Source organism: Microcoleus sp. D3_18_C4, assembly GCF_036702355.1.
In the GTDB taxonomy this organism is placed as follows: domain Bacteria; phylum Cyanobacteriota; class Cyanobacteriia; order Cyanobacteriales; family Microcoleaceae; genus Microcoleus.
This window is the reverse complement of sequence record NZ_JAUBTF010000032.1, coordinates 1-56,625: the sequence shown is the minus strand read 5'-3', so window position 1 is coordinate 56,625 and position 56,625 is coordinate 1. Positions and strand designations below refer to the sequence as shown.

The window sequence follows — 56,625 nt, the reverse complement described above, 5'->3', positions numbered from 1 at the left end:
CGTCAGCGTATTGAATCAATAAATATTCCCGAGTTTCCCGATCGATAGTCAAACGTTCCAACTTGAGAAATTTACCCACTCCGTGCTGGCGGTGAACCACATAATCACCTGGACTTAATTTATTCGGGTCTACTTGCTTAGAAGCAGCACGACGACGCTTGCGGACGTAGCTAAAAGTTGCCAGGGAATGCTGACCGTAAAATTCCCGATCGGTAATTAACACAATCCGAAAAGTCGGCAGAATAAAACCTTCCAATTCTGCCAGCCCGCTGTACTTCAAAGCCACCGGAATGTGCTGCAATTGCAACTTGTCGATCGCCAAAAAATCGCGCGGATTCACCACAAACTGAGCCGGACAGTCGTGCTCCGAAAGCAAAGAAACAGAACGACTCGGTTGAGCAGAAACCAGAAAAATAGTAAAACCCCGATCGCGCTCTTCCCTGAGCATTTGAGACAGCTTTGCAAATTGGTGAGGCATCACCGGCACAGGCCGAGAAGCCAAATTAATCGCAGACGGTAGTTGGTCGCCCTCCGCAGAGCTTTGAAATTTTTTAGCGGTAGAATCTTCTGCCAATTCAGAAAGTTCTAGCCTCTCGAAAGCTGCGACATCTGCCATATATTCAGCAAAAGTGCGGTGAATTTTCGGAACTTTCAAATTAGCAATTGGCAACTTTTCTGTTCCCGCCTCAGCAACTTCCGATTCCCTATTGCAATTATTCCACTGTTCCTGTGCATTCTCAAACCAGCGGTCGCTGTGAGCTTCGCACCCTTGCGGTTCGTCAATAACAACTAAAGTATTTTCAGTCAAATAATCCAACAAAGATGCAGGTTGATCGAACGCTAAACCCAACAGCCTGCGGACAAATTTTTCTGCTTCATTTTTGCCTTCATTTTCGGGGTCTAAAGAGCCGAGGTGGTTGATTGCGTCAAGTTTTTTTTCAGATAAAACTGCTTTAATAATTGTGTTAAAATTAGTAGGAGTTAAAACTAATCGATCAACCTTATCGAGCGATCGCTGGGAAGACGGGTCAAACTCCCGAATTTGCTCCAAATCATCTCCGAACCATTCCAGCCGCACTGGCAACTCAGCCGCTACCGGAAATATATCGACAATATCGCCCCGGCGACTCCACTGGCCCTCCATTTCCACCAGAGTCACCCGATCGTACCCCATCGACACGAGTTGGCGGTCAAGTATCTTCGAGTCTTGAACCGCACCTCGTTTCAGCGTCAGACAGTAGGGCTCAAAAGCATCCGGCGGGGGCAAATGAGGCTGGAGAGATCTTTCGGTAGCTACAATCGCGATCGGCTTAGAATTAGCGTTTGTTTCTTGTTTCTCGACCAAATCCGCCAGCACCTGCATTTGCCCCCACGTCATTTCGTTCTCGTCGGAGTAAGATAGCTCGTAGGGCGAAGCCTCCGAAGTTGGGTAAAAATGCACAGTCTGCCAGCCCATAGCCTCCAGCCCTGCCACCCAACGGCCGGCTTCTTCTAGAGTTGCCGTCACTACCAGTAAACTCCGCCCTTCTTGCTGTGCGAGGGCGGAAGCTACTAAACCTTTAGGCAAACGGGCTACGCCGGACAGTTGCACGTAGCGATGGCGCTTGAGCTTGTTGAGGAGTTCTGTTGCTAGGGGCGATCGCCCCAGGGTACGAATTATTGAAGAGAAAGTCATGCGCTTTTAATTTTAATCCCTGATCGGCGAAGGCTCTTTCCCTTTGCCTGTTAAGGAGATTGTACGACAAACATCCATGATTGTGCCGCTCTGCTTTTGACGCCTTGGAACTTAACTGGAGATAGATTTCTGCTTTAATATGTCAATCCTGCGATCGGGATCGAGCCAGTTCCGTTAATCTAGTGACAGGTTTAGAAAAAATTTCGATTTTGCGATCGAGATTCGCAGCTTCCAGACCTCTCCTGTGACTGCACCCAAAGACGGATACAAGCCCCCGACTCAAGTTGTGAAGATCGAAAAATTTTAGACATTAGGGAAATCCCCCAGATACTGGCTGCGGAGTCAATCTAAAATCTAAAATCTAAAATCTAAAATCGACTAACCGGGCAGAGCGCTTCGCCGTTACTACCGAAAATTTTAGAAATGTCCTCAAATATAGACCTTCTGATTGTTCTCCTGCTGGTTTTCCTCAATGGCTTGTTTGTGATGTCAGAGATGGCCATCATCTCTGTACGCAAGGTGAGACTGCAACAGATGGCCAACCAAGGTTCGATCAATGCCCGCGTAGCCTTGGATCTGGCTAATGCCCCCAATCAGTTCTTGCCGACAGTTCAAATCGGGATTACGATGCTGGCCATTCTGTCGGGCGCTTTTGGGGAAACGACGATTTCTAGAAGGGTAGAGCCTTTGTTACGGTTGATTCCTGCCCTCGCGCCCTACTCTCAGACGATCGCCTCAGTAGTAGCAGTTTTAACCATCACTTATCTGACCTTAATTATCGGCGAACTCGTGCCCAAGCGACTGGCACTCAACAACCCGGAGCCTATCGCTTCAAGCGTAGCAATTCCCATGCGAATGCTCTCAAAAATTGGGGCTCCTGCGGTTTATCTGTTAAGTCATTCCACTGACTTAGTGATGCGGATCATGGGGATTGTGCCTTCTACAGAACCGCAAGTTACAGAGGAAGAAATTAAAGTTTTAATAGAGCAAGGGACAGAAGCCGGAACCTTTGAAGAAGCCGAACAAGACATGGTAGAAAGAGTCTTTCGTTTGGGCGATCGGCGAGTCAGCGCCTTAATGACCCCGCGTCCCGATCTTACCTGGCTCGACCTCGACGATTCAGTGGAAGAAAACCGCCAAAAAATGCTCGGCAGTGGTCATTCTCGGTTTCCCGTTTGTCAGGGAGGGCTCGACAACGTTGTCGGTTTAGTACACGTTACTGATATGCTGTCTCGGACTTTAACTGGTCAACCCCTAGATTTAAGCGCTTCTTTACGACGACCGTTATTTGTACCGGAAAGCACGCGGGGTTTAAAAGTATTAGAACTTTTCAAACAATCTAGCAATCAAATTGCCTTGGTAGTAGACGAATACGGCGTCATTCAAGGATTGGTTACAGTCAACGACATTTTAGTCGAACTCGTTGGCGACTTTCCTTCGATTGAAGATGCTGACGAGCCGGAAGCCGTGCAGCGTGAAGACGGTTCTTGGCTGTTAGACGGAATGCTAGCAGTCGAAGATTTTTTTGAGATATTTGGAATCGAAGAATTGTCAGCAGAACACAAAGGAAGTTACCACACAATGGGCGGTTTTGTGATTACAAATTTGGGCAAAATTCCCACAGCAGCCGAGCATTTTGAGTGGAACGGTTTGCGCGTGGAAGTAGTCGATATGGACGGGAACCGAGTTGATAAAGTCTTGGTAATGCCGATCGACTCAGCGGACGATCGCTCCCCCAGCAAGCCAAAAACCTAAAACTAAAAACCATGTAATTTTAATCCATCGACATAATACCCGTAGGGGCCGGTTCACCAACCATCATCGCCGGAAACAAACAATCTCAAAAACCGCCCCCACCCAACGATAAATCATCACCTACATTTAGCAATTAAATATAAATATCAGGTTGATGTGAGTTATTGGTGAGTGGGGCGGTTTTTTATATATTGTTGGTTATCGTTATATATTGTTGGTGAATCTGCCCCTACGAGTTCGCAAATTGTACAATAACGCATCAAGCAGACATAATATCACTTCTTGTTTTTTCTTTCATCTTTCCGCAAAGATTCCAGAATAGAACGGCCCACATAATTGCTAAAAACTACCTCTCCAGCTTGATTGTAGTGGCAGCAGCTATCTACATAAACAGCCTCTTTAGTCTTGTCAAAAACATTGACAGCATTCACTAAATTAATATTATTTTTTTCCAAATTAGGAAACTTCTTGAAAAGAGCCGGATATCCAATTTGCACAGCTTTAGCATAAGGAGTATCCTTGTTAAAAGCAACCTGTTTTTCGGCTTCACCAAACACCCTTTTCGTCTGATAATATTGATTAGGCTGAAGAACATGAAAATATGGCACATTACTAGCAGACAACACTTTCTGCATAAAAATTGAACTTTTCACCCAATTCTGGGCCATTTGTTCAAAAGCGGCTGAATCCGGTAAAACTGACTTATTAGTATTGATATAAATAACGCTGCCACTGTCATCTTTTTTTTGTTTAGCCCGTTCTTTTTCAAACTTAATGACATCGGTTTTATAGTTATTAACTAAATTTTGAACGTAAACAGAAGTTAAAGCATCGCACGCAGCTAAAGAGCAGTTTTGCAAACGTTCCAAACCCTGACTAATCCTAGCTTTATTTTCTTGGATTCTGATAGTTGCTTTCATCGCTTTTGTAGAAAGGCTATTATTCGCCAAGCTAGTCAGCGGCAAAATATGCTGAATGCTTGGCATCGCCAAATCGACTTGATTTTTATTGTTTAAGTTAGAAAGTGCTACTTCATTAAAACCATCTATATTGACGACCAGATCCAGTTCTTGTCCTAATGCCAAAAAATAATTTAAAATTAATAATTGCTGCGGTTGTTTATACCCTCCGGTAGCAAAAGACAAAATTATAAATTCTTTATCTTTAAAACCCGGAAGCTGCTTGAGGTATTGAGGTAAAATTTTGTTTTGAACTTCAAATACTCCATAATTAGAAGCCACAGAACCGCCAAAAACTCCGATAATAAATTGATTTTTATTAGTTTTTTTCAAAGGGTAATCGTAAGGAGAAATAAATCCGTAGTTGTTAACCTTAAAACCCGGGCGAAAATCGGGGCCAGGTTGTTGAATAAATCCCAAAAAAGGATGAAACCTTTCAACAATAGACTGATTCAGCCGCACTCCTTCTAAATTAATTCCTAAAGCCGACTTATCTTGCGCCTTTTCTCTAGTATAGAAAATTTGCTTGTATTTGACAAAATACCATCCCAAGGAACCGAGTTCGAGAAAAACCAGTAAAAGCACTAAATTAATCAAAGTGATTTTTAGAAATCCTTGTCCTTTTTTAAGAAATTTTAAATCTTTCATAAACCTCTATTTTGACTCTCTTACTACTTTAATAATGGAACTAGAAACATAGTTTGCCAATACTTCGTCTCCGACTGAATTATAATGGCAGCAGGCATCTTTGTAAACCGTCTCTTTTGTATTGTCTAAAATATTCACTGCGCTAAAAACATTAACCCCAGCTTTTTGCAAATCACCGACTTTGGACAACAATACCGGATAACCTTTTTTCACACCTTCAATGTAAGGGCTCTTCTGGTCGATCGCAATTTCGTTTTCCTTGGCGGTAAACGCTCGCTTAGTGGGATAATACTGGTTGGGCTGGATAAAGTGAAAATATTTAATCTTTCTACTTGATAAAATTTGATTCATCCCGATCGACGATTCGTACCACATCGATGCCATTTTGTCAAAAGCCGCGGCATCCTGCAAAACAAAGTCAGCTTTGGGAATGTACACTATACCGCTATTTGCGGTGTCTGGGTTGGATGGTTTGAGTTGCGAATCGTACTTGACAACTGCTTGCTGGTAATTGTTGACTAATTGTTTCACCTGTAGCGAGGTGACAGCGTGACACAAAGCAAGTTGACAAGTTTGCAATTTGTCAATACCTGCTTTTAATTGTTTTTTGTTTTCGTTAATTTGCACGATCGAACTCATCGCTTCCGGTGACAAGTTGTTGTTGGCTAAACCAGTCAGAGGCTGTATGTGCTGAACGCTAGGCATTCCTATTTCTACTTGGGCTTTGTTGTTTAAATTTGACAGTGCTACTTCGTTAAAACCGTCAATATTGATGACTAAATCTAACTCTTGACCCAAAGCCAAAAAGTAATTTAAAACTAATAATTGTTGGGGCTGTTTGTAGCCACCATTCCCAAAATTCAAAACAAAAATTTCCTTGTTTGCAAATTCTGGATAAGCCTTTAATTTGTTAGACAATCTGCGATTTATATATTCATCAACTACAAAATTATTCGCAACTGAACCGCCAAAAACTCCGATAATAACTTGATTTTTATTTGTTTTAATAAACGGATATTCGTAGAGGGAAAAAAAGCCGTGTTTGTTGACTTTTAACTTTAATTTTTCATTTGTGAAAGCACCTTGTTTGAGTACATAGCCAAAAAGTGGGTGCAGTCTTTCTACGATAGATTCATCAAGTCTAATGCCGATCCTTTCAATATCTTCTACTACTTTTTCTTTGGCTTTAGTTCGGGTATAAAAAAACTGCTTTTGGTTGATAAAATAAAAAGCTAGCGACAAAGCTTCCAGACAAATAAAGGCGATCGCCAAATTAACCGCGATTATAATTAATATGTTTTGGTTTTTTTTCGGCGCCGTTGAATCTTTCATGAAATTTGACTGATTACGGTTGTTTTTTGGGGACTTGAGACTGCTTCAAATTTTCGCACAAATTTCGGTTAATCAGGATACTAGCCAGCCGGTGTCCGAGTTCATTCCAGTGACCCCCACAGGGTACAGAATTCTCAAAACCGTGGGCGCAGACTTGATATTTTTCAGTGTAACCTTGGATCTGTTCGGATAAATTCAGTACCTGAAAACCCTCGCGCGCGCCCAAGTTTTCCAGCCGCCTATCGGGATAAAACAAATCCTGAATGTTGTTCTTTCTCATAAAATTTTTTCGCCTCTCGGCCTCCGGTCTAACTTGCATCGGATCGCCGATCGTCACAAGCAAGAAATCAGCATTTTTCTGCACCACTTCATTCCGCATCGTCACAATCAAGCCCTCTGTCACCCTCCAAGCCTCTTCCCAAGCTGCATTTTGAGGTTCCTTGAGGTTCAGGGTACTTAAAGTGGTAAAGTGTCCCGATAACTCCCGCTTTTTCCGATCTAAGTCTACCTTTTTAATGACTTGCAAAATGCGCGAATTGTTGACGATCAAACTCGGCATTCGGTCTACAAAGGAAACTGCTCTTTCGTTGCGATCGATCGGCGCCAGATTGCGAAAAGACATATCCGGTACTAACTTGCCGCTTGCATCATAAGCAAAAAATGGTCGGTAGCGATCGTATTCCAATTGCGGCGAATTGTTAATTATATCATTACCAATAAAAAAAGCCAGAATTACAATATCAGGACTGTAATCCCACACTTTTTTTCGCAGCATTATCAATTCTTGAGCAGTACCGTAGCCCTGCACCCCGAAATTCATGACCTCAACATTTTTGCGTCCCTTAACGGCTTCGCAGTTGCCTAACTTTCGTTCCAATTTTGACCAGAAAGTTTGTTCGACAGGTACGTGAATTGCTTCGGTGAAAGAATCGCCCAAAACCGCAACACGCAAAGTATTTGGAGGTTTGGCTTTTGTATGTTCACGATGATCGCGCAAACTCTCGCTATTCACCTGCACAAAACTCGCACCTTCCTCATTCCACTCCCCCGACGCACCAGGTTTCAGCTTCCAGCCCAAATTCGGATCGGAAGTGTGGAAACGAGTTGGCGCAGACTCTACGAAATCTCCTATTTTTGGATAGCCTTCAATCCTCGCTACCCGCAATCCAATTTCACCAATTACCACCCCCATCAATAAACCGACCAGTGTCAAACCCAAATTGACACCCAAATTTTTCAACTTGCTCATTATTTCAAAACAGCGTGTAAATAAATGGAGCAATCACAGAACCCTGACTCAATACAATCAAAGCTCCCAAAAACACTAAAGTCACAATGAGCGGCAACATCCAATACTTTTTGCGTTCTCTCATAAACGCCCACAAATCTTTGAGAAAGTCTAAAGTTGCTTCAAACACTTAAAAAGGACGCTCCATACTAACTTTTGTTCTTGCTTTACTTGGGACGCGGTAAGTATCCATTTTAGGATTGAGTTTGCGTCGCATTGCATCTTCGCCGAAAATGTTTTTGAGCACTCCCATCGGCCAAACTATCAGGTAAAAAACTATCCCTAGGATGAGCGGCGTTTGGATTTTGTGGAGGAGCAGTCCAAACCGCATCCACGCGTGATAAACGGGATTCAGCGATTTCGGCGCAACCAATCCTAGCACGATTAGGACTGCGCCGATTGCCCAGGGCAGCCAAGGTAGAGAATGCCGCCGCAGTAAAGGTACTGCTAAACCGAAGATAACTGCAATCAAGCCACCAATTAGCAGCCCGAAATCGCGCAAGCCTTTTTTGTCGAGTTTTTTAATTTCGTCGCTCATTAGAAATGGGGAATTGGGAATTGGGAATTGGGAATTGGGAATTGGGAATTAGTTATTAGTTATTCGTTGCAATAAATAGCTAATAACTAATAACTAATGACTAATGACTAATGACTAATCTAGTTCAAATTCATTTTTCCAAGCATCATCTTGTTTCCAAGGAATTTGTTCGGACTTGGGAAGCAAGTAATTTTCCAAAACCAGATAGTCCATTTCGGTTCGCATGAAACAGCGGTAAGCATCCTCTGGAGTGCAAACAATGGGTTCGCCTCGGACGTTGAAAGAAGTATTTACCACAATAGAACAGCCCGATCGCTTTTCAAAATGGCTGATTAAGTCATAGTAGCGAGGATTGGTTTCTTTGTGAACAGTTTGGATGCGAGCCGAGTAATCGACGTGGGTGACAGCCGGAATCTCCGATCGCGGAATGTTGAGCTTTTCAATGCCAAACAACTGCTCTTGTTCGGGAGTCATCGGAATACGGAGACTGGCTTTGACAGGTGCTACTAATAGCATATAAGGGCTAGAATGGTCAATCTCGAAATAATCCGCAACTCGCTCGGCTAAGATTGACGGCGCAAAAGGTCGAAAAGATTCCCGATATTTAATTTTCAGGTTCATCACGGACTGCATTTTAGCACTGCGGGGATCGCCAATGATCGATCGACCGCCCAGAGCCCGCGGCCCAAATTCCATCCGCCCTTGGAACCATCCCACCACATTTCCCTGTTCCAAAATTTCCGCCAACTGCGGCATTAATTCGGCATCGTCCAATCGGTGATAGCTAGCTTTGACAGCATCCAAATATTCGAGAATTTCTGCGTCAGTAAACCTCGGCCCCAAATATGAGCCGCGCATTTGATCGTGACAAGTTAAATGAGCAACAGACTTTGCCACAGTTGCCACCGCTGGGTTTGCAGTGATAACTTCAGTCCTCTCCTCAACCGCTGCGTTTGTAGTGATAAGTTCAGTTTTGAGGGATTCTATACTATTTGCTGTCGAGTTCGGGCTCACTGTGCGAGTTTGTTCGCAATACTGATACCAAATCGCCAAAGCCGCCCCCAAAGCACCGCCAGCATCTCCCGCCGCCGGCTGAATCCAAATATCTTTGAAAATACCTTCCCGCAAGAGCCTGCCGTTAGCAACACAGTTGAGAGCAACGCCGCCGGCCATACAAAGATAATCGACATCCAATTCTTTTTTAACTGTTCTGCACAGCCGCAAAACAACTTCTTCGGTAACAACTTGAATGGAAGCTGCAATGTCCATTTCTCGCTGAGTCAATTTTCCTTCAGCTTGACGCGGTGGCCCTTCAAACAATTCGTCAAACTTCTTGTTTGTCATGGTTAAGCCAACTGTATAGTTGAAATAATCCATGTTCAAACGAAAAGTTCCGTCATCTTTGAGGTCGATTAAATAGTTGAGAATCTTGTCTACATACTTGGGTTCGCCATAAGGTGCTAAACCCATGAGTTTGTATTCACCAGAGTTGACTTTGAAGCCTGTGTAATAGGTGAAAGCTGAATAAAGCAAACCCAAGGAGTGGGGAAAATCGATTTCCCACTGAGGTGTAAGTTGGTTGCCGTCTCCCAACCAAACTGAGGTTGTGGCCCACTCGCCCACGCCGTCGAGGCACAAAACGGCTGCTTTTTGAAACGGGCTGGGGAAAAATGCAGATGCTGCGTGGGATTGGTGGTGCTCGGTAAATAGCAGAGATGGCAGTTTATTCGTTTTGCAGTTTGCTATTGCTGCCAGATCTCTTTTGAGCATGGTTTTGAGGTAAAGCTTTTCTTTGAGCCATATCGGCATGGCTGCTAGGAAAGAGCGAAAACCTTGGGGTGCGTAGGCTAAATAGGTTTCGAGAAGGCGCTCGAATTTGACTAAAGGTTTGTCGTAAAAAACTATTCGATCGACTTCCCGCAAATCTATTTGCGCTTCTTTCAAGCAATAAGCGATCGCATTCTTAGGGAATCTGGCGTCATGCTTTTTGCGGGAAAATCTTTCTTCCTGCGCTGCGGCTATAATTTCTCCGTCGCGAATTAAGGCTGCGGCGCTGTCGTGATAGTACGCCGAGATTCCAAGTATGTTCATCGCTCTCCTCACAAATCGCAATGCGTTTGCTTTTGACTATTTAGAATAGCTAACGATTATAGCTGCTTCAGTGCAGATTGGGAATTGAGTTTTGCGATCGCCTCTAATTTTCCCTGGTTCCATGTCGGTGGGCCGCCCGACGGGGATCGAGTGTTAGAGAGCTTTTAAGCTAGCGCCGGCTTATCCTGCGCCCCCAAGCTCTGAAGTAAGTTACGACCGGGAATTGATAAAATTCACCGATCAACCACAGCACAATGCCTAAATGCGACAAAAAAGCTAAGCCTGTCCAAGCTAGGGGCAGCCAGGACAACCGGCTGCCGGGAACCGGGGGAAAATAGTAAGCTGAAAGTCCCAGCAAGGTAGTGGGAAGGAAAATTAGACCAAGAGCCGCTGCAAAATAGGGCCATCCGAATTCTACGCCTTCGAGGTGGGCTCCTATCCACTGTTTGCCGTTCCAGTGCCAAGTTACGGGCGGTTGCCGATCGGCCATTTGGAGCGATTGTCTTTCAACGCTTGCGGTATAAATGTGCTGGCAGAAGTTGCAAGCTAGGGCGTCCATCATCGGCATGGTAGAAATTTGACCGGTGCGGCACACGGGACAGGGATATGTATCTTGAGGGTTGAAAGGTCGGGTTGATTTTTTGAAAATCTGCATGGATCAGGCTGTTTGTCAAGATATTGAGCGATCTTAACAAAGTACAGAGATTATGGGTTGGCTGAGGGCGGTTTTTGTATCTAGATTGTTGGTGATTTAACAGGTTTTTTCACGCTTACGATCCCTACGGGTTAATGCAGTTTTATGGTGGATGATTCGGATTAATTGCGGTGATTGTTGCTGTACCGAATTCTGGCTCCTGCCCAGTGAAGTTTTTCCCTCAAAGTGTTGAAATAAGAATAGTTTTCCCGCAAAATGATAAACTTGGCTTCGCAGTCCGCCCTCCGCACGTCTACGCGGTGTCCTGGCCAAATTGCAGTACCTAAAACCCCGTCTGTCCAGAGTTTGGTACTGAGTTCGTAATCTGCTAAAGGCCAAATGCTGACGACTGAACCGGGCGGGAGGACGATCGCCCGACTGGATAAACTCAAAGGGCAAATCGGAGTAACTGCGATCGCCTCCATTCCGGAGTGCATAATCGGCCCGTTGGCAGATGCGGTGTAGCAAGTCGAACCGGTGGGAGTTGCCACAATTAAACCGTCGCCTTGATATTGATCGACTACTTCGCCGTCAACTTCCATTTCTAGAATACAGCTCGGCATTCGATCGGCTGAAGCAGGTTTGACACACATTTCATTTAGTGCCAAAAATCGATCGCTTTGGGGTTCGAGATTGCTTCTGTTTCCCTCAAAAACTGTTGCCTGCAACATCATCCGCTTCTGCACAGCATACCTGTCTTCCGAAAGTCTGTCCCAAATCTCCTCAGTATTTTGGAAATCCTCAAAAGACTCGGTTAAAAAACCCAGATGTCCCCCCACATTCGCTGCCAAAATCGGGATGCCGTCAGCCGCCAAATTCCGCGCGGCAGCTAGGGCCGTACCGTCACCCCCCAGCACTACCGCTAAATCAATTGGGCTGTTACTAGAAGCTAAAAACACCGGATACGGGTTATCTTTCGGGCCACTTGGCCCCATTAAAACCTGACACCCGCGACTTTCTAATTGGCGGGCACATTGTTCTGCCCACCGCTGGCTAAGGGTATCTCTGGCTTTGTGGGCGATAATTACTTGTTTTAGTTGCACAACCTATCGATTTTAGATTTTAGATTTTGGATTTTGGATTGTTAGATTTTAGAGTGACCTCACAACCTATCGATTTTAGATTTTGGATTTTGGATTGTTAGATTTTAGAGTGAACTCACAATCTATGGATTTTTGATTGTTAGATTTTAGGCTGAGTGAAATATTTTAAAATGTTCGATCGCACAAATTGGTTTTGGGCATCAGGTTAGATTTTAAACTATTTTTGAGTATTGCGAGGCAGAGCCTGTGGATCTGCGTTACCAGGATCTGCCTGGTAAAAAGAAAGCCGGGAATAAAAAATATTATGACTGCATTTCCACATCTTCCTTCTTCCGACTTCCATCGGACTGACATCCGTTATATCCGCTACATCCGTTACAGAATCGGTTGCCGAACTTCCTTCACCCCTCGCTGCGGCTGGATTTGGGCCGTGGCCAGATAATGCTGGAATCGGCCGCGAGTAAGCGAGAAACGGCGATCGCCCCAAAGCGGTTGAGGTGGCTGGGGTCAACAAAATAGTCATTGCGGCCCGGCCACCGCTGCGACAAGTCGCGGAAAGCGAAGCCTTTTTGCCGCGAGAGTTGCTGCATTCTCTGCCGGAACTGCTGTTCTGCCCGCAGGCGAGTTCCGTCTAAGTAGTCGTCGGTGAGGGGCAAATTGACGAAAATTAGGGGAATTTTGCGAGCTTTGGTAAATGCTACAACTGAGTTAAAGGCTGCTGCTTGTTTGCCTCCGAGGTTAAAGTTTTCGTAGTCGCGATCGTACTGACCTGAAACGTAAGCGCGTTCTCGATAATAAGTGTTGGGGTTGTAAGTGCCCGACATCGCCATGAATCCGTTGGAGTCGATCGAATCTGCCAATTGGTTGAGTTGTCTGAGGGCTACTGTTGTGCGTCGCGAGACTGGAATCAATTGTGTTTTTTGAGTTGCTGCATCCGCTGCGATCGGTTGTACCTCATATCTTGCAGCATTTGAGGCAACGGGCAAAATGCCCGTTCTTCCACTGGAGAGGAATTTGATTGGGGGGTGGGTGTCTTGCCCGCCTGTAGCATTTGAGGCAACGGGCAAGATGCCCGTTCCACTGGACTGTCGATCAATAGAGGTAAATGCTTTGCGGAAATTGTTGTTAGCGCAGGGCTGCGGGAATCTGTAACACATCGGAATCTCGTTGGGTTCATCCAACTCCAGTTCGGGGCGAATGCCTGCTGCTAAAAGTTGGCTGCCTTCAGAATCGACGATCGAATTAAAAGTGCGATCGTCCCGGCCGCTGTTAAATGCCCGCACACCATCAGCCCAGACAATCATTTGAGGCAAATGACCGGGCTTCAAAAGCCGCCGTAGTTGAAAGTCAACGACTTGTGCAGTTGCGCCATTGACTGAAAAGTTAAATACTTTTAAGCCCGGACGGCCCCTTTGGGCCAAAGATTGTTTTAGCTGTCTGGGATCGACGCCCTGCAATGCGCGGGAACTGCCGACAATCAAAACATCTGGTGGGCCGACCGCAGCAACGTAGGATAGGTAAAGTTGTAGTTGTTCGTTGAGCAAATCGCTGCTGAAGCTGACTGTACTGGCTTGCGATCTGGTTGCGCTCGCTTGCTGCTGGGAATAAACCAGGTTTCTCATGTACTCGATTACTTTTTTCTCCGCAAACGCCCGTCTGGGACTGCCGGGGGGAACGGCTTGCATCCAGGCGACGGCCTGCACCCACAGGGCAGCTACTTCGTCCCAGTCTTGTTTTGAATTGGCTGATTGAGCCAAATTAGAAGCTTGGGTGGCAAAGTTAACTGACTCCGTGAAGGCATCGTTTTGCGGGCAAGAGGGAAGGCTGAGGGATTTTCTGGTTTTGTTGGGGTTTTGAGCTAACAGAGACGTTGGGGACTGCGCTAGGACGGCGGATTCGTCGATCGAACCCGATGGCGCTGCGGTGTTGGGCGGCTTCGTTGACGAACATCCCAAAGTTACGGCTAATACAGCGGCTGCGGCGCAGGTACGTTTGAGGATGCTGGTGCTGATGCTAGCAATGTAGCGGCGAATCATAAAGCTTTCAGCGATCGCGAAACATTAATAGATATTACTAATTATCCGGTGGATGGAGCAATTGGCTCAAACAGATGTTTTAACCATTCAATAAAAATTAAGGCAATCGGGGAATCGCAGCTAAGCACCTGCGCTGTTATTGCTTGTCCCATCGGCATTGCTGGCGTTTTCTGCCATGCCAGCCAAGTGTGGATTAGCGCTTTGGGATGATGAATTAAAGTGTAGCGGTTAAGTTCGGCTTGTTCGATCTCTTGTAAAATTGCTTCGGCTTTCGGATGCAGGGTGTCGCCAGGGGGGATGAGATAGGCGACAAAATCTTCTAACATTCCAGGAAGTTGATTGTTTGGCATCAACCAAACTCCGACGCGAGGCAAGTATGGATCTGAAGGTGTGCAAACCCAGCCTTCGGGAGGGGGAGATTGCGGGATCTCTCGATAGCCACTCGAACTCAGTTTATCTTTAAGAGATTGCCACCGCCCACTTAAATTGCGATCGGCATCAACCACAATTCCCAACGTGCGTAAATTCTCTGCTTTCAATCTTTCTGGCAAGCCATCTAGCAGCGCTTCAACTCCTTCTGTACCTTCTTCTTGCGGTACTTCGACGGAAAATGTTTCTGGCAGTTGATATTGCTGGCACAAAGCCCAGATTACGTGTCGGTCATTCTTACCTTCTACCAATAACTGTTGGGGTTTTGGTTGAGGAGGTTTTCGTGCTTTGGGCATCAGCGCACCTCGATACTTTGGCGCACTGCAACGGACAATTGATCGGGAGTGTATTCAACTGCACGAATATCCTCACCGCGCCGGCTCAAGCGAAATAATTTGCCAACCGAACTATCTTCTGACTGTTCTAAGGCTTCTTGAAATGCGGCTATGCAATCCCAACTGTGGGTAGTTGCAAAGACTTGAACGTTCAATCGCTGTGCTGTTTCAAATATTAATCGCCACATATCAGTTTGGGTTTGATAGTAAAGACCTGTATCAATTTCATCGACTAGCAAAAAACCATTTTCTGATGATACGGCTGCCATTGCTATACTAAGAATTCGTCGCATACCCTCTCCCATACTGCCTAGAGGAACTGGGTGAGGCTGTCCCCGAAGTTTAAGCAAAATACCACTATTAGAAGTCTGGCGACTGGTGAAATTAATCCGTTCCACATCCGGCTCCAGAATTTGCAATGCTTCTACTACACTTTGTTCTTTCGGTGTGAGTGTTATTCTATCCCACAGTAGAGACAGTTGCTGAAAGTTTCTATTAGTGGTTGTCAGAAAATAATTTTGATTGCTGCTCCTTGTAGGAACAACTAACTGAGATGTGTTGCCCAACTCCAAGTAACGCCAATCGCCAGTTCTATCAGTACGGATAGGAATTCTTATTGGAGTATACTGTCCGTAGGAAATAACTAGCTCAGCTACTAACTCTCCAGTTGGAACTAAATCTTCAAATCCTGGGAGTGTAAGTTGTTGGAGAATACGATTAGGCTGAATCTTCAATGAAAGCAGATGCTCTTTTGTAGAGGAGATATCAATAGCCCGATCGAAGTTATTAAGTTGATGACCGTAAAAAATATGTAAAATATGATAATAATAACGCCGAGAAACGACTTCGCCATTTCTTTGTCTAGAACGCTCGAATGTTATTTCACCTCTGCTATTTAGCACCTCAAACAGAAACGGAATATTTCCTTCATTAACTAATAGATAAATGGCTTCCAAAAAAGTAGTTTTACCGCTATTGTTCTGACCGACTATCAGATTAACCCTAGCTAGATCGTCGATATGAAAATCTTTAAAACAGCGATAATTTTGGATGGTGAGATCGCGCAACATGGATTCCTCGCATATTAACTATATTCTATCATTTCTCCGTTCAGACTAGAAACCAGTATGGGATTCGATGACTGCTTCGGCTTGCAGGGCGATCGACCTCAATTTATCCAATGTATCCTGGTTCGCACTCTGCCACAACCCCCGCTGACGAGCTTCTAGCAATCTTTCCGCCATATCTCGCAGTGCCCAAGGATTGTTTTCTTGAATAAATGTCTGCACTTTCTCATCAAATATGTAAGCCTCTGCGATTCCTTCATACATAAAATCCTCTACACAATTTGCCGTAGCATCGTAAGCAAACAAAAAATCTACAGTTGCTGCTATTTCAAAAGCACCTTTATAACCGTGGCGCATCGCACCTTCTATCCATTTCGGATTCACAGCCCTGCTGCGATAAACCCGCGCAATTTCTTCTGTGAGTTGTCGCACTTTTGGATTTTCGGGAATCGAGTTATCTCCAAAATAGGTTTCAGGATTTTTGCCTTGCAAATTGCGAATTGCAGCCGTCATTCCGCCTTGGAATTGATAATAATCGTCGGAGTCGAGGATGTCGTGTTCGCGGTTGTCTTGGTTTTGCAGAACTATTTGCATTTGGCCGAGGCGTTTTTCAAATGCTTCGGGTGCAGAACCTCCCCATTCACTCTGTTTAACTCCTGCTACATCTCCCGGCAAATTTGAGGAACTAGAGGAGGTATAGGCGTAACTGCTCCAATTAATGTAAGCTTTTGCTAAATCGGCGTCGTCTGTCCAGTTTTGAGCTTCAATGATGCCTTGAAGTCCTGCGCCGTAAGCACCCGGTTTTGAGCCAAAGACTCGAAATTGCGATCGCCCTTGCGCCTCTTCCTGACTCAAACCTGTAGATTCCCAATACAAAATCTCTTCCTTAACTTGTGCTGCTAAAGGGTTGTTTTCTGGCGATTCGTCTAAATCTGCCACAGCTTTTACCGCACTATCAAACAAATCAATTAAATTAAAAAAAGCATCGCGGAAAAACCCAGAGATTCGCAAAGTAACATCAACGCGCGGCCGCCCCAAAACAGAAACTGGCAAGATTTCAAAATCTACAACCCGGCGCGAAGGGCCATCCCAAACTGGTTGAACTCCTATCAGCGCCAAGGCTTCGGCGATGTCGTCTCCCCCCGTCCGCATGGTGGATGTTCCCCACACTGACAAACCCAAAGTTTTCGGATATTCGCCGTTTTCTTGGGTGTATCTTTCGATTAAAGTTTCAGCAGCAACTCTGCCAACTCTCCAAGCAGTTTCTGTGGGAATGGCGCGGATATCTACTGAGTAAAAATTGCGACCGGTGGGCAATACATCTGGTCTGCCGCGAGTGGGCGCGCCGGATGCGCCGCTTGGTATGTGTCGCCCATCTAGTCCGCGCAAAAGGTTGGTAATTTCTTGATTTGTTTGGAGGAGGGAAGGTAAAAGATAGTTGTTTATCCAGTCTAATTCTTGTTGGGTTGCTTCTCCGATTGGGCTATTTTTAACCGCAGATGAACGCGGATTAACGCGGATATTTTCGATTAAATTATCTACTAATTCAGCGGCTTTTTCTTCGAGTTCGGCTGTTAAATCGCCTGCTGTGCGGTGCTGAATTATCGACGTTGGATCGCAGGTTAAGGGGTCGAAATCGTAGCCTGAGTCTTCTGCTAGGGCGCGGGTTAAGCCCGATCGCCCGTTGGTGGGATGGCGGGCGATCGCAATTATCAAATCTCTCAACTGTCTACCTTCGGGACACTGCCCAAAAATGTGCAGTCCGTCGCGAATTTGGGATTCTTTGAGTTCGCAAAGATAGCCGTCTGTGCGGGTGATAAATTCTGTAAATTCAGATTTATTTAGTTGTATTCCTAAGTCTTTATCTAAGTTTTCTTTGTTGGTAAGGGCGAGAATGCGATCGCGAATCATGGGCAATCTGGACGGATCTAAACTTTGGGCTTCGCAATACTCGTCGATTAAGGTTTCCAATTGCTGCAAAGGCCCGTAAAGTTCGGCGCGAGTCATCGGCGGTGTCAGGTGGTCGATTATCACGGCTTGCGATCGTCTTTTTGCTTGGGAACCTTCCCCCGGATCGTTGACAATGAAGGGATAAAAATTAGGCATCGCGCCTAAAGCTACTTCTGGATAACATTTGTTAGACAATGCTATACTTTTACCCGGAAGCCATTCTAAATTGCCGTGTTTTCCGGCATGAATTATAGCGTCAATTCCAAATTTTTCTCGCAGCCAATAATAGTAAGCTAAATAATTATGAGTGGGTTCTAAGTCTGGGGCATGATAATTTAAGGCGGGGTCAAGTTCATATCCCCGCGATGGTTGAATTCCTACAAATACATTACCGAACTGAATACCCGGAATCGGAAAAGACGTATTGTTACTTATAAAGTCTTGTGCATAGCTTCCCGGAATCCCCCATCTTTTACAAATCCCATCTTGCACTTCCTGCGGCAAAGTAGCAAAATATTCTTCATATTCTGCCAAATCCAATGATTGATGAACAGGGCGCAATTCGCGTCCTTCCGGGTCATTTGTCACCCCAGAAGTTAACAGTTCAATTAACTCGTTGCCGCTAGCGGGGATGTTTTCAATTTGATAGCCAGCTTGCTGCATAGCTTTGAGGATTTCGACACAGCTAGCGGGCGTATCTAAGCCGACGCCGTTGGCTAAGCGGGCGTTGCGAGTGGGGTAATTTGCGAGAATTATGGCAATGCGTCTGTTAGTGGCTGGGGTTTGTTTCATCTTCACCCAATTAGCGGTTAAATCTGCTACAAATGAAATGCGATCGCCCGCTGCTACATAGCCTACTACATCTGTTTCTAATTCGCTGTTCCAAGTCTGTACGGCTTTAAAAGAAACCGCCCTAGTAATGATTTTTCCGTCTACTTCCGGCAATGCTACATTCATCGCCACATCGCGGGGCGAAAGTCCTTGTAATTCAGTTTCCCACTGTTCCAAACCGCCGCCGCTGAAGATTGCTTGCAATACGGGAACGTCTAAGGATTTTAAGCTGTTTTGTGCCGGTTCTTGGCTGCTAAAACCGGAGACTGCAAAACTTGTAGTGTTGAGCAATAATTGAATTGGTTCTGATTCTTTGGGTTGGAAATATTCCAGCAATTCTATTTGCAAATCTGGTTCCCGCAGAGAAGACACAAAGACGGGAACTGGTACTAAGTTTCGCTCTGCTAGAGCTTGACAAAGTGCATCAATTGGTGCTAAGTTTCCTGATAAATAATGAGCGCGATAAAATAAAATTCCGACTTTAGATGTAGTTGGTAAACCCGGAGATCCCCCCCAGCCCCCCTTAATAAGGGGGGAGGAAGAAGTTGTCAAAGTCCCGCTTGTTAAGGGGGATTTAGGGGGATCTGAATCTGGTTGTAAAGTTGCAAAACACGCCCCCGCTTCTCCGCCCCATTCGTAAATTCCGACGCGGGAAACTGTTTGAGGTAGGGGCGGATTATAAGCAGTTTTGAGGCAAGTATCGGCGGCAAATTTTAGTGCATTAACAAAGTTTTGGACTCCGCCTTCTGTGAAATAGCGCCACAGTTTATTGACTGCTGACAGCGATACATTGGAATGGCTGATTAAATCTGGATCGGGACTGTCTTCTCCCGGCATTACAATGAGCGAGGCGTTAGTTTTCTGCACAGTTTCCCGCAGAATTTCTAACCCGTAAGACCAATAAGAACGCCCTCCTAAAAGTCTTAATATTATGACCTCTGCGCGTTCTAAAACTTCCTCGGCATAAGTATCAATTGTTAGTTGTTGCTGCAACTGAAGCAGGTTTACTGCGCGCATTTTGGGGAATTCGGCAGGCATTTTGGAGGCGGCGGCCGCGAGTGTTTGAATGTCGGTGTCAGCAGCACTAATAAATACTATTGGTGCTGGGGTTTGCTGAATAAAAATTACTCCTTCTGCTTGAGGGTTCCAACCTCCCGGTGTGGCGGCTATTTTGTGCATTAATTTTTCCTCTATATATAAATAACAAGTCGAAATTAAACGAAGTCTCAGAGGCACAGCCTCTCGCTTAATTATGCCACGAAAAAAGCGTTCGCAGCCTCGGAATGTAAGTCGTAGGATTTTGGAGAGGACTTGCATTCCGAGGCTGCGAACCAAATTACATAAAATATGAAAATTTTATAATGTTATAAATAAAACTCCTCCCATCATGATAGCAGCCCCTAAAAATCTTTCCTGAATATCTTTTTCCTTGAAAATGAAATGGCCGAACAGTACACCCATTAAGACGCTGGTACGCTTAAGTGCTATTACTTGCACGACTAAAGTCATTGTCAAAGCTTGCATCTGAAAAATGACTCCTAAAGCATTGAAAAAGCCCGTTGCCATTAGCATCGGTAAGTACTGGATAATTTGGCGCTTGGGGTTAGAGGTTTTGTGCAGTAAAACTGGCAGCAATAGGACACTCATAGTCGTCAATAAAGCGAACACCCAAAAAATTGGGGAAGAGTTTTGCACGCCGATTTTGTCAAAATTTGTGGTAATACTCCAGAGAAAAGCTACGAGTAACATCAATTTTGACCCTGGTTGGTGCAGAAGTGCTTTGAACGGGGCTAAGTAGCCTTGAGATTTTTCTTTGATGTTTAATAGATAAGAGCCCATGACTATGAGAAAAACTCCAATACCATCAAAAAAGTTGGGATATTCGCCGACAATTAACGGTGAAGTCAGCAGCATGAATAAGGGCGTCAAAGCTACCAGTGGCACGGCGAGGGATAAATCCGACAGTTTGATGGCTTTAATGTAGAGGAGAGCAATGACTGCGTTCATGGTGCCTCCGATTAACAAAGCTATCCAAAATTGTTGGTTTAATGGAGGTATTTCTATGATAAATAGCAACGGCGTTAAAAAGGCTGCTGTAAAAAATGTTAGCGACCAAGTTACGACATATTCGTCGTTTGCTTTCAGGTTGTGCTTGCTAAAAACATCTTTTACTGCTTCAAAAAAAGCGCTCAAACTCGCCAAAATTAACCACATCATCCTAAATATGCACTCCTGACTCGATCGTCGTTTAGCAAATCTGCTCCAATACCTGTGAGAGTAATGTTACCAGCTTCTAGTACGTAACCCCGATCGGCAATTTGCAGTGCTAAACTGGCGTTTTGTTCGACTAAAAGGATTGTAACGCCTGTGGAGCGCAGATTTTGAATAATTACAAAAATTTCTTTGACGATCGCAGGTGCTAACCCTAAACTAGGCTCGTCTAATAATAGCAGCTTCGGGCGACTCATCAGAGCACGGGCGATCGCCAGCATTTGCTGTTCCCCGCCGCTGAGGGTTCCTGCTAGCTGGCGGCGCCTTTCTGCTAGGCGCGGAAATATCTCAAATTGGCGATCTAAATCGGCTTTTACTGCCGCCGAGTCCGATCGAATATAGGCCCCCAATTCCAAGTTAGTTAACACAGTTTGCTGGGCCAAAACCCGCCGCCCTTCGGGACTGTGGGCGATTCCCAATTTCACAACTTCGTGAGCTTGGCGGCGGCTAATATCGCGCCCGCTATAAATAATTTGTCCTTGCCGCAAATTAACTATTTTAGAAATCGCTCTCAGGGTGGTACTTTTGCCCGCACCGTTGGCACCGATGAGACTGACAACCTCGCCTGCATTAATCGTGAGATTAATATTTTGTATGGCTTGAATTCCGCCATAATTTACAGAAACATTTTTGAGTTCTAAGAGGATGTTTTGGTTTGTTTTAGGTGGGCTATCTTGCATTTTGTGTGACGGGATTTTTGATAACAAAACTGTCTCTTTTCCAGCAGTGAACCAGGGGTTGAAACCTGGCTCATAGCTAAATTCCTCTTAAGAGGGCTGGAAGATTCATTTAAGGCTAACTATTAATTTTACTCGTTCCCCGTCAGAGCAGGCAAACATTTACAATTTCTACGTTTCATCTCCCAAATAAGCCTCAATCACCGCCGGGTCATTTCTCACAACAGCAGGTTCTCCCAAAGCAATAAGCTGACCGAAATGCAACACGGCAATCCGATCGCACAATCCCATAACTAGCGGTACATGATGCTCGATTAATATTACAGTTAAATTGAACTGTTGGCGTACTTCTCGGATAAATTCGCTTAATTTGTGCTTTTCATTGGGATTCATGCCCGCGGCGGGTTCATCTAACAAGAGTATTTGCGGTTCTAAGGCTAAAGCGCGGGCAATTTCTAAGCGCCTCTGGTCGCCGTAGGGCAAGTTTTTGGCTTGTTCGCCCGCGCGATCGCCCAATCCGACTAAATCCAACAATTCTAAGGCTTTTCGCTGGGTTTTGCGTTCCATTGCGTTAGACGCTGGCAAGCCGAAAATCCCCGCCAGCACAGATAAAACGGGATTGCCCGATCGACTGTGGATGTGTCGGGCGATCGCCACATTTTCCACAGCAGAAAGTTCCCCAAACAACCGGATATTTTGAAAAGTTCTGGCAATACCTTTATTAGCAATTTGATAAGGCTTCAATTGGGAAATATTTTCATTTTGATAAATCAGGTTGCCACTAGAAGCAGGTATCAGTCCAGTCATTAGATTAAATAGAGTTGTCTTGCCCGCGCCGTTAGGGCCGATTAATCCAAAAATTTCGTGTTTTTCAACTGTAAAAGATACGTTGTTTACAGCAATTAAACCACCAAAACGACGAGTTAATCCTTTGGCTGCTAAAACAGGATTGCTTGTTGAGAGGGTAAGGGGTTCGGAAATCATAAACACATCATAGAACGAATATAAGATATCTAATTATGCCTTAGACTGCCGAATGTTCTTAAAGTCACCCTTTTTAAGCAGTATTTAGGGCGATCGATTTCACCACAGACAAGCACAAATTTAGATCGCCTGGAGTCCTGAAACAGTTTGATGAGAATGTATACACAATTATTCAAATGGCTGAGACGGCTCATCAAACACAAGGATTTTAGCCCATGACGAAGCACTACCGACACAGATTAGCTGCCGTAATTGCCCTCTCGTTTCTATCTTTCACATCGCCTTCGCTGTTGACTCGCAATGCTGCGACTGGAATTGGGGAGGAACCCACAGCTAATCCCAAACAGATTGCCTTCCTCACCGAGAAGTTAAATATTAACGATGAAATGGCAATTGATCCAGCTATTAGGCTGTTACGAAAAATAGGTGAACCAGCCATCCCTGATAGGATGGAAGCATTGCATGATCAGAATTTGTCAGTCCGCCAGAGTGCTGCTGAGGTTCTAAGACAAATTCGTCTTCCTGCTATTTCTGCCTTTGTCAAAACCTTGAAAGACTCAGATGTGTCGGTTGGTGCAGAAACTAAAATTGCTGTGCCGCAGCTAATTCTGTTGCTGAAAGACTCCGATGCAACTGTGCGTAGCCGTGCTGACTATGCTTTGGGAAGGATGGGTGCAGAAGCTAAAACTGCTGTGCCGCAGCTAATTCTGTTGCTGAAAGACTCCGATGCAAATGTGCGTAGCCGTGCAGCCAATGCTTTGGGAAGGATGGGTGCAGAAGCTAAAACTGTTGTGCCGCAGCTAATTCTGTTGCTGAAAGACTCCGATGCAAAGGTGCGTAGCCGTGCAGACTATGCTTTGGCAAGGATGCGTGCAGAAGCTAAAACTGCACTGCCGCAGCTAATTTCCCTGCTTCAAGACTCAGATGCAACTGTGCGGAGTAGTGCAGCCAATGCTTTGGGAAGTTTCGGTGCAGAAGCTAAAACTGCACTGCCGCAGCTAATTGTCTTGCTGAAAGACTCCAATCCAAATGTGCGTAGTAGTACAGCCTCTGCTTTGAATAAAATCCGTGCAAAAGCTTAAACTGCACTGCCGCAGCTAATTGTCTTGCTGAAAGACTCCAATCCAAATGTGCGTAGGTAGTGCAGCCTCTGCTTTGGGGACGATTGGTGCAGAAGCTAAAACTGTTGTGTCGCAGCTAGTTCCGCTGCTGAAAGACTCCAATGCAAATGTGCGTAGGTAGTGCAGCCTCTGCTTTGGGGACGATTGGTGCAGAAGCTAAAACTGTTGTGTCGCAGCTAGTTCCGCTGCTGAAAGACTCCGATGCCAATCTGCGTAGCCCTGCGGCCCCTGTCTTGCTAAGTATTGCTCTTCACCTTCAAGAAAAAGCAAAGACGCTAACTTCACCGGAGTTAAATCAGGCTGTATCAAACCTAGAATCAGCCTTAAAAATTTTGGACGAACCTAAAGCTAATTTGTCACCACCAAGGATCCCAAATCTCCGTGTATACATCAATGCTCTCAAAGCTGAACAAAGCAATCGCCCCTGCATCAAATCACTTCCCAAAAGTCCCTACATCTGGGGAATTTACTTATTTTTCCTCTTCCGAACCTTTGGCATCCGCCCACTGTGGCTGCTCAAAATCTACGAAACCTTAAAACCGAAATAGCCGGCGGCAGAAACATCACCGTTTTGCTAGCAAAACTCTATATCAAACCACTCATTGCCAAGAAAAAAGGCACGACAGACGGCAATTCACCCGCTACTATTTTTGAGTAAATGCTGCACTATTTAAACCAAATAAACCGCAGCGGAACAGAGGATAAAGTCAGCGATTACACCGCTAGATATTAACGGCAACGATGAGAGTTAATGGCAAGATTTCTTGAAGGTAGCCGACTCCCAAAATTCATCAGAAGCGATCGCAGGCTTTCTGTTAGCCGTAAAAAATTGCTATCTCGATAAAATTCCCGGTGCAAAAGATACTGACTTTCTGCCACAAGAAATCACATCGCGCTATAATATTACAATTACCGTACCGCTTCAATCTCCTCAAGCCGTCTCGCCTGGGTAATCTTATGACGATGTACGTACCGGATTCGCAGCCTTCGCAAACAAAAGTCCTCCCTACGATGTATGATTTACCCAGTGAAGACCCGGAGGAACCCGGTTTGCCTGACGAATTCCACGACTTTCAACCTGAACTGCTGCGTTTAACCTGTCGCCCCGCAAACCATCCGCCCGAACAAATATTTATAGCGACAGACCTTAATCTCTACTACGATTCTAACCATCTCAATTGGTACAAAAGACCTGATTGGTTTGTCGTCTTGGGGGTTCCGAGATTTTATCGAGGTGACGAATTACGCCTCAGCTACGTGATGTGGCAAGAAAATGTCAGTCCTCTGGTAGTAATAGAACTGCTATCACCTGGAACTGAAGAGGAGGATTTAGGAATTACAGAAGAAACACCAAATAAACCGCCTACTAAGTGGCGAGTTTACGAACAGATTTTGCAGATTCCTTACTACTTTGTTTTTAGTCGGTATAACAATCAACTGAGAGTATTTCGTTTGATTGGCAATCGTTACCGCGAACAAGTTTTAACCGAACCCAGATTCTGGATACCGGAATTAGAATTAGGTATAGGTTTGTGGGAAGGTTGTTATCAAGGTTGTTCGAGGTTGTGGCTGCGTTGGTACGATGTCAGTGGCAATTGGGTTCTGACTCCAGAGGAGTTTGAAAGGCAGCGAGCCGAATTAGAAAGTCAGCGATCCGAATCAGAAAGTCAGCGAGCAAATAGTTTAGCCGATCGCCTCAGAGAAATGGGCATTAATCCAGATGAGCTGTAAAATTAAATAGCAGCATGAAATGGTGCAAGCTGCAAGCGCTGTCCATAAAAACTTATTAACTAAAAATAAATTATGCCAGACTCTACCTCACTGCGCGATCGCTACCTAGCCCTAATCGACAAAATTGTCGAAATCACCCTCAAAGGTCAAATTCGCTCCAAAGAACAAGTTTATCAAATGCTGGTGCAAGACATTAGTACCGGTACTGGCGAAATCTTTGAACGCTGTTTCGGCGAACGCCTTGATGCCGCCGAAAATCAACTCAGAAATGAAAAAGACGAAATCAAACAAGCAAAGGCAAATCGCAGCCTCCGAGCTCTCAAAACCATCCAAGGAGAATGGGAACGCTGGCAGAAAGATAACCGCGTCGATCGCGCAATTGCATCCTCTATCCAACAAATCGTTACTGCTGAATCTAACGCCCGCCTCTTGGCATTATTGCAAGTAATTGATCCGAATAAAGAACATCCGCTGACTCTAGATCAATTGCAGCAATTAGCCAAATCTCTGCACCAACAAATGCTGCAAACTGCCAATCCCGAAACAGAGCAAGATTTGCAGCAAATCACCGCCGGGATCGCCAAAGGTTTAGAATCTTGGCAGCGTTTGGAACCGGAACTTGTGGGCTGGATTTATCAGCCGCAGCAGCTAGGATTTGCCGGTAGTCCCGAACAAAATGGGCCTTGGGCTTTTTGGGCAAAAAAAGTTAACAGTCCCTTTCCCCAGGCTCTTTTGAATACTATTGCGATCGGTGAATCTGTAGTTAAATTCGCAGCCCAGAAATCGAATTTAGATTTAGGCATATTGGTGGAATTAGCGATTATTTTGCAGTGCTTGCAGCGGGCGTTGGCGACATGGTTTGACAAGCAAGTTTACGATTCCAAAGTGTCAACCAAAGCTTCTATTTCTACTTACATTACTTTTGCGGTAATTTGGAGTCAGCTAGCTAGTGGGTTTAATAATTCTACCAAGAGCGGGGAGCAGTTAGCCAATGCTTGTTTTCAAGTAACTTTGCAAATTTTGCGTGCTTTTTCTCAACGAGAATACTTTCCGCTTTACGGGGGAATTTTTGCTTCATTTGATGGTAAAGCTCTGCGTCATACTTTGGATTATTTAGATGAACCGCTGCGGCGAGTTGAAGGCACTCAAGCGAAAGCTCGAATTCTGACGCTTTTGGGTTATTCGATGCAGGCGGCTGGGGCTTACGAGCGATCGCTCTTGCTGCACAAGCAAGCGCTGGAAATTGCCCGTACCGAAGGAGACAAAGCTTGCGAAGTTGCCAATCTCAATCACATCAGCCGCAACTATGTTGCTCAAAAAAATTATCAGGAAGCGATTAATTACAGCCAGCGGGCTTTAATTATGGCACGACAAGCGGGAGAGCGACAAGGCGAGGCAAATGCTCTGGCTAATTTGGGTTACAGTGAAGTGTTTCAAGCGCGGCAGTTGGAGGAGGTGGAACCGGAGGTTTACGAGAGTGCGATCGGCTATTTGGAACAAGGTTTGTTGCTATCGGAAAAATTGGGCGATCGCCAAAGTCAAGCTTTTTGTTCCAGCAGTCTGGGTATCGCTAAAATTGCCCTAGAAAATGCTGAATCTGCGATCGAATATTTGCTCAAAGGTTGGCAAGCGGCTCAATTCTCAGGGGATTTATATTTGCAAGGTCTGAATTTGGCTTACTTGGCTCAAGCTTATTACAGAATCAACTCACTAGAAAAAGCGATATTTGCGGGCAGTTTGGGGATGTATACTCTGGAGCAAATTGGTGCGATGGAGTGGCGTCAATCGGCTGGCTTGTTGACTATTTTGCGGGGTCAAATGGGGGCTGAATCTTTTAAACAAGCTTTGGCTAAAAGTCGAGCGAATATCATTCCGGCGATCGGTGTTGATGGCTACGATTACATCCCGGAGTTGCTGGAAAAATATCAGCAATCTATTTAACTCTTTGTGGAACAGGCCGAAAAGCCTGTTGGTGAGAGGGGTGCAAAATGTAAGTTTTAACTCACCCAATAGCTGCATTATCAATAAGTCTTTCATGGGCGGGCATGATGCCCAGCCCACAACCAAATTTAAGTCTTTGTGGAACAGGCATCTTGCCTGTTCATTTGTTTTTATGCACCCCAACCTCCGAATAACTAATGCTCAACTATCACCGGTGTGCCAACTGCGACTTTCTCAAATAAAGCCTGTGCGTCTTTGTCAAACATTCTGACACAACCGTGAGAAGCTGCCCCCCCGATCGACTCTGGATTCGGAGTACCATGAAAACCAATCACATTCTTGCCATCCGTCCAAAATCCCATCCACCTACTCCCTAATGGATTGTCTGGCCCAGCAGGAATAAGTTCTCCTGTCCAAGGATTTTGCCAAACAGGATCTTTGATCATTTGCATAACTTTAAAATTGCCTGTAGGAGTTTCCCACCCACCTTTTCCCACAGCAACCGGGAAACTGGTTTGCACCTTATTTTGTCGGTAAACATAGACGCGGCGTTCTCGCAATTTCAGGACTAAACGCACTTCCTCAATAGGATTTACCGCAGGCTTTGGTTCCTGGGGAATATAACGAAATGGTTCTCCCAAGGGCGGCAGTTCTGGGGTTCCAAGATTCGGCAATTGTGTCTCGGATGTGGGCCGCTGCGCTGCGATCGCACTATTACTTGAATTAGCCACCAATTCGGCAGTCGCCTGCTGCTGTAGGCCGACCGACAGCGCGGCCGCACTCAAGCTAAGCACAATTAACTTGTTAAACAAAAATTTGCTCTTCACCATTGTTTTCTTCGCTAAACTCCTCACCAGCATTTCCTACAAAGTTCCTATCTAATTATCCGCCAACCGCACCTGATGAGAAAATTTTTGAGATGGCTTTTTGACGGCAACTGCGCTGTACAGTTTTTAGTTGAAATTCCACCACTGATAACTTGTAACTCAACACAAAGCTTAGGCAATAATACCAAAACAACAAGGTTTTTATAAGTGGCTCAGTGGAGTTACGCAATAGAATGTCGTTAAAAAACCCGGTTTATGGGTAAATCTTGCAAGAAAATGATTAAGTTTTCCCTCCGACTAATTGGATTTTTTAGTAATGGCCGACTGGCGATCGAGTATTCAAACTATGGCGCTGCTGTATCCGGCAAGCACAATCTGTCTTTGGGTAGAGTTCCCCCCAGCAACAGTTAGGTGGGCGGAAAAAAACTGCAACGGTCGATCGAATAAACTCAATATATCACGGCAACACTCTAGAGATGCAAACCGCTGAACTTGTTGTAAATCGGGAACTTATGATGTAAAATTTAGTCTTTCAATACTTGTTCGATAATCTTTTTTTGAGATTGTCATAAATTTCCTACTTTGGGGATTAAACTGGATTAGGTATAGAGGTTGGGACTTTCGTGCAGCGGAAGCAAACCCGACCCTGAATAGCAGTTAATGTGAGGTTTCAATGCGTCTTCAGAACATCAAATTATTGACAGGTGCAACACTGTCGGTGGTAATTTCGGCGGTCTCAGTACATCCTGCGATGGCTAACCCTGCAACTCAAATAGCCCAAACGCAGACCACCACAACAGCAAACACTACAACCATTGTAGGTTTTGTCAAAAGTATTGTCGGCGATGTAGTAACTATTCGCGAAGAAAGCGCGCCGTACAGGACTCTCAGGATTCAAAGATGCGTTCTGAGAATTATTGGCCTAGTACCGGGAATGAAAGTCAGAGCTACCGTCGCCGGATCTCAGATCCAAAATATCGCGGTGATCCCCGATTATAAGGTGGTAGCCACAACGGTTGCTCGTCCCGCCACCCCAGCACCGGCACCGCGTCCGGCTCCAGAACCGCCACCGCGTCCGGCTCCTCGTCCGGCTCCGGCTCCGGCTCCTCGTCCGGCTCCCCGTCCAATTCCGGCTCCGGCTCCCCGTCCGGCTCCTGTGAGAGGACTTTGGTAGACCTAGGTTATGCTATTTTCGATTTTTGATTTTTGATTTTCGATGGGAATGACCAAAAGCAATGTGGTCACCAGCCGCGTGATTCATTCGTGGAACGAGAAAAAAGCTCGAATCCGGATCGCAAGCCCTCGGAGTTATCAGTGGGGTCGCTTTTTTCAATCTAAAATCTAAAATTGATTGACTGATCAAGCTCAAAGCTTGGAGCACTTGCCTACAGTTGCATTCTTTTTTGCAACTGGTATCAGTAAATGGAATTAAGCCACCGCGCCGGCGGTGGCTTAGCTGTTCACTAGCAGGTAGAATAATAGAATTGTCCAGCAATTGTTGAGAAATCGCTGCTATGTATTACCTGCGTTTCTTGCTGCTAATTATGCTGTTGCCGATGATTGCGTGCGATCGAGCTACAGATGCGATCGCCCCTGCTGTGGGCGACAACGGCCCCGTGTCTCAAATTCCCTCCCGTGCACCGCTGGCAAATGTTGGGACAAATCAAATTGTACCGACCAAACCGCTTTCGCCGCAGCCAATCCGCATTGTTGCAACTACTTTGCCACAGCCAGGAGCCAGCGAAAGCGCCTCAAAGCCTCCTCAAGTAATACCGATTCCCGCATCGCCAGTGCTGCGAGTGCCTCCTGGCTTTGTCGTCAACGTTTTTGCTGACAATTTAGACGCTCCCCGATGGCTGGCTTTGACGCCGACAGGTGATGTTTTGGTAACAGAAACCCGGCAAAATCGGATTACACTGTTGCGAGATGCCAACGGCGATGGGGTTGCTGAGGTTCGCAAGACTTTTGCCAGTGCCCAAAACGGGTTAAATATTCCCTTTGGCATGGCTTTTGCCGATCGCTATTTTTTCCTCGGAAATACCGCTGAAGTCCGCCGATTTCCCTACACAAAAGGGCAGGAACAATTAATCGGTACTGGTCAAAAAATTGCCGATTTACCGGGCGGTGGCTACAACCAACACTGGACGCGAAATGTTGTGGTTTCCCCCGACAAGAGCAAGCTTTTCGTCTCAGTTGGATCGCAGTCTAATGCCGATGTCGAACCGCTGCCGAGGGCATCTGTTCAAGTGATGAATTTGGACGGCAAGAACCAGCAAATTTTTGCTTCCGGTTTGCGAAATCCGGTGGGATTGGATTTTCACCCAAAAACTAATCAACTCTACACGACAGTCAACGAACGCGACGGTTTGGGAGATGATTTGGTGCCGGATTACTTGACAAGAATTCGTCAAGGCGAGTTTTATGGCTGGCCTTACACTTATTTTAAGCCGAATTTGCTCGACCCGCGCCACTCCAGAAATGGCAATAGCGATCGACCTGATTTAGCGGCTAAAACATTAATGCCGGACGTGCTGTTTCAGGCGCATTCGGCGGCTTTGGGGCTTCAGTTTTACGACGGCAAAACGTTTCCCAAAAGATTCTCGAACGGGGCGTTTGTGGCGTTTCGCGGGAGTTGGAACCGGAACGCTGGAACTGGTTATAAAATCGTGTTTGTACCTTTTAATGCCGCGAATGGACGCCCTCAAGGTTATTATGAGGATTTTCTGACTGGTTTTCTCACAGATCCGTCGGGCCCGACAACTTGGGGAAGGCCGGTTGGTTTGCTGGTTTTACCTGACGGGAGTTTGCTATTTACTGAGGAAGCGAACAACCGGATTTATCGGGTGCAGTATCGCGGGTGACGATGGGGGGATTAATAAATTCTTCACCAGCGTCTACTTTTTGTTGAATCAACAAGGGATCTTCTTTTCTAATTTCTATTCAATTTGAGATTCGCTGGGTTGGGGCGGGTTTTGTAGACAGATTGCCTGCTGTTGGTTGTGATTGCGCGCTCAAACCGCCTCTACAACCTCGAATGTATCAGAACGATCGAGATTTTGCGATCGCGCTTTAAAATCCAGAACCGGGTTGTTTGAGAAATTCCGCTTCTTCCGGGGTTGTTTCGCGTCCGAGAATTTGATTGCGGTGAGGAAATCTCCCAAAACGCTCGATTATTTCCAAATGCTTCTGCGCGTATTCAATGACTGAATCGCTGTCAGGTTCGCCGCTGAGTTGGCTAAATAGTTCCACAGATTTTTGCTGGTTTTCTAATTTTTCGCTGTGTTCAAAAGGCAGATAAATAAACCATTTTTGTACAGTTAGCAATTCGCGATCGAATTTATGATTAACAGCGTATTCGGCGGTGGCTAAAGCTTTGCTGTCTGTGGCGAATGCTTGAGGTGTTCCGCGAAACATATTACGCGGGAATTGATCGAGCAGTAGAATTAATGCTAGGCAGTTTTCGGGGGAATCTTGCCATGAGTCGAGTTTACCGGAGGCGGCTAGTTCGTATTGCTGCAAAAAGCCCGATCCTCTTCGAGGGCTTCGCTAACGCACTTCTGCATCAAAATCCGCATCTTTTTCAAACCATTTCTTGTGGACTTTGCCAAACTCAAGAGAGTTCGATCGACCAAACCAAAAATCTAAAACTTCATTCATTAGCAATCTAGTATGTGATTGATTTTTGATTGCAGCTTCTGTGTCTGTAGTTGTACAAAATGCGCTATCTGTCCAACTACAAACCGCAGCGATTAATGATTAGCAATGTTGACTTAGGAACCTTTGTTGTCCGGTGCTTAAATTTACAAACTAGCAAACAGTCTGTCCCAAGTTTTGCCTCCCACCACTCCGTCTACAGGAATATGAGCTTGCCGCTGAAATTTCTTCACTGCATCTTCGGTTGTCGGACCGAAAACGCCATCAATTACGATCGGGTGTGCGGACAAGCCCCGCGCGTTCAACAACTTTTGCAGTTTCTTCACATCGTGCCCTTTCGAGCCGCATTTTAAAATCCTTTTATGGTGTCTGACTTGTGGTTCGTGGCAATCATTAGTGGGGCAAATTGCGCTGCCCGCTGTATAGTTTGCTGCATTTGCGCCAGTCAAAACTAATAAGCCCAGAACTGCAAGTAAATAATAAAAAGTCTGCGATCCAACCATACTTTCCCTGTTAATTTTCTCAAGCGTTTTTTGCAAGTTGGACGATTGTTTGAGGGTGAGAAACCGGGTTTCTGGGATGGGGGCATCCAATCTCGATTCACCTGGTTTCTGGCAACAGTCAACCGACATTCTACAATATAAGTGGCTTTACTGCAAAATCTCCGATCGTGCAAGTTAAATTTTGTTGCTGTTTGGTAGCAGCAAAGGTAACAATAACTTCGCAGGCAACTGCAACTGTCAGGATTACCAAGTTTCGCGCCAGCGGGTAATCGCAAACGTCATCATTCGTCGCTGAAGGAACCCGATAGTGTTGGTTCCAAATTATTTCGGAGTAATCGGCAGCTAATCCGACGTGCACGCAGGGAAGGGAGACACTCGCACAGTAATCCTTGACTGCTTGCCGCCCGACACTGTTATCAAAAGTATCGATGACTGTGGCGCTGTTGGCAAGCAGCCGATCGACATTTGCGGGTGTCAATTCTTTTGAGTGCGCGTCAATGCTGACGGACAAAGCGCGGTAGAGGTTGTTGGCGAGAATTTTGGCTTTGAATGCGCCGATGTCCGATCGATAATAGGGTTGAGTGGAAAGGTTGCGTTCCTCGATGCGATCGCGATCGATGACTTTTAACTGACAAAAGCCCGATCGCGCCAGACTTTCTGTAATATTCGCACCCAAAGCGCCCGCCCCGCACACCGTTACCGGGAAATTTTTGATCTGCGACATCACTGCCGCACTTCTGTAAAGTTGTTCGTGAAAAAATATACTCATAGTCAGTAGTCAGTAGTCAGTAGTCAGTAGTCAGTAGTCATTATTTACTATCTATCTTCAACTACTCCAACTAATGATTGCAAGTCGAAGTCTTTGTCCAATCCGCTGAGACAAATCCCCGCACTCATAACTGTCAAGTCATTTTTGGCGATCGCAGAAGTGTGGTGTTCTCCCGTTCCGCTAGTCCATTCAACTAGCCAATAATTTTCGCGATCGAAAAAATCCCGCAATTCACCGCCTCCCATTTTCAACGCCCGCTGCAAGCGCTTTTCTTCCCGCACTTTCGGATCGAAACCTTTAATATTTCGGGACACCAATTCGTAAACTGTTCGCATTTCCGGCGTCATTCCTTTAAAGCGAACATCTTGAGGCAAAATCAACTTTTTTAAAGCTGCTTTCAACTTCTCAGAGGGCAGCGGATCGGCGCGCCTGTCAATCTCTTCAAACCACAAACAATGACCGTCCCACCGCGCAACAATCGGCTCAAACTGCGAACCTTCTGTTACTAAATGCACGGGTACGGGTTTGGCAACACCCGTGCGCTGTTTAGCATCAGATTCGTTAACCGGATAAGCCAGCCAAGTTTGCCCTTGCAGCACGTAAGCCAAGTGCAAGCGAACGGGTACGAGCAGTTGCAAATACTCGGCAACTTGCGGCCAACTCGGTTCCTCAATCACCGCAGCAATTTTCTCATTAATCTGCCTAAAAATAGCCCATCCTTCAAATTGGCGCGGCTGCGGTTGAAAAGTATAAACCATTGAGCTAACTCTTATCCGTACGCTTCCTCCGCGCACGCAGGGCGCCAAAAATGGGGTATCGAGTAGCTGCCCTTCTTGGGCCGCAAGTTGGCTGAGAATTCTGCGAATATCTGCCAATGGATTGACCTCCCTAATCTTACTTATTGTACAGAACGCACTTTTAATTAAAGCCAATACAAAGAATTGTAAACACTCTTGACACGAATGAATATCCTAATATAATATTGAGCGAGTATAGAATTTTAACCTTGTAAATATCTCAAGTAAATATGCTGCCAAAGCTTTTTTCTAAGTTGGTTGTAGTGACAGCTCTGACAGTTCCTATTTTGGGGTCAGTCCAGGTAGCTAAAGCTCAGGACAGCTATGGAGCTACTGCTTATTCTCCGACTTCTGACGCCACTGGTATTAGTTGGGATCATGCTACAGAGAAAGAAGCACTAAACGCAGCAGTAGCCGTCTGCAATGAACAAAGCGGAGGTGCGAACGACTGCGAACCCCTGACATCTAATAGTAATAATTGTGGAGCGATCGCAGTAGGCAAAGGAGGAGCCGGTGCGGGCTGGGGCGACGATAAAGAAGCAGCAGAAGCTCAAGCTCTCGCAGGTTGCAGCGAACTAGAGGGCGGCAGTTGTAAAGTGCAGCTTTCAGCTTGCAACAACTAATTAAACTGATAAAAATCGGTGGAAGACGTGTATATTTTGGCTGCTCAAACAGCTTAAAAAATTGTATTTGGTATGGTGTGCATTGCACACCATACCAGATAAAACTCAGCTAAAATTAGGGTACGCAATGCACACTCGACGCAGCTAATCTCTTACTTCGGAGGTAACTGCATCTGGTGGCAGCAAACTTTCTAATCTATCTTTAGACCAGTATTCAGTAGGGTAAGCAAGTGCAATAATATCAGAGAGTCGAATCAGCCACGTAACTTGCCCGTAAGCATCGATATGTTCCGCCTGTTCGTTAGGGGGAACTATCACCAAAAGTTCCACAAACTCCCCGAACAAATTAGTCGGGATGCCGCCGAAACTGCTATTATTTGTTTTAATCCAAACTTTACTGCCTCGATCGAGAGCTTCTTGGAGTCGCTGGCAGAGCAAACTGGATTTTTTGACCTGGGATTTTTTGGCTTTCGACTTTTTTCCCATAGTTTTAAGAAGTTAAAGTAGTTGTATTGTGGGTTGCACCGTGGGTTGCACAGTTCGTTAGACAGTGGGTTGAGATTTAGTGCGATCCTCTTCGTTGGCGTAGCCCCCGTAGGGGCGGGCTTTCCTTCGGATCGCGAAAGCTAACGCTAACGCGGTTTGGTATTGAAACGGACAAAAGGAAAAAGGGCGATCGCCCCCTCGCTACCCCATTACTCTAGTCTATAAGAAAGTGCTGTACTGCGATCGTAATAACAATTTAATCGCAAAATCGGGAAATGACACCAGTTCCCAAAAAATGCGACTCTAGCCAAGGTTCAAACCCTTAATTCATCAGTGATTCCCAATCTAAAATCTAAAATCTAAAATCTAAAATGGTAGGACCTGCGGTGGCACTGTTACAAAGTCAGTCAACGAGACCCGTGTTTCTACTGTGCCCAAATGCAGTATAATTGGCGAAATCTTCCCCAATCGTTTAAGTAAAACAATGGACTGGCGAAAGCTCATTCATCCAACAAACCCGAAAGCTTCAACAAGTCAACCAGCAGCGCCAGAAACTCGATTGTCTGTAGAATTTTTGCTAGGGCTCTTTGCTGCGGGATGGACTCAACAGCAGGTGTTAGAGAAATATCCTGCACTCACTGCGGAAAAGTTGCGCGCTGCTTTGGCTGGTGCGGATTCCCAGTTAGTGTCATCCATCGCTAATCCAGAATTACAAGAAATTATCGCTCAAACTAGAGAATAATTTACAATGCTAACACCTGAAGGATTGCGGGCTGTTTTCCGTTTGCTGCTGAATGTCTCCATATATAAAAGTTCTACTTGACGCGATAATTCCAGGTTTGGATAGCTAAATCTATAAACCATCCTAAATTAAAGTCTGTCTCCTTTTGGTAAATTTCCCACCATTCCCTAGTAGTGCTATCAATAGGTGGAGTAATTCCTTTAAGGAGATACAAAAGTAAGAAAAAAGTATTATGATTATAACCTAGTGCAGCTTGCGTCAAGTACATATTAGGTTTACACCATTTTAACATTCCATGCCTAGTCATTCCTGAAAATGTATTAGGTTGAGGTTGCTCTTTTAAGTTGATAGTATCTTTTGTACAGACGACCCATTCTAGGGAAGAATTTTCCGAAAAAGGGTTGCTTCCTTTTTTCAAAACAAATCCAAATCGAGTAACCGGTGTTTTGATGTTTTTACTAACTGCTGTTGGCAACCAAAGAAATAAAAAGATTCCATTAGTAGTGTTAGTTATTTCTGCCACTTTTTTGTGATTCACTCCATCCCCAGTTCCATACAATATTTTTCTGTAAGTGGTACTAACCATTTCTTTTACTTTTGGCTGAGACAAAAGCAAAGTTCCCAACTTCAGAAAATCTGTATGATAGTCTGGTGGGAGCCTAGCTACAAAATTGCGAGTAAAAGCAGGTAAACTGCTACGATCTAAATTAGGAGAGATTTCTGGCAACCCAAATACAGGGTAAGAAATTTCATAAATTTGACTTAATAGTTTAAATTGACCTGAATTATGATAATTTTGTACAGTAAATTTCCAAAAACAAAAATCTTCTTCAAATTTTGAAGCTTCTTTGTCTGTGTAATTATCATCGTGAAAACTCGGTGCGATCGCTATCATTTTCACGGGCAATGAATAGTCAATTTTATCCTCAAAGCATTTATTGGTGAGAATAGCTTTACGATAACGAGTTAGCTGCGCAACTAATCCTCGATCTTCTTCATTTTTCAACTCAATAATTATCGGCTGATTTTCGGATTTGGTACAGCACAATAAATCGCATCGCTGCATTTTTACAGTATGCTGCCTTTTAATTTTAATTAGCGACGGAAATATTTCATCAAATTTCTCATCTATATAATCTTCCAAATCCATCTCGGATTGAAACCTGATTTCACCACCAATATAAATTAACTTGCGATTAGCAGTTTTTACCCTCTCATTCAACCTTTTACCTTGGGTTGATAGATGTTTTGCTTTGAGGTATGGCACAGTAGCTATCCCATAAAGTGAGCATTGCCCACCAGCATAACTGACGGGCAATGCCTAAATTCTATCACTTGTCATCCCTCACAGGCAGCGACGTATCCAGAATTTCCATCAACAATTCCAGCCGCGAAGGACGGCTCAACATCGGCACTAAATTCGGCAAGGAGTAGTAATCTCCCGCAAACGTAAAGGTTTCCACCGATACTTGTTTGTCCTTCAATTGCTTCTGGAGATATTCGCACCAAGCACCAACTCGCACAATCACAACATCAGGAATTACCCCCAAACTGCGGCAGTAATTCTGATAAGCATCTGCAAAATAAGGTGCAGCGTTTTCGCCTTCATCTGTCACCATAATGAATTGTTCGACAACCTGCTTTTTAATTCGCATTGCTTCCACCGCGCAACCGCAACTTGTGCCGCCGCCAGCGCGAATGTGCTTGAAAGCGCCTTCCCAGTCAGTCAATTCGCTGCCGTTTGCTTGCACTGGATACGGTATCGTGTCAAAGGCATAAACAAACAGTGCAGCCTCGGAAATGCCCGAAATCAAAGCAGCGAGACGCTTCCCGACTTCGATCGCACTTTCCATGCTTCCCGACTTGTCAATCAACAAACCGGTTGCTTTCGCAATCTTGCCGCGCTTCTTCACCTGTTCGTTTGTCACCGCTTCCAGCTTCGCCGCCGTTGCTGCGTCGAAATTCGCGCCCGCGCCCGCCACACTCGCTTTGTAAGCAGAAACCCGATCGCACTTTGCCGCTTCATCCAGCTTCGAGTCAATCAACTGCTTGACTTCCGGGTGTTCCATCGCCCCGCGCGACTGAATCGATTTCAAATTGTTGATGACTTCCTGCGGCGACATCGAGTTAATCAGCGCGGCCAAAACCGTTGGCGTTAGCTGTTTGATCGCACCAACTGCGATCGTATACGGAATCTTGTACTCAACAATCAAATTCGCCTGTTCCGCAGGTGTCGCCGCCTTTGCTAACTGCTTCAAAACGAATGCCAGAGAGTCTTCCGGCGGATTGTCTTTAAACAGAATAGCGTTAGCGCGATCGCTCGGCTTGACGTGCAGCGTTGCGTACAAATGCTTCATCGCCTTGCGGTTGCGGATGGCCGCGCGATCGAAAAACTGTGCATTCTTTTCCCGCGATTTCAGATAGCGAGTGACAGCAGTGCGCGCGCTGCGGGGCACCTTATTCTGGTGCTGCTTCATAAAGTCCACAATCCGCGAAACCTCGTAGGGAGGGAACTCTTGCAGCATCATAAAACCGGCATCTCGGTGTTCCGTCAGCGCCGAAGTCAGCAAATTTCCGGCAAAAACTTCCTTGTGATCGCGCACGTCGCCGTGACGTTGATACCACACTGCTAAATGACCGTAAAAAATCGGATCTAATTCAACAATTAACTTGTGAATTTCTGCTACTTTTTCTAATTGGCGGTGAGGAGTTGTGAGCAGACTGTTGAGCATTTCCAAACGCAAATCGCGCTCTGCTGCATTCATATTCATCGGTGCTACCTCCCTATAAGATTTTGGATTTGAGAAAGATTCAAAATCGGCGGTTGGCAGTTGTTGCACGCTAGCGAGTGAATTTAAAAAGTCACCGCGCAAGTTTGGGGAGCTTTTTTTGGTAAACCTAAATAGGGTTTGTATGTAAGCTCTCGCGATTAGGGCGCGGCAAAAACTGCTATTGAAAATTATTTGAGGGAAACTGTTTCTAGTTCAAGGGATCTCAAATCGGGTTCAACCCAGTTAATTCGAGCTTCCGAAGACATCAACCGATCGCGCGTGTAGTAGGTAAAAGGTAAAGTGCGATCGGCGTATTTTGCTATCAAACCGTTAGCCAAATGTACGATCGATTGATTTTGGCTTTCATCGGCGAGATATCGGCGAATAGTTCGCACCCAAAACAGCGTTAGTGTTTCGTGATACCCGCTGTTTTTTGTGGTTTCAATTCCTTGAGCCGAGTTGTAACGTTTAATGCCATTGCGAATCGCATTTATCGCTTCTTGCTCCGAGTCATAACACAGATACCACAGGGCAACAGTTAAATGTGCTTCGTGCGTCCATTGACTTCGCGACAGGTTGCCTTCTTGGAAGGCATGAATAAGACTGTCTATCTCCTTGGGCGATCGGTAAATTGCCAGTCTTTTTCTCATGGCTAATACCCAATTTATTTTTGAGGACGGAAGTCTTCAATACAAACAGGATTACTTAATTATTATCCTGAATTAAGAACAAAAGCTTATAGCGCATAAAAAGTCACTTCGCGCAAGTTAAGAAAGCCGTTGTTCATACGCAGGAGTAGAACCTACGACTTCTATTTTCAGAGAAATGCCCAATCAAGAGCTAGTATGTATGCTTCCTTTGTTGGGGCGCGAAGTGGAACTTTTAAGCGCCGGATAGATATAAAAAATTCAGCTATAAAAGGCAGCGCACAAGTCAGAGAAGCTTTAGCCTCGCGGCAAGTAGGAATTGAACCTACAATTCGATTTTAAGTCGAACGTATCCAGTTTGTAAGCTTCTTTTGTTAGGGTGCGCTGCCTAATACGTGCTTTAAGTGAATTTCTAGCCGTAAACGGCTTCTGGGCGAACAATTAAATCGCCGCTGGGACGGCGATCCAGAACGTAAGACTCGAAGCGAGATCCCTTGACATCAAAATGATTTGCCAGACGTTCCTTAATAGCCTTGTCGCTCATTCCTGCCGCGATACCCAGTTGGTCTTCAGCCAGATCGTAGGAACGTCCTTCAAAACGAATGTGAACCATTACCGATACCTCCTAGAGCAATTGTGGATTTTGGATTAGTAGCTTATCTGCTCTCGACTTTGGCTTTTTGTGAGACTTAGCAAATTGCCAGTATCGGTAAAGATTCACGAAATCCGATAATCTTTACTGAAAGAAGCGCCGTTCTAAATGATAAGCTTGTTTGATTTGGCGGATTTCCTCAGCCTTTTTGGTTGATTCAAATCTGGCAGAGCTTGTCTGTTCTGAATCCGCATCAAATTCGTTGAAATTAGACTGATTTCGTACAACATCTGACTCGCGCCGAGTCAGTTTGTAACCGAACAGTCTCGTATAAAGTAACAACATGACCATCGAGTCTATATTACAAGACTTTCAAATTGATGTTCGTTGAAATTTTGAGCAATATTTAGTTGTCAAGGTTCAGAATTTGCACGAAAAATACAGGTTTTTGCTTGTCCTGCGCTTTCCATACTTAAATACTACGTATATACTACATAAGTGTCAAGGGAGTAGCAAAAGTTTTTTAGATAAAACTTACACGAGTGGCGAAAAACCGGGTTTTTTCACCAAAATATTTCGTTGGTATCCGCAGATCCGGTAAAAAACCCGGTTTCTTGGGTCGGAGTGCGATCGCGAACTGTAACATCGATTAAACATCCTTAACATAGGAAATGCTATCGCGAATATTGTGAAAGCCAGCAGACTCGTAAAGTCCCATCGCACCTGATGAATTTTCAGCATCGACGCCGAGAATAGCAGTAGCCACACCGGCAGCTTTCAGTCGATGCAAACCAGCGAGCAACATTGCTCGTCCCAATCCCATTTTGCGGAAGCCGCGCCTCGTGCCGAGACAGGCAATCCAGCCTTCATTACGCCCGGTACGATCGCACTCTTCCACACTAATCTTGCAGTAACAAAAACTGACAAATGTGCCGTCATCAGCAACAGCAATCAAGTCTAAATCATTTCTGTAATCGGGTTTAGCTAACTCGTGCTTAAATTTATCCAACGTTAAATCGTGATGATTCCAGTGATCGATAAACGACTGGTTGAACATTTCTACCCAAGCTGCCGCATCCTGTTCGCCGGGGAACTGACGCAGCGCGAAACCTTCGGGGAAGTGCGGTTCTGGGATCGGTTCAGAGAGCGATCGCGCCATGCGGCAAAAATAGCGATCGACCTTAAAACCGCAACTTGTCAGCACAGAAAGGCGATCGCAATCCTCAGCGCGAGCGTAGGTTCGCAGCTTCACGCGCCCGCCCCGCATTGCAGACACTTCGCGCATCCGCACTTCACCCCAGGCGATCGCGGCTGCTTCCACATCGCCTCCGCGCGCACCTGGGTGGACGCGAAACCACAGCCAACCGTCAATTACTTCCCCAGGCTCAGAAACCGACAACTGAGCAAAACCGATTAATTTTCCCTCCGCATCTTCCCAAAGGCGGATATCGCGGGCTTTGTCTAGGGACGGTGCGTTAAATTCTTGTTGTAGTTCCGAGATGGAAGTGCCTTCATCGAGCCGATCGACTTCTTCGCAAGTATTGATTAAATGTGCGATCGCATCTAAATCGCGATCGCCCCCATAGCAGCGCGCCGAGAGACTTGCCATCATAGCTAATCACCATTCCCTGTTGTTATTCAGTTTAAAAATAGCTTGGGCGATCGCACTTTTATCGATCGGATGAGTCGATCGACATTAAAAATCCGACAACGCAAACACTCACAGCAATCCAACCGCTACCGCCATTGGCTGCTATCGTGAGCGCAAAATGGGCTAAAAGCGACATACTAGAGACAGTTTAAAGTCTCAAAACCTTGTGAATAGTAGGTTATTGGGGATGGGAGTAGAAGGACTTGAACCTTCGACCTTGAGATTAAGAGTCACCTGCTCTAACCAACTGAGCTATACTCCCGCATCTACAATAGTATAACACAACCGTTCTGAAAAATCAACTTTTTTTGTAAAAATTTGTGGCGATCGGTCTGACTCAACATTGAAATCGAGAAAATACCGCATACAATTTTTGTGTAATTCCTAGAAAATCATTTTGTAGTAAAGACTTCAGTCCTTTTTTGCCCGCAGTAATTGCAACTAATAAAGTCCTTATCGCTAATGCTTCACTCGATAATGAACCAACATGAAACCGTTGCTGTAGATTTTGCGATCGGCAACTTCCAAATTGGTCGGCTCGATTGCACCGGAAAAAAGAGGAATTCCCGCTCCGATTACTACCGGATTCAACTTCACAATCATCTCGTCAATCTCAGAAAAAAGAGTTGCAGCTAAAGCCCCACCACCGCAGAGCCAGATGTCTTTACCCGTTTCCCTTTTCAATTCCTTAACCAATTCAACAGGATTGTCCGAAACAAGTTCAATATTCTCATCGGGACTGGCTTCCATAGTGCGCGAAAAGACATACTGCTTCAAGCTGGGATAAGGATTAGTTACACCCACATTTAGTCCTACCTCATAAGTTTTCCGTCCCATCAAAACCGCATCAAACTGCTTGTTCTCTGCACGAATGCCTCGTGCTTCCTGAAAGTGAGCCGGAAAAGTTTCAGGAAAGGAATCTAACAAATCAGCGAAATGCTCTCGATCCAGAGGAAAACAATCAAATGAGCCATCTTCGCGAGCAATAAAACCGTCAACTGTGCAAGCAACGTAATATTTTAGTTTTCTCATCTTTCACGTTCATTTGGATATTACAACAATTTTACCTCGTAAAAACCAGGACGTGTTTCATCAAAATCATCCGCAACGTAAGTAAAAATTCCTTTTCCAAAGCCAAATCGACGAGGTTTGAGGACATCAGTCTTTTCAGGTGACTTTTCTTTCAGTTTTTGGATTTCGTTTAAAATTTGAGTATCCTTTAATAACAAGATCCACAGAATTAATTCTAATTTAAGAACTTGAATGCTCATGGCTTCTAGGTTGAATAACTACCAAATTTAGACTTATTATAAACCAATCCATCCACCGAGGAGGTACTGCCCCTCCTATCCCCGCGTTATCAGCACGGTGTCTCGCTTTTCGACTTCCGGTGGTTAAAAGGAAGATGAAGGAATCGAACCCTTACAGTTGCCTGTACCCCAGTTTTCAAGACTGGTTGCCAACCATTTAGCGGCATCTTCCAAGGGGTGTCCGACGGGGCTTGAACCCGCTAATAACTAGCTTCACGGGCTAGCGTCTCGACCGCTTCGAATTCAGACACCGAAAATGGAGTGGAGTCAAGGAGAATCGAACTCCTGGCTTCTTGCGTGCAAAGCAAGCGCTCTACCAATTGAGCTATGACCCCGCGTAAAAGATTCACCTGTAGAGTAAATCTAAAATCTAAAATCTAAAATCGAATGACCCCGCGTAAAAGATTCACCTGTGGAGTAAATCTAAAATCTAAAATCTAAAATCTAAAATTGGTGTGGTGGATTGCGATCGGATTTGAACCGATATCTTTCTAACAGCCAGTTAGATGCTTTACCAATTAAGCTACGAACCCCAGACAGCAGGAGCGGTAGGACTTGAACCCACAACATTCGAGGTAGAAGCTCGACACTCTATCCAGTTGAGTTACGCTCCCATGTTTTTTGTTATTGCGCGATTCCCTACGGGATAGCTGCGCTTCACGCACTTTGACGTGCAAGTTATCAGAGCATTGCGTTTTCTCAGTTACTAGAGGGACTCCGCCGATGAGTTATTACACACTCTTTAAAGGATGGCTACCTTTAAGCCAACCTGCCGGGTTCATGGCACTCCTCGTTCTCAAACGCCCGCTGATTTTGACAGCGTTACCTTTCCTCTCGTACTAAAGTATGTAGGCTCCAAAGATTGGGACACGCAAAGGGCGATCGCTCTTAATATAAAAAATTATCCATTCAATGGAATCAACCTCCTTAAATTAAAGCAAAAACAACGAGAGTGGTAGGACTCGAACCCACAACATCCGCGTCCGAAGCGCGGCGCTCTATCCATTGAGCTACACTCCCATAAATTGGTAGTCCTAACAGGAGATTACCCCGCGTCTGCTTGTAAGGCAAACGCTCTACCATCGAAGCTCAGGACTACAAAAGCGGATGATGGGACTCGAACCCATGCGCTGAGAATGGCATACTCAGATGCTAGCCTTTACATCACACCCGCAAACCGATTTGAGATTGGAAATTTTGGATTTAACCGAGATGTTGCACCCTTGTCAATAAGCCTTTTGAACGGGCAAGATGCCCGTTCCACAAGAAAATCTACTCTTTGTGGAACAGGCATCTTGCCTGTTCTTGAGAATGGTGCAAGATGTGAGATTTAACAAACTTCTTGTTTGCCCAAGCGGATAACGAGGATCGAACTCGTGCCTAGAGTTTGGAAGACTCGAATGCTACCGTTACACCATATCCGCAATTGTGGGGCTGGTGATAGGAATTGAACCTACAACCGACTGATTACAAATCAGTTGCTCTGCCTAATTGAGCTACACCAGCGCGCCAAGCAGATGGTGAGATTTGAACTCGCAAGAAGGCTTTACAAGAGCCTCATATTGCCAATTACATCACACCTGCATTTTTGGTGGCGGGGGCAGGAGTTGAACCTGCTATTAAGAGGCTTATGAGACCTCCAAGCCTACCCAGGCTACTTCACCCGCGATGTCACAAAATACCCCTGACTGGCATCGAACCAGCACTAACTAGAGCCTAAATCTAGCGCCTCTACCGATTGGGCTACAGGGGCAAAACAGATTTGAAATTTGAGATTTGAGATTTGAGATTGAATAAAACCTCATACCCCTGACAGGCCTCGAACCTGCAAAAAACACTCGTTCTGAGCGAGTGATGTTTTCCAATTACATCACAGGGGTAAAGTCGGGATGGTTGGATTTGAACCAACGACTCCATGCTCCCAAAGCATGGCTTCTGGCCGCTGAATTACATCCCGTTCATGCTCCTAGTGAGACTCGAACTCACACTCAAAATAAAACAGATTTTAAGTCTGCCGCGTCTGCCAATTCCGCCACAGGAGCAAGTAGAAACTTAGTTGAAAATTTGGTACTCCTGGTGAGATTTGAACTCACACAACACAATTTTTGAAATTGCGGCCTCTGCCAATTGGGCTACAGGAGCGTAATTTATCTGCTTTGGTAATAGCAGAACTGGGAAGGCAGGGATCGAACCTGCATTTTGCCGCTTTCAAAGAGCGGTGCCATACCGATTAGGCGACTTCCCAATAATTGGGTGCCGGGGTAGGCTTTGAACCTACATAAACTCCTATTTCAGAGATAGGCGACTTTACCAATTTGTCTACCCGGCAATAAAAAAAATGGCTGCCCCAGTAGGACTCGAACCTACAACCTAGCGGTTAACAACCGCTTGCTCTACCATTGAGCTATAAGGCAACGCAGTCCCCCAAGTCAGTATCGAACTGACGACCTCTTGTTCTTCAGACAAGCGCTCTACCAACTAAGCTATCGGGGGAAAACGGAGAAGGAGGGATTTGAACCCTCGACGGCTGTTAAACCGCTCTTTCTTAGCAGGAAAGCGCCTTAAGCCACTCGGCCACCTCTCCTCAGCGAGCGAGAACGGAGGGATTTGAACCCCCAAATCTTCAGTTTCGTAGACTGAGATGTTATCCAGTTACACCACGTTCTCAAGATTGCAACTGCGGATTAAATGCAGTTACAAATGGGTCGGGCTGGAATTGAACCAGCAACGCTTTAAGCTACTGTTTTACAGACAGCTACCCACGCCAATAGGAGGGCCGACCCAAGATAGGATTTTTGGTAGGTCGTCGAGGAATTGAACCTCGATCCATCCGCTTAAAAGGCGGCTGCAAAACCATTCTGCCAACGACCCACGAGAAGTGCTGACGGGAGTTGAACCCGCAATCACTTGGGTGAAAACCAAGCGGCTTAAACCATTTGCCTACAGCACTATAAATTGGCACAGGAACTGAGATTTGAACTCAGAATGCTGGTTTTGGAGACCAGAGTGTTGCCAGTTACACCATCCCTGCTTGTGGTGGCAGCGGCGGGATTTGCACCCGCATTGACCAAGGTATGAACTTGGCGCTTTGTTATTAAGCTACGCTGCAATGTCACTTTCGCTTCGTTCCTTTTCAAAGTTAAAAATTTCAATTAAAAGACTGTTAGTTTAATCTTTTAATTTCTATTTTTTAATTCCTGATGGGGAACAGAGGTTAGGGCGGGATTTGAACCCGCGAAAATCGGTTTTGCAGACCGACGCCTTCAACCACTCGGCCACCTAACCTGGGAGTCCCGACGAGGTTTGCACTCGCAATCTTCTCCTTGAGGGGGAGACGGCTTGACTTTTGCCTACGGGACTTTGACCCTCGCCGAAAAACGGATACTTGCTTTCCGACAGGAGGTGTGGATTTTAGACCAAAGTTCCAGTTCCCAGATTCTTCTCCTGTGGAGTAAATCTAAAATCTAAAATCTAAAATCTAAAATCGACTGACGGGAGTAACGAGACTTGAACTCGCAACCTTTCGCTCGACAGGCGATTGCTCTGACCGATTGAGCTATACCCCCGCGAAAATGAACAATATTCTGTCCTTGAATTACTCAAGTTGGGACGGGGTGGCGGTTGATTCCGCGTACTACAACCCGATCGGGCTTTTGTTGCCGGAGTCTACACCGCCAATGTCCACAATTATGTGACACGATTAACTTCCTATTCAGTTGTCAAGGTTCATATTGCTTGTGGGGCAAGGCTTTGAATCTCTTTCCCCTTCGTCATATGTTTATACTACATTGCGTATTACAAGACTGTCAAGGGGGTAATACAACTTTTTTTTAAATTGGGTTTTTTAAAGGGGTGCCGATCGCTCCAACCAACCCTCTGCGACCCCCAAAGTCCTTATATATCAACATTTTTACTGTTAAAGTGATGTTGTGGCGTAAGGTAAATCTGATGCTGAAACCGTACTACACTCCAATTTCTCTGAATTCTCGCCGTCGCGCGAGGTGGCACTTCTGGAAAATGCGATAATCAGCTTTTAGATATCAAATACTACAAATCAAACGTTGTCTGAATTGCCCTTAACTCCCGTGCCCGCATTGGCAGCCGATCGCCCAAACATCCGTGACTGGCTACACTCGTTAGATACCTGTCCGAGTACCAACAGTTGGGCGATCGCCCGCGCGGCCCAACTCCACCACGGAGATGCAGTATTTACCAAGCGACAAACCAGCGGGCGTGGCCAACACGGGCGCACCTGGCACGCCCCAACCGGTGTCTTAACTGTTAGTTTTGTACTCGACAACCTCAACCCCACTCTGTTGCCAGGGCTCAGTTTAGCAGCGGGTTTAGCCGTGATTTACGCGATCGAAGATTTGGTTCCCGACTGTCGCGATATGCTGCGCCTGAAATGGCCAAACGATGTCTGGATCGATCGCCACAAATTAGCCGGAATTCTCTGCGAAGCTACTTCCGGCAATGCTTTGGGCAAAACTCGCGCCGTTGTGGGAATTGGACTCAACCGCTGCGTAGATTTCGCGGCTGCGGGATTGGATGAAAGGGATCTCGGCAAAGCGGTAAGCTTGCATTCTATTGCTAGTACAGTACCAGATGAACTGTGTTTGCTCGATCGACTGCGGCACTATTTACTCGAACTAGCCGATATGTTTTCTACCACAGACAAGCCAGCCTCCAAGTCGGGTTTAGCGCTACTTTTGCCGGAATTGCGCCGCCGCGATGCGTTGATTGGCAGCCCCGTGGCGATCGAACTTGCGTCGGAGACTATCTGCGGAGAAGCAGCGGGCATTGATGGATGCGGCCGCTTGTTAGTATGCTTGGCGGGCGATCGAATACAAGCCTTTACCTCTGGGCGAGTTCGATTAATTTAAGAGTCAGTTGGCAGTTGGCAGTTGGCAGTTGGCAGTTGGCAGTTGTCATCACTCAACGCCGTCAACAGTCAACAGTCAACAGTCAACAGTCAACAATTCCCCATTCCCAATTTTAATTGATCACCTCAAATACTACCAATCTGCTCAGCCACAGCGGTTGATTGGCCTCCACACCTTCGGGACGACCCTTAGTAGAAGCAACTTGTATTCTGTTGCCATTTATCCCTTGTCTAACCAAAATATTTTTCACATTTGTCGCCCTTTCCAATGCCAACTTTTGATTTTCTACCGGAGTGCTTTTAAAATCGCTGTAGCCCACTATCCTTAAATTCTTCGTGCGATTTTTCTCCATATATTCCTTGACCTTGCTAAGCTTTTGTGCTACGTCTTTCGCCTCCAAACTTGCCGAACCTGCACCGAAATACACGCGAACTGGCATTATTATCTTTGGTGGCGGTGGAGTTCCTATTATCACTGTATTTGTTACCGACTTCACCCCCGGAATTTTCTCAAAAGCTTGAGTTATTTTCTGAGCATCTGGCACTTTGCTTACGCTGCCTGCAACGGCGACTTTTCCCTCAGCATAGCGAGCCGAGATATTAATGCTTTCTACTTTATTCAAAAGAGCTGCCGTCCGCTTGACATCGGCTTCGACTAAAACTGGATCAGGAGGTACTTCAACGGCTATAATTTTATTTTCAATTTTTGATTGTGGAGCCGCTTGCTGAGCGATTTTTTCCGCTTTTAATCGCAGATTTTGATTCGGCACTCGTCCAGAAATCTCCAATAATTTATCTTTAACATCTGCCGCGATACGATAAACCGATAACTCTGGAGCAGATTGTAATGCTAAATTCGTATCTGCTTCTAAGCTGGCTTCAACTCCGCTGCGGTATTGATGAATTCCCCAAGGTACCCCAATTAAACCTAACGCTGCCAAACCGATCATGGGTAAAATGGGAAGTTTAGAAGATTTAACTTTTACATCTGTATCGATTAATTTTTGCAATTTCGAGTTTACTTCGGGTGGTACAGTTGCTGGATCGCCGTTAAATGACTGAATTTGAGTTCCGTATTCTTGAACAATATTGTTGAATATCGATCGCATTTTATACTTAAACCACTGGCGGGTTTCTCCTTGCATCACTACTGCCAGATAACACGAACCCGCAACTTCCAGTACGATCGTAGATGTGCCGTATTCTATGGCATCAATCTCTGCAATATTTCCCGACTGAGATATGCAATCGTTGACAAAAGCCCGAATAGCAGTCAGCATTCCCGCTACCATGTCTGATTCTAGCTGTTCGCGTTCAGACTTCTGCACTGCTGAAATTACTAAGCCCGATTTTGCTTGAATTAAAAAAACAGCTTTAACACTCATTGGTGTTGTTTCTTTCAGCAGCAATTCTGCTTCAGAAATTCCCTGCAATTTTGATTTAATCTTGCGACTAATCACCTCTGGACTTAAAGTTGCTTCGAGTTTTTCATTAATTTCCCGCATCATCTCGGCGATGTATTTTAAAATCGTGCTGCCGATGATCGGATAAAGTGCATCCGACATTGCTTCTCGCTTGAGATGAATTTGCTGTTTGATAGCGGCAGCCATTTCCGGCGCGATCGCCATTGCAATTTCATCGGGCGATTCACTCATTCTGTGGCTGATTCCCACAGGAAGGGCCGACGATATGGCTACTCCCATCGATTGTCTATTTTCTCTGGTTTTCGTATTAATTATTTCATCAATTATCGGACTTATGGTTTCGACAAATGATTTTCTCGACTCATTAATTGTTTGGAGCATCATTTCGGGAAACATGATTTTAATTCGGGCGATTAATTCTTCCCGATCGCCTCCCCATTCCGCATCAGTAATTTTACGATCGAGTTCCCCTACTTTATCGTTGAGTCTGTAATTATAACTTACAACTTCATCTAACAATGGTAAAATAGATTCGATGACAGACTTTTGCAGTTGGGCGTGATGGCTAACCATCAGCTCGTCAATCAAAGGTTTCAGTAAATCGGTAAACAAGTCTGTCGATTCATAAATCCGGTGTTCGATCGCCACAATCTGTTGTTCGATCTTCGCGAGTCTTTGATCGATCCTTTTATTCTGAATGATGGCATCGACAGCCGGGGCGATCGCAGATTCTATCTCTAGCTTTGCTTCCCCGATGTTTCGGGACAGCATTTCTACAATCACTGGCATTATTCTTGCCATCAACCCTTCTATCTCGGCTAAAACTTGCTGCTGAACTTCGACAATCTTAGTTTCATTATTTAATATTTGCGCTGCAATACCGCTGTTTTGAAGAGCTGTGTTGACACCGGGTGCGATCGCCTCTCTCACCTCTAACTTGGTTTCCTCGATTTTCCGGTTCAGCGACTCAATCATTAACGGCATTAACCTTGCCATTATATCTTCCGGCTGCGTTTTTTGCTGTCGCTGAAGATTATTTAGTCTACTTTCTACGTCGCTCAATTTTCCTTGAACTTCCCTTTGAAGAATTGCTGATTCTATCAAAGGTTGGATCGTCGCTGCTACTTGTAATTTTGATTCATCGATTTTCTGATTCAGCAAATCAGTTATTGCCGGCATTAGCATCGCCATTATCTCTTCTGGCTTCTGAGTTGGCGACTGTTGCGTAGCCAATCGGCTCTCGATGAGGCTCAATACTTTTTCTTCTATTTCTACCCAAGCTATTCTTACCTGTACTGAGGGAGCAACAGCTTCTACAACCTCTAATTTTAATTCACTAATTTTGCGGTTCAGCAAATCGCTAACTACTGGTACTAGCTGCTTAATTAAATCTTCAGGTTGCTGCTGGTAACGCTGCTGAATATTCGCAATTCTATCTTCAATTCTTACTACCTGTTCTTCAAGTCCGTTTTGATTGTGAATTACTTGATTGACTCTCGGTGCGATCGCCGAAGCTACCTCTAACTTAGACTCCTCTACCTTACGGTTGAGCAGATCGCCCACCACTGGCATCAGCCGTTGGATTAAGTGTTCTGTATTCGGCAGTGGCTGCTGGTTCAAATTAGCAATTTGATTTTCCCAATCTGCTAATTTTGCCTCCAACTCGATCGGATTAATGTTATTATTGCTCGCGAGTTCGATCGCCTTTTTTAATTCAGACTTCAACTCCTCTATTTCTTCTCTCACTAACTCAGGAATTAACGGTTTCAGTAAAACCATCAACTCTTCTGGTTGAGACATCAGCTTCTCAAAATTTTCCAACCTTTGTTCCACGCTCAAAACATTACTGTAAAATTCCGGTAAATCCCTTTCAAACAGCAGTTGTTGCAACTGTTTAAACTGCTCTACTGCTTGTTCTAATTCTTCCTCCGACTGCCGATTATTTTTGGCTACCTTCCCGGCAATAGATAAATCGGGTTCCTGATTATTGTTTTCTCGTCTTTGAGATGGGATCTCTTCCTCGTTAGTTAATACTTCCGGCACAATACTCGGTGATTCGATCCGAAAAGACAATTGTTGGCGTCGATTTTCCTCATCCTCCACCCGCTGCACAGACTTTTCCGAAAGGGGTAACTTCAGCTCGCTTGGTTCTTTTTTTGATTTCTTTAATAACTGGAATTCAGTCAGTATGGTTAGCAATTCCTGAAGTTGCTCTCCAGCTTTAGAATTTGCCAGAGTTGCATCAGAAACCTCTTTTTCTGACTGATATATTTTGCCTGAATTATCATTAGATGCTGCCATACTGCGCTACCAAAAGTTGATTTTAATCGACCGAAGGAAATTACCAGCTTGCTTGCCGCCTCACCCCAGCGAAAATCAATAGGAATGACACAATTGTTCCAAGCGTCAGGCGTACTAAAGCTATCGCCTTATTTTAACTGCTGTTCTGCGACTAGCCAACTGAGCCGCCAACTGCAATGCTGCCTTCATGCTGGAGGCATCCGCAATCCCTTGACCTACAATATCAAAAGCTGTCCCGTGATCCGGAGATGTGCGGACAAAAGGCAAGCCAATTGTAGTGTTGACTGCTTTATCGAAAGCCATCAATTTTACTGGAATCAACCCCTGGTCGTGGTACATTGCCAAGTAACCGTCGTGAGCTTCCTTGGCTAAACCGTACCAAACTTTAGCCGGTTTTACCCACAGGGTATCAGGGGGGACTGGCCCGTCTAACTGCACTTGAGGAAAGCGATCGCGCTGCGTTTCCAACCAAGGTATCATCCAGTCTTGCTCTTCATTTCCCAGTTTGCCATTTTCGCCGCTGTGAGGATTTAAGCCAGAAATCGCAATTTTCGGTCTTTCTAGCCCAAAATCTTCCCGCAAACAGTTTATCAGTAATTCTAGTTTTTCACTCAGTAATTCTGGAGTCAAAGCATCGGGGACTTGACGGAGTGAAATATGTGTGGTAGCGAGTAAAGTTACCAACGTCCAGCCACTGTGTGGAGATGTGGCGGCAAACAGCATTCCGAATCGCTGCGATTTTGCCCTTTCTGCGAGAAGTTCTGTTTGTCCGGGATAATTGTAACCTGCCGCCTGCCAGCAAGTTTTGGAAATCGGGCCTGTGACGATGGCGGAGAATTCGCCGGCGATGGTACGGGCGATCGCACTTTCCATGTAAGCAAAGCTAGCAGCCCCGCTAGCTGCACTCCCGACACCGGGGACAATTTCGCCCCACTTGCTGTCTGGTTCGATATCAATAATATTTAATGTTTCGGGATTTGCCGCTTCTGCTGCTGGATTAGTCGATCGCAACTTATCGTAAGTTTGCTGCAAAATCATCCTAGAACCAAAAACCGTCACCATCAAAGCAGCAGCGGGATCTGCCAATGCCTTGAGAATCACTTCCGGGCCAATTCCCGCCGGATCTCCCAGAGTTACAGCTAGTTTGGATTCCCGATCGAGACTCAAGGCAGTTTTCTCCAACAAAATACAGGAATTTCGGCACTGAAATTTTAGCATTCATGTACCGGGTTGACCCAAATTATATTATCTTTATTGAATGCGATCGCCCAATTGGACATATCAAAACCATGAATCCTGAAATTTTCAATGCAGCCTTTTTGTCCTTTTCCCTAATTTTCGTGGGTATAGGTGGAGGCTTCCTCCTGCTCAAATTGCAAGGCGGCGAAGAATAAGTTTTTTTCAACCAATCCTTCAGAAGCCTTATATCTTCTGCCTTCTAGAGTCTACTTGCTGCCGAAAGCCAGCCTTGGGCCGAATATCTCAAGCCTAAAATGAGAAAATTTCAGGTTTTTGTTAAGTTTGTTATAAAAACTTAACAAAAACCTGATACCATCTTATAGAAAGTTTAAGATTCATAATTAATCCCTAGATGACTTTATTGATTTTAGGTGCCACCGGCACTCTCGGCCGCCAAATAGCCCGCCGCGCCCTAGACGAGGGCTACCAGGTGCGCTGTTTAGTCAGAAGTTACAGAAAAGCTGCCTTTTTGAAAGAATGGGGCGCTGAACTCGTACCGGGAAACCTTTGCCAGCCAGACAGTCTGCCTCCGGCCCTAGAAGGCGTCAGTGCTATTATCGATGCAGCAACAGCCAGTGCAGCCGATTCTGTCAGCATCAAAAGAGTAGACTGGGACGGAAAAGTATCGCTGATCCAAGCAGCAGCAGCAGCAGGCATCAAGCGTTACATCTTCTTTTCCTTTCTCGACGCTGAGAAATATCCCCAAGTCCCGTTGTTGGAAATCAAGCGCTGTACCGAACTGTTCTTAGAAGAATCCGGTTTAGACTACACAATCTTGAGACCTTGCGGCTTTTTGCAAGGACTGCTGAGCCTGTATGCAATGCCGATTTTGGACAATCAGGCAGTCTGGCTGCCCAACAAGCCATCCGCCCTTGCCTACATGAACACTCAGGACGTTGCTAAATTTGCCGTCCGGGCCCTTTCCGTTCCTGAAACCGAGAAAAAAAGCTTTCCGGTGGTGGGAAATCGCGCTTGGGATGCTGACGAAATCGTGCGGTTGTGCGAACGGCTGTCAGGGAAGGAAGCCAAAATTACGCGCACCCCAGATGTCTTGTTGCAGGCTACTCGTAAATTAGCTACCTTCTTTCAGTGGAGTTGGAACGTAGCTGACAGATTGGCTTTTTCAGAAGTTTTGGCAGCCGGAAAACCCTTGAAAGCTCCGATGGATGATGTTTACAGTGTCTTCGGAATCGACCCTAAAGAAACTACTACTTTGGAGTCTTATCTCGAAGAATACTTTAATCTGATTATGAAGAAGCTCAAGGAAATAGAGTACGAGCAGCTTAAAACTAAAAAACGGAGTAAACAAAAAATGCCCTTTACATTTTAAAGTGCCGAAAGCTGGGATTATATACAACGACGTTAAACCTGTGGCTTGTCGCATCGCCGCAGAGTTAGAAGACAAGCTGACTGCCCGCGGCTGGGAGGTTTGCTCGGTTTCTGGTTCGGGAGGAATTCTGGGCTATTCTAGCCCCGATCGCCCCCTGTGCCACACTCAGATCGAACAACTCGTTCCCCCCGGTTTTGACAGCGACATGGAGTTTGCAGTGGTTTTGGGCGGCGACGGTACGGTGCTGTCGGCATTTCGCCAAGTCGCTCCGATTGGAGTGCCGCTGCTGACTGTCAATACCGGTCACATGGGCTTTTTAACAGAAACTTACCTGAACTTGCTGCCGCAAGCTTTGGAAAAGGTAATCGCCGGAGAATACGAAATAGAAGAAAGATCAATGCTGGCGGTGCGGTTGTTTCGAGAAAACGACTGCCTCTGGGAAGCCCTTTGTCTCAATGAAATGGTGCTGCACCGGGAACCGCTGACTTGTATGTGTCATTTTGAAGTGGCGATCGGGCAGCACGCCTCTGTTGACATTGCCGCAGATGGGGTAATTATCGCGACTCCCACAGGATCGACAGCTTACGCTCTTTCTGCAGGTGGCCCTGTCATCATTCCCGGAGTGCCGGTGTTGCAGTTGCTGCCTATTTGCCCGCATTCAATGGCTTCGCGGGCTTTGGTGTTTTCCAACACTGAGCCGGTCAAGATTTTGCCGGCGAGTCCAAACCGCCTGGTAATGGTGGTAGACGGGAACGGCGGATGTTATGTTCTGCCCGAAGATTGGGTGCAAGTCGAGCGAGCTCCGTATCCAGCCCGGTTTATTCGGGTGCAATCTTTTGAGTTTTTCCACATTTTGCGGGAAAAATTGGGCTGGGGATTGCCTCACATTGCTAAACCGAGTTCCGTTGAGTTGCCTTGATACTTGTTGTTGACACTCCCCGACTATCAAGGTACGGGGATTGTTGGCTCAACCAGTTGGCTTGCTCGTAGATATCATATCAAGTCGTAGCTGTAGGAGACTACAATTTCCGTTCTCGTTTTTCACCGATTGAAGGGATTTGGATTTCTTTATCTGTTGATAAATAGTAGAATAAAGCAGCAATTAGTGTTGGTAATGTAGGGCGACATTTATCCACCGGAATCTTTAATTCTCGATCGAGATTCCGAACCATCTCCAAAGTCAGGCTGCGTTTACGAGATAACGGTATAGTTGGAGTGTTTTCATTTCTATTCACTCTGCTTAGGACGGATTTCAAATTCTGAACGTGCCCGGAAGAAACAGACATCAAACTCGAAGAAGAAATTAGCTTGCCCCAAAATCAAAGGTACATTGGTTGCTTGTGTCCAGGCAAATGCCAGGTTAAGCGTTGGGAATGAACTAACTCGAGCATTAACAACGACTGCGCGGGCTTCAAATCGAGCCAAATTCCCAGCCAATACGACTGAGAGTGTCTCATTTTCCCAGACTAAGCTCAGTTGTAGCCCTAACTCGTAGGGCAAAACATTAACGCTTGCGCCTGTATCTAGTAAGCCCTCAGCGTTCAAGGATTGACCGTTCAGGCTGAGTGTCAATGGGAGATACGGCATTCGATCGACCATGCCAAGACTGCTGTCAATGATTTTGTAGGGAAATCTCTGAGCGTCAATCATTCTGTTCTTGTTGTTTTGTCGTCAGAAGATTCATTAAAACATTGGCAGCCTCAGAGCAATTGTAAGGCGACCAGACCGGATACTCTCGATCGGCAACAAAAAAGTTTGTTGCATCTTCTTCTTTGACCAATTCTGTTGCCAGAAACTGCATCAGCCGAAGCTTGTCAATTTTTGAAAGTTCCTGGATTTTGGACATTAGTTCAATTAATGGCATTTGAGAATCTCCTCGTTTGAGGTTTGGCGAAAAGATTGGATCTACTAGCTTGTTGCATGGGTGCGCGATCGAAGCGTGTCTATTTATTCTACCAACTTTCTGTAGGTCAAGCTCTCGATCGAGCTTCCGAATCATCTCCAAAATCAGACAGCGTTTGCGAGATAACGGCTAAAGTGAGTGGCGGCGAGTAGACTAGAACGTAGCGCGAAGACTCTGTACCGTCCGCTCCACTGTCTTGTTATACCTCTTACCCGCAGAAGAATCAAAACTCTCTGTAGATTGCAATTGGATCTACCATAATCTCATTTTTGAGTTTTCCAGTAAATTGCTTTTCCATCTCAGAGAGCTTTAAGATCATCTGAGCAACAGCCTCTTTCATATCTTTTGAACCAGAAGATTCTTCAGCAGGTAAATCAGGTGGCCCATCCTTACTTTGAGTAACTGTTCCAAAAATTATAAAGTCTTTCTCTGAGTATCTAGAATACTTCTTGACGATAAGATTCTCTTCCTCTCTTAAGTACTCTCTCTTTAAAAGTGCGCTAAACAAATAGTTCCCTTCCGGTTCAGATGAAAGATACGTTCTGACCTCAAACTGATCTTTATAGCCATAATTTAAAACAACCCCGACGTTATCAAGAAACTCTTGATCTATGTTCCAGCCTAGATTCTTAGCTATAATAGATAGATCATTTATCTTCTTAGAAGATTGCTTGGCAAAACCCTTTTCATTTTTGTTTTTCGCTGGGGGGGTGACAAAGAGGTCTACGAGATAGACTGTATAAGGGTTGCGGCCCGCATACCTTGTTGATAAAAACGG

Annotated in this window: 50 protein-coding genes and 29 tRNA genes (1 of these 79 only partly in view); 14 read left to right on the top strand and 65 right to left on the bottom strand. The window is 45.4% G+C overall.

What is annotated here, in order from left to right:
• A protein-coding gene (gene mfd, locus QUA90_RS17100; protein ID WP_333446683.1) for a transcription-repair coupling factor crosses the window boundary here: on the bottom strand, positions 1-1,675 show its start. Its footprint begins 1,901 nt before the window's first position; only the first 1,675 of its 3,576 coding nucleotides appear in the window; the start codon lies at positions 1,673-1,675; the stop codon falls past the left edge of the window.
• Between the two features lie 423 nt (positions 1,676-2,098).
• Between mfd and QUA90_RS17095 the strand changes: the two genes are divergently transcribed.
• On the top strand, positions 2,099-3,430 hold the full coding sequence (locus QUA90_RS17095) for a hemolysin family protein (protein ID WP_333446681.1): 1,332 nt from the start codon (positions 2,099-2,101) through the stop codon (positions 3,428-3,430).
• A 275-nt stretch (positions 3,431-3,705) separates the two neighbouring features.
• Here QUA90_RS17095 and QUA90_RS17090 read toward each other — a convergent pair whose 3' ends face one another.
• The 15 genes from QUA90_RS17090 to QUA90_RS17020 all read right to left on the bottom strand — a co-directional run bounded on the left by QUA90_RS17090 (position 3,706) and on the right by QUA90_RS17020 (position 22,603).
• The gene (locus QUA90_RS17090) at positions 3,706-5,037 is read right to left on the bottom strand and encodes a hypothetical protein (RefSeq protein ID WP_333446679.1); all 1,332 of its coding nucleotides are present in this window, start codon (positions 5,035-5,037) and stop codon (positions 3,706-3,708) included.
• Between the two features lie 6 nt (positions 5,038-5,043).
• The gene (locus QUA90_RS17085) at positions 5,044-6,369 is read right to left on the bottom strand and encodes a hypothetical protein (RefSeq protein ID WP_333446677.1); all 1,326 of its coding nucleotides are present in this window, start codon (positions 6,367-6,369) and stop codon (positions 5,044-5,046) included.
• Positions 6,370-6,382: 13 nt separating this feature from the next.
• A complete protein-coding gene (locus tag QUA90_RS17080; RefSeq protein WP_333446675.1) occupies positions 6,383-7,618 on the bottom strand; it encodes an SGNH/GDSL hydrolase family protein in 1,236 nt (411 codons plus the stop codon).
• 4 nt (positions 7,619-7,622) lie between these two features.
• Positions 7,623-7,787 (bottom strand): DUF5989 family protein, encoded by a 165-nt coding sequence (locus QUA90_RS17075; RefSeq protein ID WP_333293586.1) that lies wholly within the window; start codon positions 7,785-7,787, stop codon positions 7,623-7,625.
• The gene (locus tag QUA90_RS17070; RefSeq protein WP_333446672.1) at positions 7,788-8,195 is read right to left on the bottom strand and encodes an SxtJ family membrane protein; all 408 of its coding nucleotides are present in this window, start codon (positions 8,193-8,195) and stop codon (positions 7,788-7,790) included.
• A gap of 114 nt (positions 8,196-8,309) precedes the next feature.
• Complete coding sequence (locus tag QUA90_RS17065; RefSeq protein ID WP_333446670.1) at positions 8,310-10,286, bottom strand: carbamoyltransferase; 1,977 nt, start codon at positions 10,284-10,286, stop codon at positions 8,310-8,312.
• A 169-nt stretch (positions 10,287-10,455) separates the two neighbouring features.
• Positions 10,456-10,941, bottom strand: a complete 486-nt coding sequence (locus QUA90_RS17060; protein WP_333446668.1) for a hypothetical protein — start codon at positions 10,939-10,941, stop codon at positions 10,456-10,458.
• A 161-nt stretch (positions 10,942-11,102) separates the two neighbouring features.
• The gene (locus QUA90_RS17055; RefSeq protein ID WP_333446666.1) at positions 11,103-12,023 is read right to left on the bottom strand and encodes an NAD(+) kinase; all 921 of its coding nucleotides are present in this window, start codon (positions 12,021-12,023) and stop codon (positions 11,103-11,105) included.
• Positions 12,024-12,424: 401 nt separating this feature from the next.
• On the bottom strand, positions 12,425-14,059 hold the full coding sequence (locus tag QUA90_RS17050) for a hypothetical protein (protein WP_333446664.1): 1,635 nt from the start codon (positions 14,057-14,059) through the stop codon (positions 12,425-12,427).
• A gap of 41 nt (positions 14,060-14,100) precedes the next feature.
• Positions 14,101-14,784 (bottom strand): DUF3226 domain-containing protein, encoded by a 684-nt coding sequence (locus QUA90_RS17045; RefSeq protein WP_333446662.1) that lies wholly within the window; start codon positions 14,782-14,784, stop codon positions 14,101-14,103.
• On the bottom strand, positions 14,784-15,893 hold the full coding sequence (locus QUA90_RS17040; protein ID WP_333446661.1) for an AAA family ATPase: 1,110 nt from the start codon (positions 15,891-15,893) through the stop codon (positions 14,784-14,786). Before QUA90_RS17040 ends, QUA90_RS17045 begins: the two co-directional genes overlap by 1 nt.
• Positions 15,894-15,938: 45 nt before the next feature.
• Positions 15,939-19,850, bottom strand: a complete 3,912-nt coding sequence (gene cobN, locus QUA90_RS17035; protein ID WP_333446658.1) for a cobaltochelatase subunit CobN — start codon at positions 19,848-19,850, stop codon at positions 15,939-15,941.
• A gap of 177 nt (positions 19,851-20,027) precedes the next feature.
• Complete coding sequence (locus QUA90_RS17030; RefSeq protein ID WP_333387035.1) at positions 20,028-20,888, bottom strand: EamA family transporter; 861 nt, start codon at positions 20,886-20,888, stop codon at positions 20,028-20,030.
• Positions 20,885-21,622, bottom strand: a complete 738-nt coding sequence (locus QUA90_RS17025; protein WP_333446657.1) for an ABC transporter ATP-binding protein — start codon at positions 21,620-21,622, stop codon at positions 20,885-20,887. The genes QUA90_RS17030 and QUA90_RS17025 overlap by 4 nt, the downstream gene beginning before the upstream one ends.
• Before the next feature lie 168 nt (positions 21,623-21,790).
• The gene (locus tag QUA90_RS17020; RefSeq protein ID WP_333154427.1) at positions 21,791-22,603 is read right to left on the bottom strand and encodes an ABC transporter ATP-binding protein; all 813 of its coding nucleotides are present in this window, start codon (positions 22,601-22,603) and stop codon (positions 21,791-21,793) included.
• Between the two features lie 215 nt (positions 22,604-22,818).
• Here QUA90_RS17020 and QUA90_RS17015 point away from each other — a divergent pair, with 215 nt between their 5' ends.
• The 5 genes from QUA90_RS17015 (at position 22,819) to QUA90_RS16995 (ending at position 27,396) form a co-directional block, all read left to right on the top strand.
• Positions 22,819-23,685 (top strand): HEAT repeat domain-containing protein, encoded by an 867-nt coding sequence (locus QUA90_RS17015; protein ID WP_333446655.1) that lies wholly within the window; start codon positions 22,819-22,821, stop codon positions 23,683-23,685.
• Between the two features lie 140 nt (positions 23,686-23,825).
• The gene (locus QUA90_RS17010; protein ID WP_333446653.1) at positions 23,826-24,272 is read left to right on the top strand and encodes a hypothetical protein; all 447 of its coding nucleotides are present in this window, start codon (positions 23,826-23,828) and stop codon (positions 24,270-24,272) included.
• A gap of 216 nt (positions 24,273-24,488) precedes the next feature.
• The gene (locus tag QUA90_RS17005) at positions 24,489-24,677 is read left to right on the top strand and encodes a hypothetical protein (RefSeq protein ID WP_333446651.1); all 189 of its coding nucleotides are present in this window, start codon (positions 24,489-24,491) and stop codon (positions 24,675-24,677) included.
• A gap of 4 nt (positions 24,678-24,681) precedes the next feature.
• The gene (locus QUA90_RS17000; RefSeq protein ID WP_333446649.1) at positions 24,682-25,455 is read left to right on the top strand and encodes a Uma2 family endonuclease; all 774 of its coding nucleotides are present in this window, start codon (positions 24,682-24,684) and stop codon (positions 25,453-25,455) included.
• 72 nt (positions 25,456-25,527) lie between these two features.
• Positions 25,528-27,396 (top strand): tetratricopeptide repeat protein, encoded by a 1,869-nt coding sequence (locus QUA90_RS16995; protein WP_333446647.1) that lies wholly within the window; start codon positions 25,528-25,530, stop codon positions 27,394-27,396.
• A gap of 194 nt (positions 27,397-27,590) precedes the next feature.
• Here the strand turns inward: QUA90_RS16995 and QUA90_RS16990 are convergent, their stop codons facing one another.
• The gene (locus QUA90_RS16990; RefSeq protein ID WP_333082030.1) at positions 27,591-28,226 is read right to left on the bottom strand and encodes a L,D-transpeptidase; all 636 of its coding nucleotides are present in this window, start codon (positions 28,224-28,226) and stop codon (positions 27,591-27,593) included.
• Between the two features lie 670 nt (positions 28,227-28,896).
• Between QUA90_RS16990 and QUA90_RS16985 the strand changes: the two genes are divergently transcribed.
• Entirely contained in the window at positions 28,897-29,397 is a 501-nt protein-coding gene (locus QUA90_RS16985; protein ID WP_333082031.1) for an autotransporter, read from the top strand.
• Between the two features lie 340 nt (positions 29,398-29,737).
• Positions 29,738-31,084: a sorbosone dehydrogenase family protein gene (locus QUA90_RS16980; protein WP_333446645.1), complete on the top strand. Its 1,347-nt coding sequence runs from the start codon at positions 29,738-29,740 to the stop codon at positions 31,082-31,084.
• A gap of 208 nt (positions 31,085-31,292) precedes the next feature.
• Here QUA90_RS16980 and QUA90_RS16975 read toward each other — a convergent pair whose 3' ends face one another.
• The 4 genes from QUA90_RS16975 to QUA90_RS16960 form a co-directional block, all read right to left on the bottom strand.
• A complete protein-coding gene (locus tag QUA90_RS16975) occupies positions 31,293-31,742 on the bottom strand; it encodes a DUF924 family protein (protein ID WP_445300116.1) in 450 nt (149 codons plus the stop codon).
• A gap of 281 nt (positions 31,743-32,023) precedes the next feature.
• Positions 32,024-32,470: a peptidoglycan-binding domain-containing protein gene (locus tag QUA90_RS16970; protein ID WP_333082034.1), complete on the bottom strand. Its 447-nt coding sequence runs from the start codon at positions 32,468-32,470 to the stop codon at positions 32,024-32,026.
• A gap of 40 nt (positions 32,471-32,510) precedes the next feature.
• Positions 32,511-33,149 carry a ThiF family adenylyltransferase gene (locus QUA90_RS16965; RefSeq protein ID WP_333446643.1) on the bottom strand — a complete coding sequence of 213 codons (639 nt, stop codon included), beginning with the start codon at positions 33,147-33,149 and terminating at the stop codon, positions 32,511-32,513.
• A gap of 47 nt (positions 33,150-33,196) precedes the next feature.
• Positions 33,197-34,024 carry a hypothetical protein gene (locus QUA90_RS16960; RefSeq protein ID WP_333446641.1) on the bottom strand — a complete coding sequence of 276 codons (828 nt, stop codon included), beginning with the start codon at positions 34,022-34,024 and terminating at the stop codon, positions 33,197-33,199.
• Positions 34,025-34,176: 152 nt separating this feature from the next.
• Between QUA90_RS16960 and QUA90_RS16955 the strand changes: the two genes are divergently transcribed.
• A complete protein-coding gene (locus QUA90_RS16955; protein ID WP_333327973.1) occupies positions 34,177-34,569 on the top strand; it encodes a DUF4189 domain-containing protein in 393 nt (130 codons plus the stop codon).
• A 144-nt stretch (positions 34,570-34,713) separates the two neighbouring features.
• On the opposite strand, the gene QUA90_RS16950 is transcribed toward QUA90_RS16955, so the two are convergent.
• On the bottom strand, positions 34,714-35,055 hold the full coding sequence (locus QUA90_RS16950; protein WP_333327969.1) for a hypothetical protein: 342 nt from the start codon (positions 35,053-35,055) through the stop codon (positions 34,714-34,716).
• Between the two features lie 484 nt (positions 35,056-35,539).
• Here QUA90_RS16950 and QUA90_RS16945 point away from each other — a divergent pair, with 484 nt between their 5' ends.
• Positions 35,540-35,797, top strand: a complete 258-nt coding sequence (locus tag QUA90_RS16945) for a DUF433 domain-containing protein (protein WP_333446638.1) — start codon at positions 35,540-35,542, stop codon at positions 35,795-35,797.
• A 73-nt stretch (positions 35,798-35,870) separates the two neighbouring features.
• Here the strand turns inward: QUA90_RS16945 and QUA90_RS16940 are convergent, their stop codons facing one another.
• The 37 genes from QUA90_RS16940 to QUA90_RS16760 all read right to left on the bottom strand — a co-directional run bounded on the left by QUA90_RS16940 (position 35,871) and on the right by QUA90_RS16760 (position 46,334).
• On the bottom strand, positions 35,871-37,064 hold the full coding sequence (locus QUA90_RS16940; protein WP_333446637.1) for a hypothetical protein: 1,194 nt from the start codon (positions 37,062-37,064) through the stop codon (positions 35,871-35,873).
• A gap of 64 nt (positions 37,065-37,128) precedes the next feature.
• Entirely contained in the window at positions 37,129-38,568 is a 1,440-nt protein-coding gene (locus tag QUA90_RS16935; RefSeq protein ID WP_333446635.1) for a hypothetical protein, read from the bottom strand.
• A 188-nt stretch (positions 38,569-38,756) separates the two neighbouring features.
• Complete coding sequence (locus QUA90_RS16930) at positions 38,757-39,218, bottom strand: hypothetical protein (protein WP_333446633.1); 462 nt, start codon at positions 39,216-39,218, stop codon at positions 38,757-38,759.
• Between the two features lie 409 nt (positions 39,219-39,627).
• On the bottom strand, positions 39,628-39,828 hold the full coding sequence (locus QUA90_RS16925; protein WP_333101629.1) for a hypothetical protein: 201 nt from the start codon (positions 39,826-39,828) through the stop codon (positions 39,628-39,630).
• 123 nt (positions 39,829-39,951) lie between these two features.
• Positions 39,952-40,152, bottom strand: a complete 201-nt coding sequence (locus tag QUA90_RS16920; RefSeq protein ID WP_333446631.1) for a radical SAM protein — start codon at positions 40,150-40,152, stop codon at positions 39,952-39,954.
• 304 nt (positions 40,153-40,456) lie between these two features.
• Positions 40,457-41,419, bottom strand: a complete 963-nt coding sequence (locus QUA90_RS16915; RefSeq protein WP_333446629.1) for a GNAT family N-acetyltransferase — start codon at positions 41,417-41,419, stop codon at positions 40,457-40,459.
• Positions 41,420-41,646: 227 nt separating this feature from the next.
• Positions 41,647-41,720, bottom strand: a tRNA-Lys gene (locus QUA90_RS16910).
• A 197-nt stretch (positions 41,721-41,917) separates the two neighbouring features.
• Positions 41,918-42,490 carry a dihydrofolate reductase family protein gene (locus tag QUA90_RS16905; RefSeq protein WP_333446628.1) on the bottom strand — a complete coding sequence of 191 codons (573 nt, stop codon included), beginning with the start codon at positions 42,488-42,490 and terminating at the stop codon, positions 41,918-41,920.
• 20 nt (positions 42,491-42,510) lie between these two features.
• A complete protein-coding gene (locus QUA90_RS16900) occupies positions 42,511-42,729 on the bottom strand; it encodes a hypothetical protein (RefSeq protein ID WP_333446626.1) in 219 nt (72 codons plus the stop codon).
• Positions 42,730-42,857: 128 nt separating this feature from the next.
• Positions 42,858-42,940 (bottom strand) — tRNA-Ser (locus tag QUA90_RS16895).
• Positions 42,941-43,030: 90 nt separating this feature from the next.
• Positions 43,031-43,103 (bottom strand) — tRNA-Ala (locus QUA90_RS16890).
• A gap of 121 nt (positions 43,104-43,224) precedes the next feature.
• Positions 43,225-43,301, bottom strand: a tRNA-Ala gene (locus QUA90_RS16885).
• Between the two features lie 7 nt (positions 43,302-43,308).
• Positions 43,309-43,382 (bottom strand) — tRNA-Arg (locus tag QUA90_RS16880).
• 333 nt (positions 43,383-43,715) lie between these two features.
• Positions 43,716-43,788 (bottom strand) — tRNA-Arg (locus QUA90_RS16875).
• 6 nt (positions 43,789-43,794) lie between these two features.
• Positions 43,795-43,865, bottom strand: a tRNA-Val gene (locus QUA90_RS16870).
• 5 nt (positions 43,866-43,870) lie between these two features.
• Positions 43,871-43,942: transfer RNA gene (locus QUA90_RS16865), tRNA-Gly, on the bottom strand.
• A 179-nt stretch (positions 43,943-44,121) separates the two neighbouring features.
• A tRNA-Gly gene (locus QUA90_RS16860) sits at positions 44,122-44,192 on the bottom strand.
• Between the two features lie 5 nt (positions 44,193-44,197).
• Positions 44,198-44,274, bottom strand: a tRNA-Thr gene (locus tag QUA90_RS16855).
• Positions 44,275-44,280: 6 nt separating this feature from the next.
• A tRNA-Thr gene (locus QUA90_RS16850) sits at positions 44,281-44,352 on the bottom strand.
• A gap of 95 nt (positions 44,353-44,447) precedes the next feature.
• Positions 44,448-44,521 (bottom strand) — tRNA-Leu (locus QUA90_RS16845).
• Positions 44,522-44,652: 131 nt separating this feature from the next.
• A tRNA-Pro gene (locus tag QUA90_RS16840) sits at positions 44,653-44,725 on the bottom strand.
• 4 nt (positions 44,726-44,729) lie between these two features.
• Positions 44,730-44,810, bottom strand: a tRNA-Leu gene (locus tag QUA90_RS16835).
• Between the two features lie 23 nt (positions 44,811-44,833).
• Positions 44,834-44,910: transfer RNA gene (locus tag QUA90_RS16830), tRNA-Leu, on the bottom strand.
• Positions 44,911-44,939: 29 nt separating this feature from the next.
• A tRNA-Gln gene (locus tag QUA90_RS16825) sits at positions 44,940-45,013 on the bottom strand.
• Positions 45,014-45,018: 5 nt separating this feature from the next.
• Positions 45,019-45,097 (bottom strand) — tRNA-Gln (locus QUA90_RS16820).
• Positions 45,098-45,107: 10 nt separating this feature from the next.
• Positions 45,108-45,182 (bottom strand) — tRNA-Asn (locus QUA90_RS16815).
• Positions 45,183-45,188: 6 nt separating this feature from the next.
• A tRNA-Phe gene (locus QUA90_RS16810) sits at positions 45,189-45,261 on the bottom strand.
• 4 nt (positions 45,262-45,265) lie between these two features.
• Positions 45,266-45,352, bottom strand: a tRNA-Ser gene (locus QUA90_RS16805).
• Positions 45,353-45,360: 8 nt separating this feature from the next.
• A tRNA-Arg gene (locus QUA90_RS16800) sits at positions 45,361-45,435 on the bottom strand.
• Positions 45,436-45,469: 34 nt separating this feature from the next.
• Positions 45,470-45,551, bottom strand: a tRNA-Tyr gene (locus QUA90_RS16795).
• Between the two features lie 13 nt (positions 45,552-45,564).
• Positions 45,565-45,639 (bottom strand) — tRNA-Lys (locus QUA90_RS16790).
• 5 nt (positions 45,640-45,644) lie between these two features.
• Positions 45,645-45,718, bottom strand: a tRNA-Glu gene (locus QUA90_RS16785).
• A 6-nt stretch (positions 45,719-45,724) separates the two neighbouring features.
• A tRNA-Trp gene (locus tag QUA90_RS16780) sits at positions 45,725-45,799 on the bottom strand.
• 3 nt (positions 45,800-45,802) lie between these two features.
• Positions 45,803-45,877, bottom strand: a tRNA-Met gene (locus QUA90_RS16775).
• 102 nt (positions 45,878-45,979) lie between these two features.
• Positions 45,980-46,053: transfer RNA gene (locus QUA90_RS16770), tRNA-Cys, on the bottom strand.
• Positions 46,054-46,128, bottom strand: a tRNA-Glu gene (locus QUA90_RS16765).
• A 132-nt stretch (positions 46,129-46,260) separates the two neighbouring features.
• A tRNA-Asp gene (locus QUA90_RS16760) sits at positions 46,261-46,334 on the bottom strand.
• A gap of 495 nt (positions 46,335-46,829) precedes the next feature.
• On the opposite strand from QUA90_RS16760, the gene QUA90_RS16755 reads away from it, so the two are divergent.
• A complete protein-coding gene (locus tag QUA90_RS16755; RefSeq protein WP_333446624.1) occupies positions 46,830-47,651 on the top strand; it encodes a biotin--[acetyl-CoA-carboxylase] ligase in 822 nt (273 codons plus the stop codon).
• 112 nt (positions 47,652-47,763) lie between these two features.
• On the opposite strand, the gene QUA90_RS16750 is transcribed toward QUA90_RS16755, so the two are convergent.
• Entirely contained in the window at positions 47,764-51,375 is a 3,612-nt protein-coding gene (locus QUA90_RS16750) for an OmpA family protein (protein ID WP_333446622.1), read from the bottom strand.
• Positions 51,376-51,495: 120 nt separating this feature from the next.
• Complete coding sequence (gene pdxA, locus QUA90_RS16745; RefSeq protein WP_333446620.1) at positions 51,496-52,593, bottom strand: 4-hydroxythreonine-4-phosphate dehydrogenase PdxA; 1,098 nt, start codon at positions 52,591-52,593, stop codon at positions 51,496-51,498.
• 2 nt (positions 52,594-52,595) lie between these two features.
• On the opposite strand from pdxA, the gene petM reads away from it, so the two are divergent.
• From petM to QUA90_RS16730, 3 genes are all read left to right on the top strand, one after another.
• Positions 52,596-52,769: a cytochrome b6-f complex subunit PetM gene (gene petM / locus QUA90_RS30455; RefSeq protein ID WP_445300115.1), complete on the top strand. Its 174-nt coding sequence runs from the start codon at positions 52,596-52,598 to the stop codon at positions 52,767-52,769.
• Between the two features lie 197 nt (positions 52,770-52,966).
• On the top strand, positions 52,967-53,944 hold the full coding sequence (locus QUA90_RS16735) for an NmrA family NAD(P)-binding protein (protein WP_333446619.1): 978 nt from the start codon (positions 52,967-52,969) through the stop codon (positions 53,942-53,944).
• 1 nt (position 53,945) lies between these two features.
• On the top strand, positions 53,946-54,863 hold the full coding sequence (locus tag QUA90_RS16730) for an NAD(+) kinase (RefSeq protein ID WP_333446617.1): 918 nt from the start codon (positions 53,946-53,948) through the stop codon (positions 54,861-54,863).
• 100 nt (positions 54,864-54,963) lie between these two features.
• Here the strand turns inward: QUA90_RS16730 and QUA90_RS16725 are convergent, their stop codons facing one another.
• The 4 genes from QUA90_RS16725 to QUA90_RS16710 all read right to left on the bottom strand — a co-directional run.
• Positions 54,964-55,179, bottom strand: coding sequence for a hypothetical protein (locus tag QUA90_RS16725; protein ID WP_333446615.1), 216 nt, complete (start codon positions 55,177-55,179; stop codon positions 54,964-54,966).
• Positions 55,172-55,594: an aspartyl protease family protein gene (locus tag QUA90_RS16720; RefSeq protein ID WP_333446613.1), complete on the bottom strand. Its 423-nt coding sequence runs from the start codon at positions 55,592-55,594 to the stop codon at positions 55,172-55,174. Before QUA90_RS16720 ends, QUA90_RS16725 begins: the two co-directional genes overlap by 8 nt.
• Complete coding sequence (locus QUA90_RS16715; protein WP_333446611.1) at positions 55,587-55,808, bottom strand: hypothetical protein; 222 nt, start codon at positions 55,806-55,808, stop codon at positions 55,587-55,589. The genes QUA90_RS16720 and QUA90_RS16715 overlap by 8 nt, the downstream gene beginning before the upstream one ends.
• Before the next feature lie 262 nt (positions 55,809-56,070).
• Positions 56,071-56,625 (bottom strand): DUF6414 family protein (locus QUA90_RS16710; protein ID WP_333446609.1); only part of this gene is annotated, 555 nt, incomplete at its 5' end.

What these genes read in the sequence shown, in the direction of transcription:
- QUA90_RS17095 (WP_333446681.1), top strand. Translation starts at nt 2,099, where the DNA reads ATGTCCTCAAATATAGACCTTCTGATTGTTCTCCTGCTGGTTTTCCTC.
- QUA90_RS17090 (WP_333446679.1), bottom strand. Translation starts at nt 5,037, where the DNA reads ATGAAAGATTTAAAATTTCTTAAAAAAGGACAAGGATTTCTAAAAATC.
- QUA90_RS17085 (WP_333446677.1), bottom strand. Translation starts at nt 6,369, where the DNA reads ATGAAAGATTCAACGGCGCCGAAAAAAAACCAAAACATATTAATTATA.
- QUA90_RS17080 (WP_333446675.1), bottom strand. Translation starts at nt 7,618, where the DNA reads ATGAGCAAGTTGAAAAATTTGGGTGTCAATTTGGGTTTGACACTGGTC.
- QUA90_RS17070 (WP_333446672.1), bottom strand. Translation starts at nt 8,195, where the DNA reads ATGAGCGACGAAATTAAAAAACTCGACAAAAAAGGCTTGCGCGATTTC.
- QUA90_RS17065 (WP_333446670.1), bottom strand. Translation starts at nt 10,286, where the DNA reads ATGAACATACTTGGAATCTCGGCGTACTATCACGACAGCGCCGCAGCC.
- QUA90_RS17060 (WP_333446668.1), bottom strand. Translation starts at nt 10,941, where the DNA reads ATGCAGATTTTCAAAAAATCAACCCGACCTTTCAACCCTCAAGATACA.
- QUA90_RS17050 (WP_333446664.1), bottom strand. Translation starts at nt 14,059, where the DNA reads ATGATTCGCCGCTACATTGCTAGCATCAGCACCAGCATCCTCAAACGT.
- QUA90_RS17045 (WP_333446662.1), bottom strand. Translation starts at nt 14,784, where the DNA reads ATGCCCAAAGCACGAAAACCTCCTCAACCAAAACCCCAACAGTTATTG.
- QUA90_RS17040 (WP_333446661.1), bottom strand. Translation starts at nt 15,893, where the DNA reads ATGTTGCGCGATCTCACCATCCAAAATTATCGCTGTTTTAAAGATTTT.
- cobN (WP_333446658.1), bottom strand. Translation starts at nt 19,850, where the DNA reads ATGCACAAAATAGCCGCCACACCGGGAGGTTGGAACCCTCAAGCAGAA.
- QUA90_RS17030 (WP_333387035.1), bottom strand. Translation starts at nt 20,888, where the DNA reads ATGATGTGGTTAATTTTGGCGAGTTTGAGCGCTTTTTTTGAAGCAGTA.
- QUA90_RS17025 (WP_333446657.1), bottom strand. Translation starts at nt 21,622, where the DNA reads ATGCAAGATAGCCCACCTAAAACAAACCAAAACATCCTCTTAGAACTC.
- QUA90_RS17020 (WP_333154427.1), bottom strand. Translation starts at nt 22,603, where the DNA reads ATGATTTCCGAACCCCTTACCCTCTCAACAAGCAATCCTGTTTTAGCA.
- QUA90_RS17015 (WP_333446655.1), top strand. Translation starts at nt 22,819, where the DNA reads ATGACGAAGCACTACCGACACAGATTAGCTGCCGTAATTGCCCTCTCG.
- QUA90_RS17010 (WP_333446653.1), top strand. Translation starts at nt 23,826, where the DNA reads ATGCAAATGTGCGTAGGTAGTGCAGCCTCTGCTTTGGGGACGATTGGT.
- QUA90_RS17000 (WP_333446649.1), top strand. Translation starts at nt 24,682, where the DNA reads ATGACGATGTACGTACCGGATTCGCAGCCTTCGCAAACAAAAGTCCTC.
- QUA90_RS16995 (WP_333446647.1), top strand. Translation starts at nt 25,528, where the DNA reads ATGCCAGACTCTACCTCACTGCGCGATCGCTACCTAGCCCTAATCGAC.
- QUA90_RS16990 (WP_333082030.1), bottom strand. Translation starts at nt 28,226, where the DNA reads ATGGTGAAGAGCAAATTTTTGTTTAACAAGTTAATTGTGCTTAGCTTG.
- QUA90_RS16985 (WP_333082031.1), top strand. Translation starts at nt 28,897, where the DNA reads ATGCGTCTTCAGAACATCAAATTATTGACAGGTGCAACACTGTCGGTG.
- QUA90_RS16980 (WP_333446645.1), top strand. Translation starts at nt 29,738, where the DNA reads ATGTATTACCTGCGTTTCTTGCTGCTAATTATGCTGTTGCCGATGATT.
- QUA90_RS16965 (WP_333446643.1), bottom strand. Translation starts at nt 33,149, where the DNA reads ATGAGTATATTTTTTCACGAACAACTTTACAGAAGTGCGGCAGTGATG.
- QUA90_RS16955 (WP_333327973.1), top strand. Translation starts at nt 34,177, where the DNA reads ATGCTGCCAAAGCTTTTTTCTAAGTTGGTTGTAGTGACAGCTCTGACA.
- QUA90_RS16950 (WP_333327969.1), bottom strand. Translation starts at nt 35,055, where the DNA reads ATGGGAAAAAAGTCGAAAGCCAAAAAATCCCAGGTCAAAAAATCCAGT.
- QUA90_RS16945 (WP_333446638.1), top strand. Translation starts at nt 35,540, where the DNA reads ATGGACTGGCGAAAGCTCATTCATCCAACAAACCCGAAAGCTTCAACA.
- QUA90_RS16935 (WP_333446635.1), bottom strand. Translation starts at nt 38,568, where the DNA reads ATGAATATGAATGCAGCAGAGCGCGATTTGCGTTTGGAAATGCTCAAC.
- QUA90_RS16930 (WP_333446633.1), bottom strand. Translation starts at nt 39,218, where the DNA reads ATGAGAAAAAGACTGGCAATTTACCGATCGCCCAAGGAGATAGACAGT.
- QUA90_RS16925 (WP_333101629.1), bottom strand. Translation starts at nt 39,828, where the DNA reads ATGGTTCACATTCGTTTTGAAGGACGTTCCTACGATCTGGCTGAAGAC.
- QUA90_RS16920 (WP_333446631.1), bottom strand. Translation starts at nt 40,152, where the DNA reads ATGTTGTTACTTTATACGAGACTGTTCGGTTACAAACTGACTCGGCGC.
- QUA90_RS16915 (WP_333446629.1), bottom strand. Translation starts at nt 41,419, where the DNA reads ATGATGGCAAGTCTCTCGGCGCGCTGCTATGGGGGCGATCGCGATTTA.
- QUA90_RS16905 (WP_333446628.1), bottom strand. Translation starts at nt 42,490, where the DNA reads ATGAGAAAACTAAAATATTACGTTGCTTGCACAGTTGACGGTTTTATT.
- QUA90_RS16900 (WP_333446626.1), bottom strand. Translation starts at nt 42,729, where the DNA reads ATGAGCATTCAAGTTCTTAAATTAGAATTAATTCTGTGGATCTTGTTA.
- QUA90_RS16750 (WP_333446622.1), bottom strand. Translation starts at nt 51,375, where the DNA reads ATGGCAGCATCTAATGATAATTCAGGCAAAATATATCAGTCAGAAAAA.
- pdxA (WP_333446620.1), bottom strand. Translation starts at nt 52,593, where the DNA reads ATGCTAAAATTTCAGTGCCGAAATTCCTGTATTTTGTTGGAGAAAACT.
- petM (WP_445300115.1), top strand. Translation starts at nt 52,596, where the DNA reads ATGTACCGGGTTGACCCAAATTATATTATCTTTATTGAATGCGATCGC.
- QUA90_RS16735 (WP_333446619.1), top strand. Translation starts at nt 52,967, where the DNA reads ATGACTTTATTGATTTTAGGTGCCACCGGCACTCTCGGCCGCCAAATA.
- QUA90_RS16720 (WP_333446613.1), bottom strand. Translation starts at nt 55,594, where the DNA reads ATGATTGACGCTCAGAGATTTCCCTACAAAATCATTGACAGCAGTCTT.
- QUA90_RS16715 (WP_333446611.1), bottom strand. Translation starts at nt 55,808, where the DNA reads ATGCCATTAATTGAACTAATGTCCAAAATCCAGGAACTTTCAAAAATT.